At 72.3% G+C, this 57,384-nt stretch carries 48 protein-coding genes, 2 rRNA genes and 1 pseudogene (1 of these 51 only partly in view); 35 read left to right on the forward strand and 16 right to left on the reverse strand.

Translation table 11 applies throughout. The features are described from left to right. From FCH28_RS31850 to FCH28_RS31865, 4 genes and pseudogenes are all read left to right on the forward strand, one after another. A 23S ribosomal RNA gene (locus tag FCH28_RS31850) occupies window positions 1-106 on the forward strand; the annotation flags it as partial. A gap of 112 nt (window positions 107-218) precedes the next feature. Further along, window positions 219-335 (forward strand): 5S ribosomal RNA (rrf, locus tag FCH28_RS31855). A gap of 759 nt (window positions 336-1,094) precedes the next feature. After that, window positions 1,095-1,631 (forward strand): annotated as a pseudogene (locus tag FCH28_RS40155) (hypothetical protein); the annotation flags it as partial. Between the two features lie 18 nt (window positions 1,632-1,649). Further along, entirely contained in the window at window positions 1,650-2,537 is an 888-nt protein-coding gene (locus FCH28_RS31865; protein ID WP_136743866.1) for a tetratricopeptide repeat protein, read from the forward strand. Between the two features lie 67 nt (window positions 2,538-2,604). Here FCH28_RS31865 and FCH28_RS31870 read toward each other — a convergent pair whose 3' ends face one another. The 5 genes from FCH28_RS31870 to FCH28_RS31890 all read right to left on the reverse strand — a co-directional run bounded on the left by FCH28_RS31870 (window position 2,605) and on the right by FCH28_RS31890 (window position 9,408). Beyond that, on the reverse strand, window positions 2,605-4,410 hold the full coding sequence (locus tag FCH28_RS31870) for an IucA/IucC family protein (RefSeq protein WP_136743685.1): 1,806 nt from the start codon (window positions 4,408-4,410) through the stop codon (window positions 2,605-2,607). Then, window positions 4,407-4,973 (reverse strand): GNAT family N-acetyltransferase, encoded by a 567-nt coding sequence (locus FCH28_RS31875; protein WP_136743686.1) that lies wholly within the window; start codon window positions 4,971-4,973, stop codon window positions 4,407-4,409. Before FCH28_RS31875 ends, FCH28_RS31870 begins: the two co-directional genes overlap by 4 nt. Continuing rightward, a complete protein-coding gene (locus FCH28_RS31880; protein ID WP_136743687.1) occupies window positions 4,970-6,289 on the reverse strand; it encodes a lysine N(6)-hydroxylase/L-ornithine N(5)-oxygenase family protein in 1,320 nt (439 codons plus the stop codon). Before FCH28_RS31880 ends, FCH28_RS31875 begins: the two co-directional genes overlap by 4 nt. Window positions 6,290-6,339: 50 nt before the next feature. Further along, window positions 6,340-7,962 (reverse strand): pyridoxal phosphate-dependent decarboxylase family protein, encoded by a 1,623-nt coding sequence (locus tag FCH28_RS31885; protein WP_136743688.1) that lies wholly within the window; start codon window positions 7,960-7,962, stop codon window positions 6,340-6,342. A 180-nt stretch (window positions 7,963-8,142) separates the two neighbouring features. After that, window positions 8,143-9,408, reverse strand: coding sequence for a DUF1015 family protein (locus tag FCH28_RS31890; RefSeq protein ID WP_136743689.1), 1,266 nt, complete (start codon window positions 9,406-9,408; stop codon window positions 8,143-8,145). Between the two features lie 189 nt (window positions 9,409-9,597). Here FCH28_RS31890 and FCH28_RS31895 point away from each other — a divergent pair, with 189 nt between their 5' ends. Next, window positions 9,598-10,722: an HAD-IIA family hydrolase gene (locus tag FCH28_RS31895; protein WP_136743690.1), complete on the forward strand. Its 1,125-nt coding sequence runs from the start codon at window positions 9,598-9,600 to the stop codon at window positions 10,720-10,722. Window positions 10,723-10,889: 167 nt separating this feature from the next. Here FCH28_RS31895 and FCH28_RS31900 read toward each other — a convergent pair whose 3' ends face one another. Both FCH28_RS31900 and FCH28_RS31905 read right to left on the reverse strand, forming a co-directional pair. Then, a complete protein-coding gene (locus tag FCH28_RS31900) occupies window positions 10,890-11,786 on the reverse strand; it encodes a siderophore-interacting protein (protein ID WP_136743691.1) in 897 nt (298 codons plus the stop codon). Window positions 11,787-11,923: 137 nt separating this feature from the next. After that, window positions 11,924-12,952, reverse strand: coding sequence for an ABC transporter substrate-binding protein (locus FCH28_RS31905; RefSeq protein ID WP_136743692.1), 1,029 nt, complete (start codon window positions 12,950-12,952; stop codon window positions 11,924-11,926). 215 nt (window positions 12,953-13,167) lie between these two features. Here FCH28_RS31905 and FCH28_RS31910 point away from each other — a divergent pair, with 215 nt between their 5' ends. From FCH28_RS31910 to FCH28_RS31920, 3 genes are all read left to right on the forward strand, one after another. Further along, window positions 13,168-14,148 carry a FecCD family ABC transporter permease gene (locus FCH28_RS31910; protein WP_246103419.1) on the forward strand — a complete coding sequence of 327 codons (981 nt, stop codon included), beginning with the start codon at window positions 13,168-13,170 and terminating at the stop codon, window positions 14,146-14,148. Further along, window positions 14,145-15,269 (forward strand): FecCD family ABC transporter permease, encoded by a 1,125-nt coding sequence (locus tag FCH28_RS31915; protein ID WP_136743694.1) that lies wholly within the window; start codon window positions 14,145-14,147, stop codon window positions 15,267-15,269. Before FCH28_RS31910 ends, FCH28_RS31915 begins: the two co-directional genes overlap by 4 nt. Window positions 15,270-15,411: 142 nt before the next feature. Beyond that, window positions 15,412-16,311, forward strand: a complete 900-nt coding sequence (locus tag FCH28_RS31920; RefSeq protein WP_136743695.1) for an ABC transporter ATP-binding protein — start codon at window positions 15,412-15,414, stop codon at window positions 16,309-16,311. Here FCH28_RS31920 and FCH28_RS31925 read toward each other — a convergent pair. Further along, window positions 16,295-16,642: an SCP2 sterol-binding domain-containing protein gene (locus tag FCH28_RS31925; RefSeq protein WP_136743696.1), complete on the reverse strand. Its 348-nt coding sequence runs from the start codon at window positions 16,640-16,642 to the stop codon at window positions 16,295-16,297. The genes FCH28_RS31920 and FCH28_RS31925 overlap by 17 nt on opposite strands. An 83-nt stretch (window positions 16,643-16,725) precedes the next feature. Between FCH28_RS31925 and FCH28_RS40160 the strand changes: the two genes are divergently transcribed. The 3 genes from FCH28_RS40160 to FCH28_RS31940 are packed head-to-tail and all read left to right on the forward strand — an operon-like array spanning window position 16,726 to window position 18,969. Beyond that, window positions 16,726-17,208, forward strand: coding sequence for a hypothetical protein (locus tag FCH28_RS40160; protein WP_425472045.1), 483 nt, complete (start codon window positions 16,726-16,728; stop codon window positions 17,206-17,208). A gap of 7 nt (window positions 17,209-17,215) precedes the next feature. Further along, window positions 17,216-18,031 (forward strand): TlyA family RNA methyltransferase, encoded by an 816-nt coding sequence (locus tag FCH28_RS31935; RefSeq protein ID WP_136743697.1) that lies wholly within the window; start codon window positions 17,216-17,218, stop codon window positions 18,029-18,031. Beyond that, a complete protein-coding gene (locus FCH28_RS31940) occupies window positions 18,028-18,969 on the forward strand; it encodes an NAD kinase (protein WP_136743698.1) in 942 nt (313 codons plus the stop codon). The genes FCH28_RS31935 and FCH28_RS31940 overlap by 4 nt, the downstream gene beginning before the upstream one ends. Window positions 18,970-19,063: 94 nt before the next feature. Here FCH28_RS31940 and FCH28_RS31945 read toward each other — a convergent pair whose 3' ends face one another. Both FCH28_RS31945 and FCH28_RS38375 read right to left on the reverse strand, forming a co-directional pair. After that, window positions 19,064-20,557: a S41 family peptidase gene (locus FCH28_RS31945; RefSeq protein ID WP_136743699.1), complete on the reverse strand. Its 1,494-nt coding sequence runs from the start codon at window positions 20,555-20,557 to the stop codon at window positions 19,064-19,066. Between the two features lie 22 nt (window positions 20,558-20,579). Then, complete coding sequence (locus tag FCH28_RS38375; protein ID WP_169314308.1) at window positions 20,580-20,738, reverse strand: hypothetical protein; 159 nt, start codon at window positions 20,736-20,738, stop codon at window positions 20,580-20,582. Between the two features lie 179 nt (window positions 20,739-20,917). Between FCH28_RS38375 and FCH28_RS38380 the strand changes: the two genes are divergently transcribed. From FCH28_RS38380 to FCH28_RS31960, 4 genes are all read left to right on the forward strand, one after another. Beyond that, window positions 20,918-21,067 (forward strand): hypothetical protein, encoded by a 150-nt coding sequence (locus FCH28_RS38380; protein ID WP_169314309.1) that lies wholly within the window; start codon window positions 20,918-20,920, stop codon window positions 21,065-21,067. Window positions 21,068-21,277: 210 nt separating this feature from the next. After that, window positions 21,278-23,005 carry a DNA repair protein RecN gene (recN, locus tag FCH28_RS31950; RefSeq protein ID WP_136743869.1) on the forward strand — a complete coding sequence of 576 codons (1,728 nt, stop codon included), beginning with the start codon at window positions 21,278-21,280 and terminating at the stop codon, window positions 23,003-23,005. A 152-nt stretch (window positions 23,006-23,157) separates the two neighbouring features. After that, the gene (locus FCH28_RS31955; protein ID WP_136743700.1) at window positions 23,158-23,949 is read left to right on the forward strand and encodes a hypothetical protein; all 792 of its coding nucleotides are present in this window, start codon (window positions 23,158-23,160) and stop codon (window positions 23,947-23,949) included. 540 nt (window positions 23,950-24,489) lie between these two features. After that, window positions 24,490-25,650 (forward strand): glycosyltransferase family 4 protein, encoded by a 1,161-nt coding sequence (locus FCH28_RS31960; RefSeq protein ID WP_136743701.1) that lies wholly within the window; start codon window positions 24,490-24,492, stop codon window positions 25,648-25,650. Window positions 25,651-25,722: 72 nt separating this feature from the next. Here the strand turns inward: FCH28_RS31960 and FCH28_RS31965 are convergent, their stop codons facing one another. Together FCH28_RS31965 and FCH28_RS31970 are read right to left on the reverse strand one after the other, a co-directional pair. Then, window positions 25,723-27,360, reverse strand: a complete 1,638-nt coding sequence (locus FCH28_RS31965; protein WP_136743702.1) for a PucR family transcriptional regulator — start codon at window positions 27,358-27,360, stop codon at window positions 25,723-25,725. 109 nt (window positions 27,361-27,469) lie between these two features. Further along, a complete protein-coding gene (locus FCH28_RS31970) occupies window positions 27,470-28,522 on the reverse strand; it encodes a LacI family DNA-binding transcriptional regulator (protein WP_136743703.1) in 1,053 nt (350 codons plus the stop codon). A 245-nt stretch (window positions 28,523-28,767) separates the two neighbouring features. Between FCH28_RS31970 and FCH28_RS31975 the strand changes: the two genes are divergently transcribed. The 3 genes from FCH28_RS31975 (at window position 28,768) to FCH28_RS31985 (ending at window position 32,512) form a co-directional block, all read left to right on the forward strand. Next, window positions 28,768-29,784, forward strand: a complete 1,017-nt coding sequence (locus FCH28_RS31975) for a glycoside hydrolase family 16 protein (RefSeq protein ID WP_246103420.1) — start codon at window positions 28,768-28,770, stop codon at window positions 29,782-29,784. Between the two features lie 41 nt (window positions 29,785-29,825). Further along, on the forward strand, window positions 29,826-31,013 hold the full coding sequence (locus FCH28_RS31980; RefSeq protein WP_136743704.1) for a beta-1,3-glucanase family protein: 1,188 nt from the start codon (window positions 29,826-29,828) through the stop codon (window positions 31,011-31,013). Between the two features lie 131 nt (window positions 31,014-31,144). Beyond that, window positions 31,145-32,512, forward strand: a complete 1,368-nt coding sequence (locus FCH28_RS31985; protein ID WP_136743705.1) for an MFS transporter — start codon at window positions 31,145-31,147, stop codon at window positions 32,510-32,512. A gap of 53 nt (window positions 32,513-32,565) precedes the next feature. Here FCH28_RS31985 and FCH28_RS31990 read toward each other — a convergent pair whose 3' ends face one another. After that, window positions 32,566-34,377 carry a glycoside hydrolase family 15 protein gene (locus tag FCH28_RS31990; protein WP_136743706.1) on the reverse strand — a complete coding sequence of 604 codons (1,812 nt, stop codon included), beginning with the start codon at window positions 34,375-34,377 and terminating at the stop codon, window positions 32,566-32,568. A gap of 418 nt (window positions 34,378-34,795) precedes the next feature. Here FCH28_RS31990 and FCH28_RS31995 point away from each other — a divergent pair, with 418 nt between their 5' ends. The 10 genes from FCH28_RS31995 to FCH28_RS32040 all read left to right on the forward strand — a co-directional run bounded on the left by FCH28_RS31995 (window position 34,796) and on the right by FCH28_RS32040 (window position 47,751). After that, window positions 34,796-36,451: a CTP synthase gene (locus tag FCH28_RS31995; protein WP_136743707.1), complete on the forward strand. Its 1,656-nt coding sequence runs from the start codon at window positions 34,796-34,798 to the stop codon at window positions 36,449-36,451. 138 nt (window positions 36,452-36,589) lie between these two features. Then, window positions 36,590-37,216 carry an NUDIX domain-containing protein gene (locus FCH28_RS32000; protein WP_136743708.1) on the forward strand — a complete coding sequence of 209 codons (627 nt, stop codon included), beginning with the start codon at window positions 36,590-36,592 and terminating at the stop codon, window positions 37,214-37,216. A 176-nt stretch (window positions 37,217-37,392) separates the two neighbouring features. Then, on the forward strand, window positions 37,393-39,555 hold the full coding sequence (locus FCH28_RS32005) for a tetratricopeptide repeat protein (RefSeq protein WP_136743709.1): 2,163 nt from the start codon (window positions 37,393-37,395) through the stop codon (window positions 39,553-39,555). 168 nt (window positions 39,556-39,723) lie between these two features. Further along, window positions 39,724-40,839 (forward strand): alanine dehydrogenase, encoded by a 1,116-nt coding sequence (gene ald / locus FCH28_RS32010; RefSeq protein ID WP_136743871.1) that lies wholly within the window; start codon window positions 39,724-39,726, stop codon window positions 40,837-40,839. 488 nt (window positions 40,840-41,327) lie between these two features. Further along, a complete protein-coding gene (locus FCH28_RS32015; protein ID WP_425472052.1) occupies window positions 41,328-42,344 on the forward strand; it encodes a ParA family protein in 1,017 nt (338 codons plus the stop codon). Next, window positions 42,341-42,979: a hypothetical protein gene (locus FCH28_RS32020; RefSeq protein WP_136743872.1), complete on the forward strand. Its 639-nt coding sequence runs from the start codon at window positions 42,341-42,343 to the stop codon at window positions 42,977-42,979. Before FCH28_RS32015 ends, FCH28_RS32020 begins: the two co-directional genes overlap by 4 nt. Window positions 42,980-43,568: 589 nt before the next feature. After that, entirely contained in the window at window positions 43,569-44,708 is a 1,140-nt protein-coding gene (locus tag FCH28_RS32025) for a segregation and condensation protein A (protein ID WP_425472053.1), read from the forward strand. Further along, the gene (gene scpB, locus FCH28_RS32030) at window positions 44,705-45,424 is read left to right on the forward strand and encodes an SMC-Scp complex subunit ScpB (RefSeq protein ID WP_246103421.1); all 720 of its coding nucleotides are present in this window, start codon (window positions 44,705-44,707) and stop codon (window positions 45,422-45,424) included. Before FCH28_RS32025 ends, scpB begins: the two co-directional genes overlap by 4 nt. Next, window positions 45,424-46,536, forward strand: coding sequence for a pseudouridine synthase (locus FCH28_RS32035; RefSeq protein WP_136743712.1), 1,113 nt, complete (start codon window positions 45,424-45,426; stop codon window positions 46,534-46,536). Before scpB ends, FCH28_RS32035 begins: the two co-directional genes overlap by 1 nt. A gap of 192 nt (window positions 46,537-46,728) precedes the next feature. Next, window positions 46,729-47,751: an ADP-ribosylglycohydrolase family protein gene (locus FCH28_RS32040; RefSeq protein WP_136743713.1), complete on the forward strand. Its 1,023-nt coding sequence runs from the start codon at window positions 46,729-46,731 to the stop codon at window positions 47,749-47,751. Window positions 47,752-47,831: 80 nt separating this feature from the next. Here the strand turns inward: FCH28_RS32040 and FCH28_RS32045 are convergent, their stop codons facing one another. Beyond that, window positions 47,832-48,539, reverse strand: a complete 708-nt coding sequence (locus FCH28_RS32045) for a nucleotidyltransferase domain-containing protein (RefSeq protein WP_136743714.1) — start codon at window positions 48,537-48,539, stop codon at window positions 47,832-47,834. 202 nt (window positions 48,540-48,741) lie between these two features. Between FCH28_RS32045 and aroH the strand changes: the two genes are divergently transcribed. The 5 genes from aroH (at window position 48,742) to der (ending at window position 53,192) form a co-directional block, all read left to right on the forward strand. Then, on the forward strand, window positions 48,742-49,104 hold the full coding sequence (gene aroH / locus FCH28_RS32050; protein ID WP_136743715.1) for a chorismate mutase: 363 nt from the start codon (window positions 48,742-48,744) through the stop codon (window positions 49,102-49,104). Continuing rightward, window positions 49,101-50,186: a prephenate dehydrogenase gene (locus tag FCH28_RS32055; RefSeq protein ID WP_136743716.1), complete on the forward strand. Its 1,086-nt coding sequence runs from the start codon at window positions 49,101-49,103 to the stop codon at window positions 50,184-50,186. Before aroH ends, FCH28_RS32055 begins: the two co-directional genes overlap by 4 nt. A gap of 85 nt (window positions 50,187-50,271) precedes the next feature. Further along, window positions 50,272-51,006 (forward strand): (d)CMP kinase, encoded by a 735-nt coding sequence (gene cmk / locus FCH28_RS32060; RefSeq protein ID WP_136743717.1) that lies wholly within the window; start codon window positions 50,272-50,274, stop codon window positions 51,004-51,006. After that, window positions 51,003-51,662, forward strand: coding sequence for a lysophospholipid acyltransferase family protein (locus FCH28_RS32065; RefSeq protein ID WP_136743718.1), 660 nt, complete (start codon window positions 51,003-51,005; stop codon window positions 51,660-51,662). The genes cmk and FCH28_RS32065 overlap by 4 nt, the downstream gene beginning before the upstream one ends. 69 nt (window positions 51,663-51,731) lie before the next feature. Beyond that, window positions 51,732-53,192 (forward strand): ribosome biogenesis GTPase Der, encoded by a 1,461-nt coding sequence (gene der / locus FCH28_RS32070; protein ID WP_136743719.1) that lies wholly within the window; start codon window positions 51,732-51,734, stop codon window positions 53,190-53,192. A 160-nt stretch (window positions 53,193-53,352) separates the two neighbouring features. Here the strand turns inward: der and FCH28_RS32075 are convergent, their stop codons facing one another. Further along, entirely contained in the window at window positions 53,353-53,643 is a 291-nt protein-coding gene (locus tag FCH28_RS32075) for a hypothetical protein (RefSeq protein WP_425472046.1), read from the reverse strand. Between the two features lie 170 nt (window positions 53,644-53,813). Continuing rightward, on the reverse strand, window positions 53,814-54,602 hold the full coding sequence (locus tag FCH28_RS32080) for a hypothetical protein (RefSeq protein ID WP_136743721.1): 789 nt from the start codon (window positions 54,600-54,602) through the stop codon (window positions 53,814-53,816). Between the two features lie 474 nt (window positions 54,603-55,076). Between FCH28_RS32080 and FCH28_RS32085 the strand changes: the two genes are divergently transcribed. After that, a complete protein-coding gene (locus FCH28_RS32085; RefSeq protein ID WP_136743722.1) occupies window positions 55,077-56,336 on the forward strand; it encodes a glycosyltransferase family 4 protein in 1,260 nt (419 codons plus the stop codon). Further along, window positions 56,333-57,384, forward strand: partial view of a hypothetical protein gene (locus FCH28_RS32090; protein ID WP_425472047.1) — the 5' portion only. It continues 76 nt past the right edge of the window; 1,052 of the gene's 1,128 nt are visible here — the first part of the coding sequence; it begins with the start codon at window positions 56,333-56,335; its stop codon lies off the right edge, out of view. Before FCH28_RS32085 ends, FCH28_RS32090 begins: the two co-directional genes overlap by 4 nt.

Below are 57,384 nucleotides of genomic sequence, written 5' to 3' on the forward strand. Positions count from 1 at the left end.
TTTGAGGGGTTAAGGCTCCCAGTAGACGACTGGGTTGATAGGCCAGATATGGAAGCGCCGTAAGGTGTGGAGTTGACTGGTACTAATAGGCCGAGGGCTTGTCCTCAGTTGCTCGCGTCCACTGTGTGGTTCCCGGGTTGCGAACAGTCGCACCGGTTGAACCAAGTTTCACTTCAATTAACTGAAGAGTGTGCTTGTTCGCTCGAACCCGATTGGGTTTCGGTGGTCATAGCGTTAGGGAAACGCCCGGTTACATTCCGAACCCGGAAGCTAAGCCTTTCCGCGCCGATGGTACTGCAGGGGGGACCCTGTGGGAGAGTAGGACGCCGCCGAACAATCTTTCAGGACCCCTGGTCCCAGCGTGCATGCTGGGACCAGGGGTCCTTTTTGTTTTTGCCGAAGCGCGCCGAAGTCGTCGGTGCGTGAGAATGACTGCAGTACCGAAGACAGGAGTCACGTCGATGTCCACCAACTCTTCCGACGATCGTTGGGAGCGCCGGCCTCAGCGGCGCGACGACGGTGACCGCGGTGGTTTCCGGCGTGATGACCGGGGGCCGCGGCGCGACAACGACCGTGGTGGCCGCCCGTCGGGCGGCGGTGGCGGCTACGCGGGCCGTGACAACCGTGGTGGCGAGCGCGGCGGTTACCGTCGCGATGACCGGCCGTCAGGTGGCGACCGGGGCGGCTTCCGTCGTGACGACCGGCGGGATGACCGGCGGGACGACCGTGGTGGCGACCGCGGCGGGTTCCGGCGGGATGACCGGCCACGTGGGCCGCGTCGCGATGATGAGCGTGGTGGCGGTTTCCGGCGCGATGACCGTGGTGGGGAGCGTCCCGCGTTCCGTCGGGATGACCGGCGTGATGATCGTCGGGATGAGCGGCCGCGTGGGCCGCGTCGTGAGGATGAGCGTGGTGGGTTCCGGCGTGATGAGCGTCGGGATGATCGTGGTGGTCGGCCGGGTGGCGGTCGTGGTGGTTACGGCGGGCGTGACGACCGTGGCGGTGAGCGCGGTGGTGACCGTGGCGGGTTCCGTCGCGATGACCGGCGCGATGATCGTCGTGATGACCGTGGCGGTGACCGGGGTGGCTTCCGCCGTGATGACCGTGGTGGGGAGCGTCCCGCGTTCCGTCGGGATGACCGGCGTGATGATCGTCGGGATGAGCGGCCGCGTGGGCCGCGTCGTGAGGATGAGCGTGGTGGGTTCCGGCGTGATGAGCGTCGGGATGATCGTGGTGGTCGGCCGGGTGGCGGTCGTGGTGGTTACGGCGGGCGTGACGACCGTGGCGGTGAGCGCGGTGGTGACCGTGGCGGGTTCCGTCGCGATGACCGGCGCGATGATCGTCGTGATGACCGTGGCGGTGACCGGGGTGGCTTCCGCCGCGATGACCGCGGTGGCGAGCGTCCCGCGTTCCGTCGCGACGACCGGCGGGACGATCGTCGGGATGACCGCGGTGGCGACCGTGGCGGGTTCCGGCGGGATGAGCGCAGGGACGACCGCGGTGGGTTCCGGCGGGATGAGCGCAGGGACGACCGCGGTGGGTTCCGGCGGGACGACCGTGGGGGACGTCGGCCGTACGGTGGCGGGCGTGGGCGGGATGACCGTCGCGACGACCGCCGTGACGACCGGCGCGACCGGGACCGGGAGCCGATCAAGCGGCTGCCGATTCCGGAGGACGTCACCGGTGAGGAGATCGACAAGGATGTGCGGCAGGAACTGCTGAGCCTGCCGAAGACGCTCGCCGAGGATGTCGCCAAGAACCTGGTGATGGTGGCGAAGCTGCTCGACGAGGAGCCGGAGAGGGCGTACGGGTACTCGCGGGTGGCGCTGCGGCTGGCGTCCAGGGTCGCGGCGGTGCGTGAGGCCGCCGGCTTCGCGGCGTACGCGGTCGGCAAGTACAGCGAGGCGCTGGCCGAGTTCCGCGCCGCGCGGCGGATGAACGGCGGCGTGGAGCTGTGGCCCGTCATGGCGGACTGCGAGCGCGGTCTCGGCCGTCCTGAGAAGGCGCTGGCGATGGCCGGTGAGCCCGAGGTGCAGAAGCTGGACCGAGCCGGGCAGGTCGAGATGCGGCTGGTCGCGGCGGGTGCCCGTCGGGACATGGGCCAGGCGGACGCGGCGGTGGTGACGCTGCAGAGCCCCGAGCTGGCGTCGAACGCCGTGCACCCGTGGACGGCGCGGCTGCGGTACGCGTACGCGGACGCGCTGCTGGAGGTCGGGCGCGAGGACGAGGCGCGCGACTGGTTCGCGAAGGCGCTGGAGGCGGACCAGGGCGGTACGACGGATGCCTCGGACCGGCTTGCGGAGCTGGACGGCGTGGAGTTCACCGATGCGCTGGAGGACGCTGACGAGGTCGACGAGATCGATGAGATCGAGGAGATCGAGGAGATCGAGGAAGCGGATGAGGTGGACGAGACGGATGAGGGCAGCCGTGGGGTTGTGGTGTCGCCCGTCGAGGATGATGTCGATGTGACCGATGAAGTCGTCGATGTCGATGTCGATGACGCCGACGCGGATGTGGAGCGGCCTGAGAAGGGCTGAGCCACGGTGACGTGACGAAGGGCGGGATCCCCGGTGGGGGTCCCGCCCTTCGTCGTTTGTGGGGCAGTCAGCTGGTGGGGGCGTAACGGGCCAGGGGGTTGCGGAGGGTGCCGATGAGCTGGAGGGCGCCGGCCGGGTCCTGGAGGTCGACCATCTGCTGGTTGTTGCGCAGCTGGAGGCGGTTCAGGCAGGAGAGCGCGAACTCCTCGGTGAACAGGTCGTATTGGGCGAACTTGTCGGCGAGGTGGGGGACGGACGCCTGGTAGTCGGTGACGCAGGCGGCGACCGTGCGCCAGAAGGTGTCCTCGTCGAGGATGCCGAGGCCGTCGAGGGTGCCGTTGAGGAAGCGGAAGAAGCAGTCGAAGACGTCGGTGAAGACGGAGAGGAGCTTCTTGTCCTCGGGGACGTCGGCGCGGATGCGTTCGACGGTGGGGGGCAGGACCGCGTCGGGGTCCATGACCGCGATCTCCTCCGCGATGTCCTTGAAGATCGCGCGCTGTACGGTGCCGTCCTCGATGACCAGGATGACGTTCTCGCCGTGTGGCATGAAGACCAGGTCGTAGGCGTAGAAGGCGTGGAGTACGGGTGTCAGATAGGCGTCGAGGTAGCGGCGGAGCCAGGTGGCGGGGGCCAGGCCGGATTCCTCGATGAGGGCGGCGGCGAGGGAGTTGCCGTCGCCGTCGACGTGCAGGAGCGACGCCATGGTGGCCAGGCGCTGGCCGGGTTCGAGGGTGGGCACGGGGCTTTCGCGCCACAGGGCGGCGAGCATCTTCAGATACGGGGAGCCCTTGGTGGTGGCGGCCTCGTACTGCCGGTGGTGGTAGCCGATCGCGGCGCGCTCGCGGATGATCGAGAAGCGGGCGGCCCGGAAGGTGTCGTCGGCGGCGATGAGGCGGGCCAGCCAGTCGTTGATGGCGGGGGTGGCCTCCATGTAGGAGGCGGACAGGCCGCGCATAAAGCCCATGTTGAGGACGGACAGGGCTGTTTTGACGTAGTGCTTGGCGGGGCTGGTGGTGTTGAAGAAGGTGCGGATGGACTGCTGGGCGAGGTAGTCGTCGCCGCCGGGGCCCAGGCACACCAGGCGCTGCTGGGCGACCTCGGCGGCGAAGGTGACGGAGAGCTTGTTCCACCACTGCCAGGGGTGGGTGGGGATGAGGTGGTAGTCGGCGAGGTCGAGGCCGAGGTCGGCGAGGGTGGCCGCGAAGCGGTCGAGGGTCGCCTCGTCGAGTTCCTCGCGGATGAGGGTGTCGTAGTCGAGTCCTGCGCCCGCGGTGAAGGTGGAGTGGTCGCGGCGGGCGGCGAGCCAGATGAGCCGGAGGGGGCTCGCGGCCTCGGGGGCGTAGGCGTGGTACTCGTGTATGCCGAAGCCGAGGCGGCCGTTGTTGGCGACGAAGCAGGGGTGGCCCTCGGTCATACCGGTCTCGATGGCCTGGAAGCCGGACTTGGTGAGTTCGGCGGCGCTGGGCTGCTCGGCGGCGAGTTTGTAGGCGGTGCCGGAGAGGGTGGAGCTGATCTCTTCGAGGTAGACCGGGAGGATCTCCTCGCCCAGGGCCAGGGAGCCGCGGAGTTCGATGAAGAACTCGATGGCGTCCAGGGGGAGTTCGGTGTGGTCGCGGTGGCGGGTGATGCTGTCGGCGTCGACCTGCCAGTGGTCCAGGGTCTGTCTGCGGGCGGCGAAGCGGTATTCGGTTGCGCCGTCGTCGCTGCGTACGGAGTAGTGGCCGTCCTGCGGCAGCCGCTTCGGGGTGAGCAGCCGCTCATGGGCGAACTCGGCGAGTGCCTTGCGTACCAGGAGGCGGTTGGCCCTGGCCCACAGGGCCGGGGTGAGGTGGGCGACGGCGGCCTGGGCGGTGTGCTGGGTGCCGGCGGTCATCGGTGGTCTCCTCGGGTGGCCAGGAACTGGTCGCGGGTGCAGGTGCTGAGGTAGGCGTCTTTGGAGGGGAGGGAGACGGTGCGGACGACCTCGAAGCCGACGGCTTCGTTGAGGGCGTGCACCGCGGTGTTCCGGGCGTCGGGCTCGACGACGACACGGCGGGTGGCCGGGTCGTCGAAGAGCATCTCCATGACGGTGGTGATGACGGCGAGGGTGAAGCCGCGTACGGGGGTGTCGGTGGGGGCGGAGAGGAAGTGCATGCCGACGTCGCCGGGCTCGGCGGCGTGGATGCCGACCAGTTCGCGGTGGGCCGGGTCGTAGCGCTCCACGAGGAAGGCCGGGGTGCCGTTGTGCAGCCCGATGAAGGCGTCGTGGAACGGGTCGGCGGCTATCCGCGTGAACTCTTTCTCGACCGCGGCGAGGTCATGGTCCTGCATCAGCCAGAAGACGGCTTTGGGGTGGGTGACCCAGCCGTGCAGCAGCTCGGCGTCGGCGGGTGGGTCGACGGGGCGTACGGAGAACTCCCCGAGCGCGGGGTCGGTGCGGGTGAAGAGGGTGGTCATGCGGGGATCTCCATGAGGTGGTGCCGGCCGGCCGGGGCGGCGAACTCCTGGAAGGCGATGGCCTTTTCGACCGGGTAGTACTCGCGGCCGAGCAGCTCGCGGATGAGGCACGAGTTGCGGTACGCGGCCATGCCGAGGTCGGGGGTGACGAAGCCGTGGGTGTGCAGCTCGGCGTTCTGCACGTAGATGCCGTGGCCTGTGGTGTCGATGCTGTAGTTGCGGGCCACGTCGTAGCGGCCGGCGTCGTCCCAGGCGATGCGGTCGTGGAGCGGGGCGAGGAAGTCCGGGGTGCGGTAGCGGTATCCGGTGGCGAGGATCAGTCCCTGGGTGTCGAGGGAGAAGTCCTGGCCCTGTTCCTCCTGGCGCAGGCCGAGGGTGTAGGTGCCGGTGGTCTCGTCGTAACCGGCCTGGTGGAGCGCGGTGTTGGTGAGCAGCCGGGTGGGGACGGGGCCGGCCAGGTTCTTCTGGTAGAGCAGGTCGAAGATGTCGTTGATCAGCTCGGAGTCGATGCCCTTGTAGAGGTTCTTGTGCTCGGCGGTGAGCCGGTCGCGGGTGGCCGCGGGGAGGGCGTGGAAGTAGTCGACGTACTCCGGTGAGGTCATCTCCAGCGTGAGCTTGGTGTATTCGAGGGGGAAGAAGCGGGGGGAGCGGGTGGCCCAGGTCAGGTGGTAGCCGTGGCTGTCGATGTCCTGGAGGAGGTCGTAGTAGACCTCGGCCGCGCTCTGGCCGCTGCCGACGATGGTGATGCTGTCCTTGGCCTGGAGGGTGGCCTTGGCGTCCAGATAGTCGGCGTTGTGCAGCAGGTCGCCGCCCAGGCCCCGGCAGGCTTCGGGGAGGTGCGGCGGGGTGCCGGTGCCAAGGACGATCTTGCGGGCGCGGAAGGTCTTCCGTTCGCCGGTCGGCAGCTGCTCGGCGTGCACGACGTACAGCTCGTCGGTCTCGTCGTACTCGACGGTGGTGACCTGGTGGGCGAAGCGGATGCTGTCGAGTTTGCCGGCCGCCCAGCGGCAGTAGTCGTTGAACTCGGCGCGCAGCGGATAGAAGCTCTCGCGGATGTAGAACGAGTACAGCCGCCCCGATTCCTTGAGGTAGTTGAGGAAGGAGAAGGGGGAGGTGGGGTCGGCGAGGGTGACGAGGTCGGCCATGAACGGCACCTGGAGGGTGCTGCTGTCCAGCATCATGCCGGGGTGCCAGTCGAAGGACGCCTTGTTGTCCAGGAACAGGCCGTCGAGTCCGTCGATCGGTTCGGTGAGGCAGGCCAGGCCCAGGTTGAAGGGGCCGAGGCCGATGGCGATGAAGTCGTATGGGGCGGACACGAGGGGGTCTCCGATGGGGGGTGACTGCGAAAGAGGGGGCTACGGGGGAGTCAGCGGGCGCTGAGCGCCGGCTCGGGCTGCTCGGCCAGGTAGCTGCCGGCGTGCTCGGCGATCAGGTCGAGGACGGTGGCGATGTCCTCCAGCGTGGTCTCCGGGTTGAGCAGGGTGAACTTGAGGTAGTGGCGGCCGTCGACGACGGTGCCCGCGACGATCGCGTCGCCGGACGCGAACAGGGCTTCCCTGGCGTGCAGGTTGACGCGGTCGCTGAGCTGCGGGTCCCGGTCGGCGCTGGGGACGTAGCGGAAGACCAGGGTGCTGAGCTGGGGTTCGACGACGACCTCGAAGCGGGGGTCGTCGTGCAGGAGTTTCCAGGCGTCCGCGGCCCGGTCGATGACCTCGTCGAAGAGCTCGCCGACGGCCTTGGCGCCCATGGTGCGCAGCGTCAGCCAGAGCTTGAGGGCGTCGAAGCGGCGGGTGGTCTGGATCGACTTGTCGACCTGGTTGGGGATACGCTTTTCGGCCATCCGGCGGGGGTTGAGATAGTCCGCGTGATACGTCACATGCCGCAGGGTGGCGTGGTCGCGGACAAGGATGGCGCTCGAACTGACCGGCTGGAAGAAGGACTTGTGGTAGTCGACGGTCACCGAGTCGGCGCGTTCGATGCCGGTCAGCAGCTCGCGGCGGCGGGAGACCAGCAGGCCGCAGCCGTACGCGGCGTCGACATGCATCCAGGCGTCGTGCCGGGCGCACAGGTCGGCGATCTCGGGCAGCGGGTCGATGCTGCCGAAGTCGGTGGTGCCGGCGGTGGCGACGACGGCCATGGGTATCAGCCCGTCGCGGTGGCAGCGTGCCAGTTCGGCGGCCAGGTCGGTGGTGCGTATCCGCCGGTTCTCGTCGCAGCGGACGGAGATCACGGACTCGGGGCCCATGCCGAGCAGGGTGGCCGACTTCTGGATGCTGAAGTGGCTGCACTCGGAGGTGAGGATGCGCAGCCGGGGCAGGACATCAGCGCGCCGGGCGGCCGTCCGCGCGCCCTCGCGGGTCAGCTCCCGGCGGCATGCCTCGTCCCGGGCGAGCAGCATGGCCTGGAGGTTGGACTGGCTGCCGCCGCTGGTGAAGATGCCGTCGGCGCGCTCCCCGAGGCCGATCCGGCGGGCCGTCCAGTCGATCAGCCGCCGCTCGATGAGGGTGCCGCCGGCGCTCTGGTCCCAGGTGTCCAGGGAGGAGTTGACGGCGGAGAGCACCGCCTCGCCGACGAGGGCGGGGATCACCACGGGGCAGTTGAGGTGCGCGAGGTAGCGCGGGTGGTGGAAGTAGACGGCGTCGCGGAGGTAGACGTCCTCCAGTTCGTCGAGCGCGGCGGCCGGGTCGTGCAGCGGCGCTTCGAGGTCGATCGCGGCGACGGCCGGGGTGAGGCCGTCGACCGAGATTCCGGTGAACGGGCGGTCGGTGGCGGCGATTTTGGCGGTCACCCGCTCGACGCTTTCGGTGACCGCGCCGCGGTAACGCTCGGCCGTGCCGTTGTTGAGGAGATATGTCCTGCTGTCGGCCGGCTCGGAGGCAGGGCTTTCGGCCGGATCTTCCCCGGTCGCTGCGCTGACTCTGGCGTGATGTGTCGCCCCCGTGGTGCGGGTGGTCGACGGGTCCTCGGCGGGGTGCGCGAGGAGGCTCATGAAGGTGCCCTCCCTGGTGCGGAGTTGGCCACGTCCTGCGCAGGCAGAGGTGTGCGCAGGGGCGGGGAGACCCGCCCGGCGACGTAGTGAGGTAAGCCTAACCTAACTAACTCCGGAGAAGGGTGCGGGGTGCCCGCGGAGGGCCGTCGGGCAGGGCCTCCGCGGGCGGATGGGGCGGGTTCAGTTCCCGGCGTCGTCCAGGGTGCGCAGCACCAGACCGGTGGCGGGCTTGGGTCCGAAGGACGTGGACTTCCGGGGCATCGTCACGCCGGCCTGGGCGAGTTGGCGCACCGTGTCCTCCGAGGTGGCGCGCATCAGCACGGCCGTTCCGCCGTGCCGCGCCGCCTGCTCGACGGCGGCCTCGGCGTGATGCAGATAGCCGATGTGTGACGGGTCGTCAGGGATCCGCCAGACCTCGTCCAGCAGGGCGGAGTGCAGCACGGTGGCGTCCAGCCGCCGCCAGGCTTCGGGCCGGTCGGTGCGGATCGTACGGTCCAGCAGCTCCGGATCGGGACGGTCCAGCAGGTGGAAGGTGTCCGGGCCCTCGGCGAGGACGAAGGCGTTGCCGGGGGTCTCCTCCAGGGCCTCCAGGGCCGCGGACAGCCCGCCCGGAAGCGGCCGTGCGCGGAACGCGCCGCCCAGCCCCGCCAGCGCCTTCACCAGCGGCAGATGCGGCAGTACGCGGTGGATCGCGCGGACCTGGAGCGGGTAGCGGGCGGTGTCCACCAGCAGGACCAGGCCGGAGGCCCAGGGGGACGCCGCAGTGGCGTCCGGCTGCTGCTCGTACAGCCGCTGGTAGGTCGCCCAGCGGTGGTGCCCGTCGGCGATCAGGGCCTGCCGGCGGCCGAGATCGTCGTCGATGGCCGCGAGGTCGGCGGGATCGGTGACCGCCCACAGGCGGTGCGAGAAGCCGTCCTCCGTGGTGGTGGCGAGCAGCGGGGTGCCGTGCACTATGCGCTCGATGACGGCGGTGGCGCCGGTCGCCGTGCCCTGGCCCTGGTACGAGAGCAGCAGCGGCTCGAAGTTGGCGGCCGCGGCCCGCATCAGGGCGGCCCGGTCCTCGACCACCTCGGCGATGACGTCCTCATGCGGCAGCACCGGACCGTCCAGGCACAGCGCGCCGATCAGCCCGCGCTGGAGCACCTCGCCGCCGCGCTGCTCGTAGACGTACAGCGCGGGCCGTTCGTCCTGCGTCAGGACGCCCTCCGCACGCCAGCGGCGCAGGGTGTCGGCGGCCTGGCGGTGGCGGGTGCTGGGGTCGGCGGCGTGCGGCAGGATCAGCCGGACGATGTTGTACGGATCGGCGGTTTCCAGGTGGCGCACGCCGTCCGGCCGGACCACGACGTCATAGGGAGGAGAGGTGACAGCGGTGAGGCTGCTGACCCGGTCCGGGGCGTAGCGCAGTCCGCGGAAGGGGAGGAGGCGGAGGCCGTCGGTACTGGTCATTGAAGAATGCTATGCCGCCTGACGGGTGAGGGATGATCGGGGGGACAGCCCGCAGGTGGCTGGAAATATCGGTATGCGCGAGGCGGAGAACGGCGAGCCGCGCGGCCCGGTGGGCGACGGTCCGTGATGCGGAGCGGCCCCCCGGCCGGACGACTCGGCGCGCCGGGCGGTCATGAGGAGCGAGACGGCATGAATGAGCAGATTCGCGGGGTCGCGGGCGGGAGCGTGCGGCGTCGGCCCGGCGGGTGCGAGCGCCCGCTGAGCGAGGCGTACGACACGGCGCTGCTGGATCTGGACGGAGTCGTCTACGCCGGCGGACGGGCCATCGCTCACGCGGTGGAGTCGCTGACCGCCGCGCGGAACGCCGGGATGCACCTCGCATATGTGACCAACAACGCTTCCCGGACCCCGGAGGCGGTCGCCGAGCAGCTCTCCGGCTTCGGGCTGCCGACCGGCCCCGGGGACGTGATCACCTCGGCGCAGGCGGTGGCGCGGCTGATCTCCGAGCAGGTGCCGCCGGGCGCTCGGGTGCTGGCCATCGGCGGCGAGGGGCTGCGGGTGGCGCTGCGCGAGCGCGGCCTGGAACCGGTGGCGTCCGCGGACGACGATCCGGCGGCCGTGGTGCAGGGCTACGACCCGGCGCTGGACTGGGAGCGGCTGGCGGAGGCCGCGTACGCGGTGCAGCGCGGGGTGCCGTGGTTCGCGTCCAACACCGACCTGACGATCCCCAAGGAGCGCGGGATCGCGCCGGGCAACGGCGCGTTGGTCGAGGTGGTCCGGACGGCAGCCGGCGGGACGCCGCAGGTGGCCGGGAAGCCGCAGCCGCCGATGCACCGGGAGACGGTGCTGCGTACCGGGGCGAAGCGGCCGTTGGTGATCGGCGACCGGCTCGATACCGACATCGAGGGCGCTTACAACGGCGGGGTGGACTCGCTGCTGGTGCTCACCGGTGTGACGACGGCGGCCGAGCTGCTGGCCGCGCCGCCTGAGCACCGGCCGACGTATGTCGACGCGGACCTGCGCGGGGTGCTGGAACCGCAGCCGGACGTGTCCCCGAAGCTCTCAACTCCTCCCCCACTCTCAACTTCGTTCGAGCGGGGGGACCCCCATGAGCAGGGAGGTGCCCCCATGGCGGACGGCGGCTTCCGGTGCGGGGGCTGGCGGGCCCGGGTGGCCGGTGAGGTGCTCGTCCTGGATGGCGACGGTATGCCGCTGGACGGGCTGCGGGCGTTGTGCGCGGCGGCCTGGACGGCTGCGGGGGAGGGGCGTTGCGGGGCGGACGCGGGGAAGGCGTTGGGGCAGGTCGGGATGTAGGCAGGTCGGGGCTGTGGGGGAGGGGCGCGGCCTCCCCACAGGCCGCGCGCCGTGGGGCGCGGGACGGTGTGCCAGGGGCCCCGCTCGGTGTGAGCGGGGCCCCTGGCGTTGCGGCGGTTCCTGGTTCCTGGCTCCTGGCTCCTGGCTTGTGGCCCCCGGCCGTCGGCTCAGTCCTCGTCGGTTGTCGCGGTGCCCGCCGTCAGCTCCGCGAGCAGGTCCTCCTCGGTGGCGCCGCGTCGCCAGTAGCCGGTGAACTTGACGGCCCTGCGGTCGATTCCGCGCTCGCCGACGAGATGCCGGCGCACCGCCTTGACGGTGCCGGCCTCGCCCGCGATCCAGGCGTACGGCGTGCCCTCGGGGAGCTCGGCGGCGCGCAGGGCGTCGAGGACCGGCTCGCGCCGGGCGGTGCCCGTGTCCCCGTGGCCGTGGCCGTCCCGGACGAGCCAGGTGATGTCCGCGTCGGCGAAGGTCGGCAGGTGCTGCCGGTCGTCCTCGTGCGCGACCTCGATCCAGACCTTGGCCCGGGTGCCGGGGGACAGCCAGGACAGGATGCCGGCGATGGCGGGCAGCGCCGTCTCGTCGCCGGTGAGCAGGATCCAGTCGGTGCCGGCCGGTGGGCGGAAGTCGACGCCGCCGTTGTCCTCGACGGCCGGAGCCAGGACGCACAGCCGGTCGCCGGGGCGTGCGCCGACGGCCCAGCGGGCGGCCGGGCCGCCCGCCGCCGTGGTCCCCGCTCCGTGGAGCGCGAAGTCGACGTCGAACTCCGCCGGATCGTGACGCTGTTCGCGGATCGTGTACGACCGCATGAACGGGCGCTCGGCCGGGTCCTGCGCCCGCCAGGCGGTGTACCAGCCGTCGCCCATGTCCGCGAAGACCGGCCGGTCCTGGTGGGGTTGCGGGAGGAACAGTTTGAAGCGCTGGTCACGACCGCCGGACACCAGCTCGGCCAGGCGGTCGCCGCCGAAGGTGACCCGGATCATGGAGGTGCTGAGCCGCTGGGTGCGGACGACGTGCACATCGAAGAAGCGGAACGGCGCGGTGGCGGGTGCGGCGGTCGTGGTCATGTGGGGAACCTCCGGGAACGGGCGGCGGACGCCGGCGACGGGCGTCCGGTGATGGCTGTAGCCGTGATGGCTGTCCGGTGGTGCGCTGTGCGTCTGGTCGGTGTGCGTCCGGTGCGCTGTGCGTCCGGCGCTGTCCGTCAGTTGACCTTCTTGGCGCCCTCGATCGCCTTGGCCAGCGCCTCGATGAGCGGCGCGGCGCCCGCGTACGAGAAGCGCGGCTCGCTCGACCAGGGCGTGATCTGGCCGGCCTTGACGGCGGGCAGCTTCGCCCACGAGGGCTTGGCCGCGAGGTCCTTGGGCTGGAGGGTGGCGGTGCGGTTGTCGAGCAGCAGCACATCGGCCTGGTACTTGTCGGCGTTCTCCCAGCTCAGGCTCTCGAAGTAGCCGCCCTTGTCCAGGTGGTCCGGGACGATCAGGTCGACGCCGAGGGACTTGTAGTACATGAGGTCGGCGTTGATGCCGGGGTTGGACGCGTAGAACAGCCCGGCGCTGCCGGAACAGGCGAGGACCTTGACCGGGTGGGACTTGGCGGCCTTGCGCAGCGCCGCCGAGGCCTTCTCGAAGCGGGCCTTGGCATCGGTGACCTTCTTGGCCTTCAGGTCGGCGCCGAGCGACTCCGCCAGCTCGGCGTACCGCTCGATGATCTTGATGAGCGACACCCGGGACGAGGTGATGGCGACGCTCTTGGCGAGCTTTGCGATCTTCTCCTTGCTGTCGTCCGGGACGAACCACAGCGCGTTCGGCTCGTACATGTTCGTGATCAGCAGATCGGGCGCCAGGCCGGCGTACTTCTCGATGTTGAACTGGTTGTAGGCGTTGCCGATGATGGTGACCTTGTCGACGTCGATATCGCCCGCCTGGGGATCGGCCTTGCCGTTCCGGAGCTTGGTCGGGCCGAAGACGCCGACGATCTGGTCGTCGATCCCGAAGTCGTGCAGCGCGGCCGCGGTGCCGGTGAAGGCGACGATGTGCTGCGGAACACTGTCCAGCGAGACCTTCACCTTGCGGTCGTCGGTGAACGACCACGGGCCGCTCTTCGCACCGCCCTTGGCGCCCCCTGAGCCCTTTTCGGTGCCGCATGCGGCGAGCAGGGCGCCGATGCCGACGGCGCCGCCCGCGGCGAGGATGCCGCGGCGGGACGGAGTTACGCTGCTGGGGGTGCTCATGATGGATGCGCTTCTCTCTGGGTGGGCCCGTATCGAGGGCTCTGACAGGGGCTCGGACGGGCGCTGTGGTGGGGGACGTGCGGCCGTGCCCGCCGACGGGAGGGCCGGCGGGTCGAGTCGTGTGAGGGTAGGCTAACCTAACTCTCGTGTTAGTTGACAGTCCCCCCGCGGCACCCGAGGCCCCGGCATCCGTGGCGCCACCGCGTCGTCAGGTCATGCGCTCCACAGGGCTGCTCGCCTCCGTTGCCGCCCTCGCCGTCGTCGTCGCGCTCGGCATCGCCGTCGGCGCCAAACAGATACCCCTGGACCAGGTTTGGCACGGGGTGTTCCAGTACTCCGGCTCCGATACGGACGTGGTCATCCGCGATGTGCGCCTCCCGCGCACCCTCCTCGGACTGCTCGTCGGCGCCGCCCTCGGCCTGGCCGGCACGGTCATGCAGGCGCTGACCCGGAACCCCCTCGCGGACCCCGGAATCCTGGGCATCAACGCCGGCGCCTCGGCCGCGGTCGTCTCCGCCATCAGCTTCTTCGGCGTCACCTCGCTGACCGGCTATGTGTGGTTCGCGTTCGCCGGCGCCGCACTCGTCTCCGTCGCGGTGTACGTCCTCGGCGGCACCCGCAACGCCACACCGGTACGGCTCGCGCTCGCCGGCACCGCGCTGACCGCCGTCCTCGTCGGCTACATCAACGCGGTCAACCTGATGGACACCGCGGCGCTGGACAAGATGCGTTTCTGGACGGTCGGTTCGCTGGCTGCCGCCACCATGCCGACGGTCACCTGGATCGCGCCGTTCCTCGTGGCCGGCGGCGTCCTCGCGCTGCTCATCGCCCGGCCGCTGAACGCCATCGCGCTCGGCGACGACCAGGCGCGGGCGCTGGGCGCCCGGCTGACCCGCACCCGGGTGCTGGCGATGACCGCCGTCACGCTGCTGTGCGGCGGGGCCACCGCCGCCTGCGGCCCGATCGTGTACGTCGGCCTGATGGTTCCGCATGTCGTACGCGCCATCACCGGCCCCGACATGCGCTGGATCCTGCCGTACTCCGCGGTGCTCTCCCCGGTCCTGCTGCTGGGCGCGGACATCCTCGGCCGGGTCGTGGCCCGGCCCGGCGAGCTTCAGGTCGGCATCGTCACGGCCATCGTCGGCGGACCGGTCTTCATCTATCTCGTACGGCGTCGGAGGATGGCCCAGCTGTGAACGCGATCGTGAAGCCCGGGGCGGGCACGGAAGCGGGCGCGCCCGGCGAGGGCGCCAAGACGGGTGGCCAGGGGGCGCCCGTGCACCGGCGGGTGAGGTCGGTACGCACCGCGGGCGGGCTGTCGCTGCGCCTGGACCTGCGCGCCGTCCTCGTCGGACTGCTGCTGCTGGCCGTCGCGCTGGCCGCGGGCATCGCCCTGATCGGCTCCGGGGACTACCCGATGACGCCGGGCGAGGTGCTCGGCGCGCTGACCGGCGGCGGCAACGCCGGCCAGGAGTTCATCGTGCGCGAACTGCGGCTGCCGCGGGTGCTGGTGGGGCTGCTGGTCGGCGCCTCCTTCGGGATCGCCGGAGCCGTCTTCCAGACCGTCACGCGCAACCCGCTGGGCAGCCCCGACGTCCTCGGCTTCGCCCAGGGCTCGTCGGTCGGCGCGCTGGTCGTCATCGTCTTCTTCCAGGGCGGCACCTTCGCGGTCGCCGCAGGTGCGGTCGTCGGCGGTGTGGCCACCGGCGTCGCCTTCTTCCTGCTCGCCTGGAAGCGCGGCATCCAGGGCTATCGCTTCGTGCTCGTCGGGATCGGCGGCTCCGCGATGCTCTACGCCGTCGTGCTCTACCTCCTCACCAAGGCGAACATCGTCGAGGCGACCCGAGCCACCACCTGGATGAACGGTTCGCTCAACGGCCGGGACTGGGACCAGGTCTGGCCACTGGCCGCCGTCTGCGCCGTGCTCATCCCCCTGGCGCTGTTCTACGGTCGCCCGCTGCGCATGCTGGAGATGGGCGACGACGCGGCGTACGCGCTGGGCGTACGGGTCGACCGGGTCCGCGTCATCGCGCTGCTGGCGGCCGTCCTGCTCGTCGCCGCCGCCACCGCCGCGGCAGGGCCGATCGCCTTCGTGGCGCTCACCGCACCGCAGCTGGCCCGCCGGCTCACCCGCTCGCCCGGCCCCAACCTGCTGCCGTCCGCCTTCATGGGCGCCGTGCTGCTGGTCACCGCGGACTGGGCCGCACAGCGCCTCTTCGGCGCCGACCAGTTGCCGGTGGGCGTACTGACCGGCGTCCTCGGCGGCGGGTATCTGCTGTGGCTGCTGACTGTGGAGCGGCGGTCGGGGCGGATATGAGCGGCGGACGGGGCGGTACGAGAGTCCGTCGGGGCGGAACGAGCGGCCGCCGGGGCGGTAGGAGAGGCCGCCGGGCAGAGCAGGCACCGGCCCGGTGGCTGCCGGGCAACACCAGCGTCACCACAACCCCAGGAGTTTCGAAGTGAGCCGTCTCACGGCCGAGAACGTCACCCTCGCCTACGACCAGCGGGTCATCGCCGAAAACCTCTCGGTCGCGATCCCCGACCACTCCTTCACGGTCATCGTCGGACCCAACGCCTGCGGCAAGTCCACACTGCTGCGCGCGCTCTCGCGGATGCTCAGGCCGACCGCCGGATCGGTGCTGCTGGACGGCTCGGCGATCTCCTCGCTCCCGGCCAAGAAGGTGGCCAGGACGCTCGGGCTGCTGCCGCAGTCCTCGATCGCACCGGACGGGATCACCGTGTCGGACCTGGTGGCACGCGGCCGCTACCCGCACCAGGGACTGCTGCGCCAGTGGTCGGCCGACGACGAGCGGATCGTCGAGGAGTCGATGGCGGCGACCGGCGTCGGCGAGCTCGCCGAGCGCTACGTCGACGAGCTCTCGGGCGGGCAGCGGCAGCGTGTGTGGATCGCGATGGCGCTCGCCCAGCAGACACCGCTGCTGCTCCTCGACGAGCCGACGACATACCTGGACATCCAGCATCAGATCGAGGTCCTCGACCTGTGCGCGGAGCTGCACGAGGAGCAGGGACGCACCCTCGTCGCCGTGCTCCACGACCTCAATCACGCCGCCCGTTACGCCAGCCACCTCATCGCCATGAAGAACGGCGCGATCATCGCCGAGGGCGCGCCCTCGGAGATAGTCACGGCCGAGCTCGTGGAGCGCGTCTTCGGGCTCGGCTGCCAGGTCATCGACGACCCGGAGACCGGCACCCCGCTGGTCATCCCGGCGGCACGGAAGCCCCGCCGGGCCACGGCGGATGACCCGGTGGACGGTTCGGATGGTTCGGACGGCGGGGCGGAACGCGGGGCGGGTGGCGGACCGGCGCGGCGGGCCGCCGCGACTACAGCAGTGTCCTGAGGCGCAGCAGGTCGCGCAGGCCCGCTTCCAGCTTGACGCGGCCGCTGCCCCACGCCTTCGCGAAGTTCAGCTCGCCGTCCACCAGCGCGATCAGATCGTCCCCGGCCATGGACAGCCGGATCTCGGCCTTTTGAGGCGGCGGGCCGGGGACGCTGGTCACGTCCCGGATGGTGCCGTCGGCCAGTCGCCCCAGGAACGTGATGTCCAGGTCCGTGATGCGGCAGCTGAGCGAGCGGTCGAGCGCGGCGGCGCTGCGTACGTCGCCGTCCGCCGAGGACATGTTCTGGGCCAGCCGGTCGAGCGCGGCGCGGCACTGGTCGGGAGTCGCCATCGCGCTCGACGATACGCCAGGTCGCGGGCGGCTCGTTCGTCCGCCGGCGGTCCCGTGGCGGGGCGCCGAGGTAGCGTCGGGGCATGCAAGAGCCGACGTCCGGCCCGGAGCCGGAGGCACCCGCGGAGCACGACGGGTCTGCCGTACCCGCCGAGACCGCCGTATCCCCCGAGAGCGCCGCGTCCGTCGAGGGCGCTGCGACCACCTGGGGCGCTGCGACCACCGCGCCCCCCGAGGCTGGTGCGACCCCTGAGGCCGGTGCGGCCGCTGAGAGCGCCGAGCCCGCGGACCCCGCTGCCACCGTGGGTGCGCCCGCCGACGCCGTGGGGCCCGCCGAGCCGCAGCCGCTCGGAATCGGGATCACGCCGACCGGGGACGCCACGGTGGACGCCCGGCTGCGGCGCCTCGCCGATGCCGACCACCTCCCCGCCGCCGGCCATCTCGACGTGTACGAGGATGTGCACCGTGGGCTGCGCGACGCGCTGGCCGCTCTCGACCAGCGCCCCGGGCCGCCCGCCCCGTCCGCGACGACGCGCGACACGGCGACGTACGACAACAGGAGCTGAACCACAGGTGGCAGGAGTGGCACGACGCCGACTCGACGCGGAGCTGGTGCGCCGCAAGCTGGCCCGCTCGCGCGAGCACGCGAGCCAGCTGATCGCCGCGGGGCGGGTGACCGTCGGCGGGGCGACCGCGTCCAAGCCGGCCACCCAGGTGGAGACCAGCGCGGCCGTGGTCGTCCGCACCGACGAGAGCGACCCCGACTATGTCTCCCGCGGCGGCCACAAGCTCGCCGGCGCCCTTGATGCCTTCGCCCCGCACGGACTGCGGATCGAAGGCCGGCGGGCCCTGGACGCGGGCGCCTCGACGGGCGGCTTCACCGACGTCCTGCTGCGGGCCGGCGCCGGACATGTCGTCGCCGTCGACGTCGGATACGGACAGCTCGCCTGGTCCCTGCAGAGTGATGACCGGGTCACCGTGAAGGACCGTACGAACGTACGCGAGTTGACGCTGGAGCAGATCGACTCGGTGCCCGTCGACCTCGTCGTCGGCGATCTCTCCTTCATCCCGCTGGGGCTCGTACTGCCCGCGCTCGTCCGCTGCACGGCGCCCGACGCGGACCTGGTGCTCATGGTCAAGCCGCAGTTCGAGGTCGGCAAGGAGCGGCTGGGCAGCGGCGGGGTGGTGCGCAGCCCGGAACTGCGGGCCGAGGCGGTACGCGCGGTCGCCGGCCGGGCGGCCGAACTGGGGCTCGGCGTGCTCGGTGTGACCGCCAGCCCGTTGCCTGGACCTTCCGGGAATGTCGAGTACTTTCTGTGGCTGCGCGCCGGGGCGCCTGCACTCGACCCGGCGGATGTCGACCGTGCAGTGGCGGAGGGGCCCCGTTGACCACTACCCAGGCAGTTGAAGGCAGCGCAGCGCACGAGGGGAACGACGCGCCGCGGACCGTTTTCCTGCTCGCGCACACCGGCCGCCCGGCGGCCATCCGCAGCGCCGAACTCGTCGTCCAGGGACTGCTGCGCAGCGGGATCGGGGTGCGGGTGCTGGCGGAGGAGGCCGCGGATCTGCCGCTGCCGCCGGAAGTGGTGCGCGTCGAGTCGGAGCAGTGCGCGGCCGAGGGCTGCGAACTGCTGGTGGTGCTCGGCGGGGACGGCACGCTGCTGCGCGGCGCGGACTTCGCCCGTACCTCGGGAGTGCCGATGCTCGGTGTCAACCTCGGCCGGGTCGGTTTCCTGGCGGAGGCCGAACGCGACGACCTCGACAAGGTTGTCGACCGGGTCGTCACCCGCGCCTACGAGGTCGAGGAGCGGATGACGCTCGATGTCCTCGTCCGCAACAACGGCGGTGTCGTGCACACCGACTGGGCGCTGAACGAGGCATCGGTGGAGAAGGCGGCCCGGGAGCGGATGCTGGAGGTCGTCACCGAGGTCGACGGCCGGCCCGTGTCGCGCTTCGGCGGGGACGGGGTGGTCTGCGCGACCCCGACCGGCTCGACCGCGTATGCCTTCTCGGCGGGCGGCCCCGTGGTCTGGCCCGAGGTCGAGGCGCTGCTGATGGTTCCGATCAGCGCGCACGCCCTGTTCGCCAAGCCGCTGGTCACCTCGCCGAATTCGGTACTGGCGGTGGAGGTCCAGCCCAAGACCCCGCACGGCGTCCTGTGGTGCGACGGCCGCCGCAGCGTGGAACTCCCCGCCGGCGCGCGGGTGGAGGTCCGCCGCGGCGCCGTGCCCGTACGCCTCGCGCGACTGCACCATGCCTCCTTCACCGATCGTCTGGTCGCCAAGTTCGCCCTGCCGGTGGCGGGGTGGCGGGGGGCGCCGCACTAGGGCCGACTCATCGGACAGGCCCTGGGCGGGGTCGCCGCGCGAGGCGGGAGGCGCCGGGACACGGCCGCCTCCCGCGCCTTCGGTCGCCGGCCTCCTAGCCGCCGTTCCCGGGCGCCCGTGGCGACAGATACGCGCGGGCGCGGGTGAGCGCGGAGTCGCGGTGTGCGGTCAGCTCCTCGTCCGTGAAGACGGGGGTGGCGAGGGCCGGAGGTATGCCGGGGCCGTCGAAGGTCCGTCCGTCGGCGGTCAGGAACTCCTCGTTGGGGAGGCCGAAGGTCCAGCCGTTCGGCAGGGCGCGGTCCAGGATGTCGGAGAACACGCCCTGGGTGTTCTCGCCGATGCGGGTGGGGGAGGGCGAGCGGCCCATCAGGGACTGGGTGAAGGTCTCGCCCGCGCTGATCGTCAGCCGCCCGGTCAGGACCGCGACCGGACCGGTGTAGACGGGGCCCTTGTGCGGGTGGACCTTTATGGGCTGGGGCACGGTGAACCTGCCGGGATCATGGGGGTCGTTGCGCGCCCGCTTGCGGTAGGCGAGATAGGGACGGTCGGTGAGCCGCGAGGCGATGCGCAGACCGAGCGGGTCCTGGCCGCCGCCGTTGACCCGTACGTCGACGATGAGGCCGCGCAGGGCGGTCGGACCCTGCGTACGGGACTTGGTGAACACGGAGTCCAGGGCCCGGTCGAGCTCGGCGACATCGCCGGCGTAGTCGCCCTTCTTGGTGTAGTCCGCGAACTGGGTGACCCGGAAGTAGCCGATGCGGCCGGGGAGATCGGCGTACGAGAGCTTGCCCTGGGCCCAGCGCCGTTGGGCGACCCCGGGGCCGAGATTCGCCGCGATCGCCTCCTCGACGCGGGCGGTGGACTCGGGTGTTGGCAGGACGGTGCCCGGACGCCTGCCGGCGAACCACTGATCGGGCCCGGCTATGACCCGGGTATGGGCGTCGTACAGCGGCTCGATCATCTTGCGCAGCACCGCGAAGAGTTCGTCGTCGGTGGTCTTCGCCGTGATCCGGGGCCGGTAGCGGTCGCGGACCGCCGTCCAGTCGATCTTCTTCGCGCGGAAGAAGGGGTAGTTCTCGGCGAAGGTCTGCCAGAAGACGTCGAAGACCGCACGGGGGTCGTGCGGCGGGCGCTTTCGGCAGCGGTCGGGCAGTGTCCCGACGCGGTGCAGGCCTCGGTGGCCGGCGGAGTCCTCGAAGGACAGCCGGGCCCGGCCGGCGCCCGACGGGGTCACCGTCAGGGGGGCCGAGTCGGGCACCGTGAAAACGCTCCGGCCGTGCCCGTCGGGACCGGCCGTGCGGGTGCCCGTGACCGAGCCGGGCAGGCAGCTGATGCTCGTGGTGTCGTACGTCCGCAGGCTGCGGCCCTCGATGGCGACGAGGGTGCCGTAGCCGTCCATCCGCCAGACGCCGTTCAGGGACGCGGGCGGGGCGGCGGCCTGAGCTCCGGGCGCGGACCGGGCCGGGGCGGGAGTTCCCGGGTCCGCACAGGCGGCGGTGGCGGTGAGGGCGGTCAGGGCGGCGAGTAACAGGGCCGTGCCGCCGGTGCGGCGGGGGCGTCGTGGGCCGTTGAGCCGTGGGCCGTTCATCGGGTGTGCCTCTCTGGTGGGGTCAGGCCGCGGTCAGGGTTTCCGTGGCGCGGCGGCGCAGGCCGGTGTGGACGGGCAGGCCGGTGGCGAGCAGCGCGAGCAGGACCGTGCCGCCGGCTGTCGCGCCGGCCGTCGTCCAGGGCGCATACGGCGGTGCGTCGCCGAACGTCTGGTGCAGCATCGGGGCGATGGTGAACAGCGCGATGGCCGCACCGAGGACGAGGGCGGTGCCGGCGATGGCGGCGGAGCCCGCGTACAGAGCATCGCGAACTCGCGGTGCTGCTGGACGACGGCCGTCCCCATCGTCGAGGCGACCACGAAGTCGACATATAGACCGACTCGACGGGAAGGACGAGAGACATGCCCCCGACGTCGTCGGCCTCCGTCGTCCGTCGCGCGGCGGCCGGCACACCGGTCGTACCGGTCGCCGCGAGCGTGGCCGTCGACACATTCACGACCGTCGCGGCGAACGGCGTCGCCACCGCCGTCCCCGTGAATGCGGGCCGTTGACCCAGCGGCGCCGCACGCGCCGATCCGCTGCACATGAGCACACCTTTCGTTGCTGTCTGTGATCAGCGTGACGGTCGGCCACCGTCCCGCACCATGCGGCATCCACCCGTTTTTCGGTGGGGTTTTCCTCAGGTGCGCGGGCAGGAGAGAGGGGGAGGCCGTCGCGGGGCGGCCCCCGGACCTCGTAAGGTCGTATCCGTGTTGGAGGAGATGCGGATCCGGTCCCTGGGCGTCATTGACGACGCCGTTGTCGAGCTGTCCCCGGGTTTCACGGCGGTGACGGGCGAGACCGGCGCGGGCAAGACCATGGTCGTCACCAGCCTCGGCCTGCTGCTCGGCGGGCGCGCGGACCCCGCCCTGGTGCGGATCGGTGCCAAGTCGGCGGTCGTGGAGGGCCGGATCACCACCGGCCCCGACACCCCGGCGGCCGTACGGGCCGAGGAGGCCGGCGCGGAGCTGGACGACGGCGCGCTGCTGATCAGCCGCACCGTCTCCGCCGAAGGCCGCTCGCGCGCCCACGTCGGCGGCCGTTCCGTACCCGTCGGACTGCTGGGGGAGTTGGCCGACGACCTGGTCGCCGTGCACGGCCAGACCGACCAGCAGGGCCTGCTGCGGCCGGCCCGCCAGCGGCAGGCCCTGGACCGCTACGCCGGCGACGCGGTCGCCGTCCCGCTCGCCGCCTACGCGGCCGCCCACCGCCGGCTGCGCGCCGTCGCCGCCGAGCTGGACGAGTTGACGACGCTCGCCCGCGAGCGCTCCCAGGAAGCGGATCTGCTGCGCTTCGGCCTCGACGAGATCGCCGCGGCCGAACCCCAACCGGGCGAGGACACCGAACTCGCCGCGGAAGCCGAGCGGCTCGGCCACGCCGAGGCGCTGGCCTCCGCCGCGTCCGCCGCGCATGCCGCGCTGGCCGGCAACCCCGAGGACCCCGAGGGCGTCGACGCCACGACCCTGGTCGCCGGCGCCCATCGCGCGCTGGAGGCCGTACGCAGCCACGACCGGGAGCTGTCCACGCTGGCCGAGCGGCTCGGTGAGATCGGCATCCTGATGGCGGACGTGGCCGGCGAGCTGGCCAGTTACGCCGACGGCCTGGACGCCGACCCGCTGCGGCTCGCCGCCGTCGAGGAGCGCAGGGCCGCCCTGACCCACCTGACCCGCAAATACGGCGAGGACATCACGGCGGTGCTGGCCTGGGCCGAGGAGAGTGCCGCGCGGCTCGCCGAACTGGACGGCGACGACGACCGGATCGGCGAGCTGACCGCGGAGCGGGACGCGCTCCGCGTCGAACTGGGTGAACTCGCACAGGAGCTGACCGACGCGCGCACCGCCTCCGCGAAGCGGTTCGCCGACGCGGTCACCGCCGAACTCGGCGAACTCGCCATGCCGCACGCCCGGGTGAGCGTCGACATCCGGCAGACCGAGGTGGCGGAGGACGCCGACGGCATCGTGGTCGGCGGCCGCACCGTCGCCTACGGCCCGGCCGGCGCCGACGAGGTGGAGCTCCTGCTGGCGCCGCACCCGGGTGCACCGCCCCGGCCGATCTCCAAGGGCGCGTCCGGCGGTGAGCTGTCCCGGGTGATGCTCGCCGTCGAGGTCGTCTTCGCCGGCTCCGACCCCGTACCGACCTACCTCTTCGACGAGGTGGACGCGGGCGTGGGCGGCAAGGCGGCCGTCGAGGTGGGCCGTCGGCTGGCCAGGCTCGCGAAGTCGGCGCAGGTCGTGGTGGTCACACACCTCCCGCAGGTCGCGGCGTTCGCGGACCGCCAGTTGCTGGTCGAGAAGACGAACGACGGGTCGGTCACCAGGAGCGGCGTCACCGTCCTGGAGGGCGAGGAACGGGTCCGCGAACTCTCCCGGATGCTCGCCGGCCAGGAGGACTCGGAGACGGCCCGCGCCCACGCCGAGGAACTGCTGGAGACGGCCCGGACGGGGCGGTAGAGGGCCGGGGACACGGGCTGGGGCATGCCGCCCGGTACCACGCGAGGGCGGGAAGGACCAGGTCAGCGGCGGCCTCCCGGCTGGTCGTGAGGCTCTCGCCCCTAAGGTGGCCCGGAGTTGAGCGCGGCACGGTGCCGGGCGAGGGGAGCGACATGGTGGGGATGGCCGGCGGCAGGGTGTGGGGGCGGATCTCCGCGCTGCTCGGGGCGGCGGGCACGACCCGGGCTGCCTACGGGGCGTTCAGGAGCCGGCCGCCGGGCGGTGCCGCCCGGTGGGAGCGGAAGAACTACGCGGGCCGCACCGTGAACCTGCATGCCGGACTCGCCACGGCCACCGGCACCGCGCTCGCCGCCGCCACCGCGCCGGGACTGCCCGGCCGGGTCAGGGGCGCCACGGCCCTGGCGGTCCTCGCCGCCGGGGGCTGCGGTGCGTACGACGACGCCGTCGGCGCGGGTGACCCGCGGCGCGGATTCCGGGCGCACCTCTCGGCACTCCGGCACGGCGAGGTCACCAGTGGAGCGGTGAAGCTGTTCGGGATCGGTGCCGCGGGTCTCGCCGCTGGTGCCCTCCTCAAGGAGCGCCCGGCCGACAAGCTGCTGGCGGGCGTGGTGATAGCGGGGTCGGCCCATCTGGTGAACCTCCTGGACGTCCGGCCGGGCCGGGCCGCGGGCGCCGTGCTGGTCCTCGGGGCGCCGGGGCTGCTGCGCGGCGGGCCGGCGGGTCCGCTGTCCGCCGCGCCCATGGGTGCCGCGGCCGCGGTCGTCGGTGACGACCTCGGGGAACGCACGATGCTCGGGGACGCCGGAGCGCACGCACTCGGCGCGGCCCTCGGGCTCGCCATCGTGACCGGGAACGGCCGCAGGGGGCTGGCCGTACATGCCGCCGGGCTGATCGCCGCCGCGGCCGCCGGCGACCACGTCAGCCGGGCCGCCGCAGCGGTCTGACGTACGCCGCCGCGATACGCACCCCCGGGGCGGCCACCGGAGCCACCCGGGGCAGCGGCCACGCCGAGCGGCGGAGCGTCGGGCGCCGGAGCCGCCCCTCGCCGCCCCCGCTGCCCCATCGGCCTCTTCCGCCCCGGGGGAACGGCAACCAGCGCAGTCGATTTGTCGCCCATGTGGGTGAACCCGCGGATGTGCGGGTGAGACTTCCCACCGGAACCGGATGCCCGCGGCGCCGAATTGGCGTCGTCGGGCTGGCATCCTGGGGCGCGGGCGCGGTTCCGGGCGGGTGTGCCGCGTCGTGTCCGGTCGGGGGGCGTCAGTGCCGTTGACGGCTGAGTGCCGCGGTGTACGGAGCGCCTCCGGGTGCCTCGCGCCATTCCGAACCGGTCGCGATCCGATCGGTTCCGGTACTACCCCGTCGAACTTCGTAACAACCCGCCACGACCCGCAACACCCCGCAGCACGCCGCAGAGCCTTGTAGTACTTCGACCGCCCCACCGGTACGGTCCGTACCGTCCGCCGACCCAGGAGCCCGACCACGTGACCAGCACCCCGACCCCGTCAAACGGGCAGTCGCCGCTGCGCACGGTCCAGGTGCTGGGGCGCGGCGGCGCCGGCAGCGCCGCGCATGTCCGCTCGCTGGCCGCGGGGCTCGTGGCGCGCGGCGTGCGCGTGACGGTCTGCGCCACGTCCGACACCGAGTCCGCCTACGACTTCACCGGAGCGGGCGCCCGGTTCGCCCAGGTCGCGCCGCGTACGGACCCGGCGAGCGTGGCCTCGCTGCGCAGCGCCTGCTGGGACGCCGACCTCGTGCACGCGCACGGTCTGGGGGCGGGGCTGCGCGCCTCCTTGGCGCTGCGCGGACTCCGCGGCCCCAGGGGAGGGCGCGTGCCGCTGGTCATCACCTGGCACACAAAGGCGCACACCGAGGGCGCGCGGGCCGGGCTCGTGCATCTGATGGAGCGGCGCGTGGCACGGGCCGCCGCGGTCGTCCTGGGGGTCTGCTCCGATCTTGTGGACCGGGCGCGTGAACGGGGCGCGCGCGATGCGCGCCTGGCGCCGGTCGCGATTCCGCGCCCCCGGCCGGTCCGCGCGCCGTCCGAGCCCGAGGACCACGACCGGATGCGTCACAAGGAGCGGGCCGAACTGGGCGCCGTGGACCGCCCGTTGCTGCTCGCGGTCGGCCGGCTCGACCCGTCCAAGGGCCATGACCTGCTGCTCGACGCGGCGCATGCCTGGTGCGCGCTCGACCCGCAGCCGCTGCTCGCCATCGCGGGGGAGGGCGAGCAGCGGGCCGCGCTGCAGCGGCGCATCGACGCCGAGCGGCTGCCCGTCCAGCTGCTCGGCCGCCGCGACGATGTGCCGGAACTCCTCGCCGCCGCCGACCTGGTGGTGCTGCCCAGCCGCTGGGAGGCCCGCTCCCTGATCGCCCAGGAGGCGCTGCGTGCCGGGGTGCCGCTGGTCGCCACCGACACCGGAGGCACCCGCGAACTCGTCGGCCGGGCCGCGGAACTGGTCCGCTACGGGGATGCCACGGCCCTGGCGCGCTCCGTCCTCGGCCTCCTCGCGGACCCCGCACGCCGGGACGCGCTCGCCGAGGCGGGCCGCGTCCAGGCCGCCGGCTGGCCCAGCGAGGACGACACGGTCGCGCAGGTCCTCAGCGTCTACGACGAGTTGACCCAGCCGGTTCAGCCGGTTTAGCGCGCTTTGTGCGTGCGGTGAGCCGGAGTGGAGAGGGACGCACGGGAGCCCCCGTCCCCGCGTCCGATGCCCTCAAGGGCGCTCCGTATGGCGGCGTGCGCGCAGGGCCAGCCGCAGGCCCAGGACCGTCTGCGGGTCGTCCAGGTCCGTGGCCAGCAGCTGGGCGATGCGCGCCAGGCGGTCGTAGAGCGTCTGCCGGTTCACGTTCAGATCGCGGGCCGTCTCGGCCTTGCGGCCGGCGCTCGCCAGATACGCCTCCAGCGTCGGCAGCAGCGGCTGGCGGGCGGCGCGGTCGTGCGCGAGCAGCGGACCGATGGCGCGCTCCACGAAGTCGGTGAGGACGTCCTGCTCGCCGTGTTCGCGCATCCGCCAGAGCAGCAGCTCGATGTCCAGGCGGCGCGCGTCGTACCAGGGCTGTTCGGGCAGCCCCTGCGCAGCGGCCGCCGCCTCCGCGGCATGCCGCAGCCCGGGGCCCGCCGCGGCCCAGTCGCCCGCCGTACCGACGACGACCACCGGGCGGTGCGCGGACGGCCGGTCGAGGCCCGCCCGGACGACTCCGGCGCGCAGCGCCTCGGCGATCCGGTCGGCGAGGGCGTCGCGGCTCTGGCCCGCGCGCGGTGCCACGAGCATCGGAACCCGGCCCTCCACGGGCCGTACGCCCAGCAGCACGGGTGCCCCGAGGCCGGCGAGTTCCTCGCGCAGGGTCTGGGCGAGGAGGGCCCAGCTGCCGGGGGAGGGGAGGCCGGCGGGCAGCCGCATGACCACCGGAAGGACGGGGTCGGTCCCGGGGCGGAAGCCCAGCAGGCGGGCCTGGGCGGGCGCTTCGGCCGCCGAGATCCGGCCCTCGGCCAGGTCGGCGAGGAAGTCGCCGCGGCCTCGTGCGGCCAGCGCCTCCTCCTGGCGGGACTGGAGCATGACCACGGCCAGGAGGTCGGCGGCGCGTTCGGCGGCGATCCGGTGGAGCGGCGCGACGGGGGCGTTGACGGGGAGCAGGACCAGGCGGGCGCGTACGGCGTCGGGACCGGGGCCGCCCCCGGGGACGTCGACGCGCACGCCGGAGTCGCGCAGCCCCTCCCAGGCCAGCAGGGGGTCCGCGTCCGCGGGGCCGCCGGCCGACTCGTCGCCCTCCGGGCCGGCGGCGTAGAGCGGGCTGCCGTCGGGCGCCTCCAGGCAGAGCGGGTTGCCGGTGAAGACGGCCAGCAGCCGGAGCACCTCGGGGGCGCCGCCGCCGCGCAGCAGCACGTCCGTACAGCGCCGCAGGATCTCGTCGGCCCGGCGCAGCAGCGTGTAGTGGCTGTTGATGATCTCGGTGTGGATCGCCTCGGTGACGGTGACGTACGGGACCTCGCGGTGCAGCTGGATCAGCGGCAGCGCGAACTCCCGCGCCGCGTCGACCATCGCCGCGGGCACCGATTCGAAACGAGAGCCCAGCTCCACGACGAGAGCAGCGATCTCGCGGTCCGCGAGCTTGCGGATGAACGCACGCTGCTCGGACGGCCGGGCGCCCAGCCCCAGACCGGTGGTCAGCAGCAGCTCGCCACCCTTGAGCAGCGAGGCGATATGCGGGACCTCGCCGGCGTGCACCCAGCGCACCGGACGGTCCAACCGGTCCTCACCGGCCAGCACCTCCGGCAGGCCGCGCCGCAGCGCGGGCAGCTCCAGCGCCCTGCGTACCGTGATCTCGGCTTCGATCTTCGCTTCCGGCCCCATGGCGTGGAACGGTACCCGGAGTCCGGTATGCGGAGGGCGCCGGCGGTCCGGCGGCCGGACTCGCGGGGGCGGCCGGCGGAGCCGGCGGCCCGCCGGCCGCCCCGCACCCTCACCCCGACTCCCGCACCACCAACCGCGCCTCCGTCACCACCGGCGCAAGCCCGGCCGCGTCCGTGCCCCCGTGCCCCAGCCGCCTCAGCAGCAACCGGGCCATCAGCCGCCCCATCTCCTCCACGTCCTGCCGCACCGTCGTCAGCGGCGGATCCGCCCAGGCCGCGGGCTCCAGATCGTCGTAGCCGACCACCGCCACATCGTCCGGCACCCGCCGCCCGCGGGCCCGCAGCGTCCGCAGGGCGCCGTTCGCCATCAGGTCGGAGCAGGCGAAGACGGCGTCCAGATCCGGCGCGGCGTCCAGCAGCCGGGCCATCGCCCGCTCCCCGCCGCCCGCCGTGAACGCGCCGTCCGCGATCAGCCGCGGGTCCGGATCGGCCGTGCCCAGCGCGTCGCGATAGCCGTCGAGACGGTCCAGCGCGGAGGTCTGGTCGAGCGGTCCTGTGATGATCGCGATCCGGCGGCGGCCACGGCCGAGCAGATGGCGTACGGCCTGGCGGGCGCCGTCGCGGTTGTCGGTGTCGACGTACAACAACGGCGCTGCCCCCGGCGCGCACTCGGCGCCCGCCCAGCCGGGCCGGCCGCCGTAGACGGTGGGCAGCCCGGCGCTCTCGGCCATACCGGGCAGCGGGTCGTCGCGGTGCAGCGAGAACATCAGCGCACCGTCGACATGGCCGCCCGCCAGATAGCGGCCGATGCGCGGGTAGTCGTCGCGGTGCTCCACGAAGAGCAGCAGCAACTGGGTGTCGGCGGTGGACAGTTCGCGGCTGATCCCGCGCAGCTGGCGGCCGAAGAACGGATCGGAGAAGACCCGGGTCTCCGGTTCGGCGATGATCACGGCGACCGCCCCGGTGCGGCGGGTCACCAGTGAACGGGCCGCGCTGTTGGGTACGTAACCCAGCTCGGTCACCGCTTGGCGGACCTTCTCCTGGACCGCGGCCCGTACCCCCGCACCGCCGTTGACCACACGGGACACCGTCGCGCGGGAGACTCCGGCGCGCGCCGCGACGGCCTCCAGCGTCGGCCGCGGACCGTTCGGTTCAGACACCATGCAGCACCATCCAACTCCTTTTTTCACGCGGCGACTTGACGGTGTCCCGTCGAGTCGGCAGGGTGCACTGCACACGCCATGAGAGCGCTCTCATAGCGGGTACCCCCCAAGGAACTCCTCACTGCCCCCCACTGTGCCGAGGAGAGAATGTCATGAGCATGAGAAAGAACGCCGCGAGTAGGGCCGGAAACAGGGGAATACGAGCCGAAAGGCGCATAATCCAGGCCGCAAGCCGGACGAGAGCAGTGCTCAGCGTCGCGAGCGCCGCACTCGCCACCACCTGCGCCCTCACCCTCCCGACTGCATCGGCCGCCCAGCAAGCCACCCCACCGCGAGGGCCGCAGCCACCATCGAGCTCCGCCCCGGCAGCCCCGCTGCGCCCCCTGCAGCCACCACCGCACACCAGCCCAGGCGCCCCCTCCGGCTTCGAGGAAATCTGGCGCACCGACTTCGACGGCACCGCCGGATCGCGCCCCTCCGCCGACGACTGGATCATCGACACCGGCACCGGCTACCCGGGAGGCCCGGCCAACTGGGGCACCGGCGAGCGCCAGACCTACACCGACCGCCCCGAGAACCTCCAGCTCGACGGCTCGGGCCACCTCAGGATCACCGCACGGAAGGACGGCGCCACCTGGACCTCGGGCCGGATCGAGACCCAGCGCACCGACTTCGCGGCCCCCGCCGGCGGCAAGCTCCGCATCGAGGCGAGCATCCGGATGCCGGATGTCTCCGGTGACGCGGCCCTCGGCTACTGGCCCGCGTTCTGGACACTCGGCGCCGACTACCGCGGCACGTACTGGAACTGGCCGGGCATCGGCGAGTTCGACATCATGGAGAACGTCAACGGCATCAACAAGGTCTGGGGCGTACTGCACTGCGGCGTCAACCCCGGCGGGCCGTGCAACGAGACCCAGGGCAGGGGCAGTTCACGCGAGTGCCCGGACACCGCCTGCCAGGCCGGGTTCCACACGTACGCGCTGGAACTGGACCGCACCGACGGCGCCTCGGAATCACTGAACTGGTACGTCGACGGTCAGAGGTTCCACACCGTCAACGCCTCCGAGATGGACGCCGACACCTGGGCGAAGGCCACCCATCACGGCCACTTCCTGCTGCTCAACCTCGCGATGGGCGGTGCCTTCCCGGACGGGGCGGCCGGCCGCGCGACACCCACGGACGCGACCCGGCCGGGCGGCTCCCTGCTCGTCGACAACGTTGCCGTCTCCGTACAGCAGCCCGCCCGGCGGACCTCCCGATAACCGGACCTCCCGCCAACCCCCCACCCAGCAAGGAGCCACCCATGATCACTCGCCGCAGCCTGCTCGGCGGCCTCGCCGCCGGCGCCGCCACCGCCTCGGGATTCGTCCTGGCCGGCCGCGCCACCGGCGCACCCACCCGGGCCCACCGGCCCGCCCCCGACGGCCGTGCCGCGGCCGGCATGTCCCTGCACATCGTCAACAACTCCGGTGAGTACGCCAATTCCTCGGTCTGGATCTACATCGTCGGCAACGACGGCACCCAACAGGTCCATGTCACCCCGGAGGGCGAGCTCAAGCCCGTGGCCCTGGCCGACAACGGCTCGGACGGCTTCACCGACTACGCCATACCGCTCGCCGCCGGCGGCACCACCACCCTCCAACTGCCCCGGATGTCCGGCCGGATCTACACCGCGCTCGGCGGCAAGCTCAAGTTCAAGGCCGTCGAGGACGGCAACGGCAAGGCGGCGCTGGCCTACCCGGCCGGCTGGGTCGCGTCCGACCCCAACTACGACGTGCTCCACGACTGCGCCGAGTTCACGTACAACTCCGGCGGTATGTACTGCAACACCACCATGGTCGACATGTTCAGCGTGCCCCTCGCGATCAAGCTCACCGGCGCCAAGGACCAGACCACCGGCACGCTCAAGGACGGCGCCCGCGCCAAGATCTTCGCCGACGTCAAGGCCGCCGAGGGCTTCGACGCCCTGGTCATCGACGACAAGCGGGTCATCGCCCCCGGCCACGGCCTGGACAGCGGCCTCTTCGGCAAGGACTATCTCGCCCCGGCCATCGACGAGGCATGGTCCGCCTACGAGGCCAAGGACCTGACGGTCACCACCAACGCGGGCGCCTTCACCGGCCGGGTCGGCGGCGGCAAGCTGTCCTTCACCGGGCCGGGCACGGTCTCCTTCGACAAGCCGTCCACCCGCGACGTCCTGTTCTGCGACGGCACCCTCGCCGCCCCCAACGACGGCACCCTCGGCCCCGTCGCCGCCATCCTGGGCGCCGCCCTCAACCGCTCCACGCTCCGCTCGCACGCCGACCAGCCCACCACCGACCCGGCCGCCTTCTACCAGGAGCGCCTCACCAACCACTACGCCAAGGCCATGCACGCGGCGACAAAGGACGGCAAGGCATACGGCTTCGCCTTCGACGATGTCGCCGGCTTCGCCTCGTACATCGAGGACGGCGCCCCGAAGGAGATCACCCTGACCCTGACCCCGTTCTGACCGGCAGGCACCGGACCCGCGCACGGAATCCCCGGTAAGGCCCTCCGGACCCCCAGTAAGGCCCTCCGGCGCGAAATGTCCCGTACATATTCCCGTGACGCGCGCCGGGGCCCGCTCATACGCTGTGTCGCATGTCAGGAACAGAACAGGCAGGCGCGAGCACCGGCACCGGCCCCGCCGACGTCCGAAGGGACGAGGCGGCGGCCGGTATAGCCGAGGGCCCGGACCGCGCCGCCGCCGTGCAGCGGCGCACGGTCCGGGTCCTGATGTCCACCCAGGTCATCGCCGGTATCGGCATGGGCTCGATGCTCTCCTCCGGCTCGCTGCTGGCCGGCCGGCTCACCGGATCCGAAGCCGCGGCAGGGCTCGCCACCGCCCTCATCACCCTGGGCGCGGCCCTGCTCGGCATCCCGCTCGCCGCGCTCTCCCGGTCCCGGGGCCGCCGCATCGGCCTCGGCGCCGGCTGGCTGATCGCCGCCGTCGGCTCCCTGACCGTGCTCGCCGCGGCCCGGCTCGGCTGGATCCTCCTGGTCTTCGCCGGCACGCTCCTCATCGGATCCGGCACCGCCGCCAACCTCCAGTCCCGCTTCGCCGCCACCGACCTGGCCGAGTACGCGCACCGGGCGCGCGCCCTGTCCCTGGTCGTCTGGTCCACCACGGCCGGCAGCGTCCTCGGCCCCAACCTCAGCGGCCCAGGCGAGCCGGTCGCCCGCGCCCTGGGCCTGCCCGAAGAGGCGGGCACCTTCGTCTTCTCCGTCGGCGCGTTCCTGATCGGCTGGGCGCTGACCTGGTTCCTGCTCCGTCCGGACCCGCTGCATGTCGCGGCCGCGACGGCACGTACGGAAGCCGCCCCGCACCGTCAGGGCGCCCCCGCCGCTCCCTCCGCCCGCTTCACCACCCGTATCGCCGCCGCCCTGCGCCAGGTCCGTGCCTCGCCCGGGGCGTTGCTCGGCCTGACCGCCGTCGTCCTCGGCCACGCCCTCATGGTGTCCGTCATGACCATGACGCCGCTGCATCTCGCGCACCACGGCGCCGCGCTGACCGTCGTCGGCTTCACCATCAGCCTGCACCTCGCCGGGATGTACGCGTTCTCGCCGGTCGTCGGCTGGTTCACCGACCGGATCGGCCGGGTGCGCATGATCCTCGCCGGGCAGCTGATCTACGTCTGCGCCGCCACCGTCGCCGGCACCGCCGGCGGCGTCCAGTGGGCCACCGCCACCGGCCTCTTCCTGCTCGGTCTCGGCTGGTCCTGCGCCACCGTCGCCGGCTCGACGCTGCTCACCGAATCCCTCGCGCCCGAGCACCGCTCCGAGGTCCAGGGCCTGGCCGACACCCTGATGGGCCTGGCCGGAGCGGCCGGCGGCACCCTCGCCGGCGGCATCGTCGCGCTGATCGGCTACGGCGGCCTGAACGCCTCCGTAGCCCTGCTGATCCTCCCGGTCATCGCCCTCGCACTGGCCCCGAGGACAGCCCCGAAACCGGGCCGCGCAGGAGCGTGAGAACAAGGTGCCCGGCCACCCCGGGCACCCGTCACCCGCCCCCGGACCCCTCTCTACCCGCCGCCGTAGGCCCCGCTGGCCGTCAGCCGCAGCGCCGTGTCGATCAGCGGGACGTGGCTGAACGCCTGCGGGAAGTTGCCCACCTGGCGCTTGAGCCGCGGGTCCCACTCCTCCGCCAGCAGTCCGAGGTCGTTGCGGAGCGAGAGCAGCTTCTCGAAGAGTTTGCGCGCCTCCTCGACCCGGCCGATCATCGCCAGATCGTCGGCGAGCCAGAACGAGCAGGCCAGGAAGGCCCCTTCGTCGCCTTCGAGGCCGTCCACGCCGAGGCCCTCGCCGGACGTCGGGTAGCGCAGCACAAAGCCGTCCTCGGTGCCGAGCTCCCGCTGGATCGCCTCGATGGTGCCGATGACGCGCTTGTCGTCCGGCGGCAGAAAGCCCATCTGCGGGATCAGCAGCAGCGAGGCGTCCAGCTCCTGCGAGCCGTAGGACTGGGTGAAGGTGTTGCGCTCCTTGTCGTAGCCCTTCTCGCAGACGTCCCGGTGGATGGTCTCGCGCAGGTCCTTCCAGCGCTCCAGCGGACCGTCGACGTCCCCGGACTCGATCAGCTTGACGGTGCGGTCGACCGCGACCCAGGTCATGACCTTGGAGTGGACGAAGTGCCGGCGCGGCCCGCGGACCTCCCAGATCCCCTCGTCCGGCTCGTCCCAGTGCTTCTCCACCCACTGGATCAGCTTGATCTGGAGGAGGGAGGCGTAGTCGTTACGGGCCAGCCCGGTCATGTGCGCCAGGTGCAGGGCCTCGGTGACCTCGCCGTAGACATCCAGCTGGAGTTGTCCCGCGGCCCCGTTGCCGACCCGTACGGGCTGCGAATTCTCGTACCCGGGAAGCCAGTTGAGCTCGTTCTCGCCCAGCTCCCGCTCACCCGCGATGCCGTACATGATCTGCAGGTTCTCCGGATCGCCTGCCACCGCCCGCAGCAGCCACTCGCGCCAGGCCCGCGCCTCTTCCCGGTAGCCGGTACGCAGCAGGGAGGACAGGGTGATCGCGGCGTCCCGGAGCCAGGTGAAGCGGTAGTCCCAGTTGCGGATGCCGCCGATGCACTCGGGCAGCGAGGTGGTCGGCGCCGCCACGATCCCGCCGGTCGGCGCGTACGTCAGCGCCTTGAGCGTGATCAGCGAGCGCACCACCGCGTCGCGGTAGGGACCGTGGTACGTGCAGTGCTCGACCCACTCGCGCCAGAAGTCCTCGGTGGCCTCCAGCGACGCCTCCGGCTCCGGCAGCGCCGGCGGCTGGTGATGCGAGGGCTGCCAGCTGATCGTGAACGCGATCCGCTCGCCCGGCGACACCGTGAAGTCGGAGAACGTGGTCAGGTCCTTGCCGTAGGTGTCCACGGAGGTGTCCAGCCACACCGAGTCCGGGCCCGCCACGGCGACCGTGCGGTGATCCACCTTGTGCACCCACGGCACGACCCACCCGTAGGCGAACCGCATCCGCAGCTCCGAACGCATCGGGACGCGGCCGCTGACCCCTTCCACGATGCGGATGACCTGGGGCGCGCCGTCACGCGGCGGCATGAAGTCGATGACCCGAACCGTGCCGCGCGGGGTGTCCCACTCGGATTCGAGGACGAGCGAGTCCCCCCGGTAGCGGCGGCGGTCGGCAGGCTGCGGCTTGCTCCCGGCGGCGCGCGCGGGCCCCATCCGCCAGAACCCGTGCTCCTCGGTGCCCAGCAGTCCCGCGAAGACCGCGGGGGAGTCGAAGCGCGGCAGGCACAGCCAGTCGACCGTGCCGTCCCGGCACACTAGAGCGGCGGTCTGCATATCGCCGATGAGTGCGTAGTCCTCGATGCGCCCGGCCACGTGCATCTCCCGTCGAACTGGAGTGACGCCCCCCATGGGACGTGTTAGCTGTCCGTCCTGCCCATGAAACGTCGCCGAGCAGCGGGACCGGAAATCGGGCGGGGGTGGTGCCTTCCCGGACGGCTCGTAGCGAGTGTCCGAGCAGGATACGACGCACACGGGTGGTCTGCGCGCCGCTCGCGGGGAGTGGGGTCGTCCGATCGGGTGGGTCGGTCACGGAAAGGTCACGCGCGGAGGTACGTGCGTGGCCGGGAGCGACCATGCCCGGTCGCTGATAGCCTGGTACCCCGTGGACCGGTGGGACCCACAGATGTCACGGCAGACGTCCGGCACCCCCGAACCGCAGCGAACGCACCCCTGAATCTCCAGGCCGGCGCAGCTTCGCACCTCTCCACCTCGCGACCACGGGAGCTCCCTCTTGGCCATGCCGCCCAAATCCACGACGACCAAGCACCTCTTCGTCACCGGGGGCGTCGCCTCCTCGCTCGGCAAGGGGCTCACCGCCTCCAGCCTGGGTGCGCTCCTGAAGGCGCGCGGCCTGCGGGTCACGATGCAGAAGCTCGACCCGTACCTGAACGTCGACCCCGGAACGATGAACCCGTTCCAGCACGGTGAGGTCTTCGTCACCAACGACGGCGCCGAGACCGACCTGGACATCGGCCACTACGAGCGGTTCCTCGACGTCGACCTCGACGGCAGTGCGAACGTCACCACCGGCCAGGTCTACAACACCGTCATCGCCAAGGAGCGGCGCGGCGAGTACCTCGGCGACACCGTGCAGGTCATCCCGCACATCACCAACGAGATCAAGCACCGCATCCGGCGGATGGCGACCGACGACGTCGATGTCGTCATCACCGAGGTCGGCGGCACGGTCGGCGACATCGAGTCGCTGCCGTTCCTGGAGACGGTCCGCCAGGTCCGCCACGAGGTCGGCCGGGACAACGTCTTCGTCGTGCACATCTCGCTGCTCCCGTACATCGGCCCGTCCGGCGAGCTGAAGACCAAGCCGACCCAGCACTCGGTCGCGGCGCTGCGCAACATCGGCATCCAGCCGGACGCCATCGTGCTGCGCGCCGACCGCGAGGTGCCCACCGCGATCAAGCGCAAGATCTCGCTGATGTGCGACGTCGACGAGGCCGCGGTCATCGCGTGCCCGGACGCGCCGTCCATCTACGACATCCCCAAGGTCGTGCACGCCGAGGGCCTGGACGCCTATGTTGTCCGGAAGCTGGACCTGCCCTTCCGCGATGTGGACTGGACCCAGTGGGCGGACCTGCTGGACCGGGTCCACAACCCGGACCACGAGGTCAAGATCGCGCTGGTCGGCAAGTACATCGACCTGCCCGACGCCTACCTCTCGGTCACCGAGGCGCTGCGGGCCGGCGGCTTCGCGAACAAGGCCAGGGTGAAGGTGAAGTGGGTCACCTCCGACGACTGCCGGACCCCGGCCGGGGCCGCCGAGCAGCTCGCCGACTGCGACGCGGTCTGCATCCCGGGCGGCTTCGGCGACCGCGGTGTGGACGGCAAGGTCGGCGCGATCACCTACGCCCGCGAGAACAAGCTGCCGCTGCTCGGCCTGTGCCTGGGCCTGCAGTGCGTGGTCATCGAGGCGGCCCGCAACCTGGCCGGCATCGAGGGCGCCAACTCCACCGAGTTCGACCCGGCCGCCGCCGACCCGGTCATCTCCACGATGGCCGAGCAGATGGACATCGTCGCAGGTGAGGGCGACATGGGCGGCACGATGCGGCTCGGTATGTACCCGGCCAAGCTCGCCGAGGGCTCGATCGTGCGCGAGACGTACGACGACCAGCCCTACGTCGAGGAGCGGCACCGCCACCGCTACGAGGTCAACAACGCCTACCGCGGCGAGCTGGAGAAGAAGGCCGGGCTGCTGTTCTCCGGCACCTCCCCGGACAACAAGCTCGTCGAGTACGTCGAGTACCCGCGCGAGGTGCACCCGTACCTGGTCGCCACCCAGGCGCACCCGGAGCTGCGGTCCCGCCCGACCCGCCCGCACCCGCTGTTCGCCGGCCTGGTGAAGGCCGCGGTCGCGCGGAAGACGGGCATCGCGAAGTAGGAAATCCGCGACGGATACGGTTGCCGGGGTACGGCCTCATCGAGGTCGTGCCCCGGTTTCCGCGTTTCAGCGCTTCTGAGTTTTCAGCGTTTTCTGCGATTTCTGCGTCGGCACAGGCAACACACAGGAGGACCCGCCATGGCGATCAAGGACACCCCCGAGGAGTGGACGGTCACCGCGACCACGACGCCGTTCACCGGGAACAAGACCAGCGTGCGCACCGACGAGGTGGTCATGCCGGACGGCGCCACCGTCACGCGGGACTACCAGGTCCACCCCGGTTCGGTGGCGGTCCTCGCCCTCGACGACGAGGGCCGGGTGCTGGTGCTGCGCCAGTACCGTCACCCCGTACGCCAGAAGCTCTGGGAGATCCCGGCCGGGCTGCTCGACATCCCCGGCGAGAACCCGCTGCACGCGGCGCAGCGCGAGCTGTACGAGGAGGCGCACGTCAAGGCCGAGGACTGGCGGGTGCTGGCCGACGTCTACACGACGCCCGGCGGCTGCGACGAGGCCGTGCGGATCTTCCTCGCCCGGGAGCTGTCCGAGGCCGAGGGCGAGCGGTTCGAGGTCTCCGAGGAGGAGGCCGACATGGAGCTGGCGCGGGTCCCGCAGGCCGAACTGGTCCGCGGGGTGCTGGCCGGCGAGCTGCACAACAACTGCCTCGTCGTGGGTGTGCTGGCACTCACCGCGGCGCAGAACGGCGACGGTCTGGACGCGCTGCGGCCGGCCGACGCGCCCTGGCCGGCCCGCCCCTTCGAGGCCTGACCCGCCGTCCGGCGGCATCCCACTTTCGTGCACCGGTCAGATGATCCGGTGAACCGATCGGGTGACTCAACCGCCCTGCTCCGCACGGGCCGTGACGGGCCGTGAACTACGCTCGGTCACGTTCCCGTCCGCGCCCGCGGCGGGTTCGTACGCGCAGGTGGACGGGAGCGGGGCCGGTGACGGATCAGGCGGTGGGCGGGGGGCACCTCCCGCCGGAGGCGGTGCGGCGGACCGGCCCGACGGCGGGCGACCAGCACGCACCGGCGTCCCGCCCGGCCGCGGACGGCCGGGCCCCCGCCGAAGCCACCGTGCCCGCGGCCGCCGTTCCCCCGAACCGGGCGGGTGCCGTCGGCCGCCGCCGCGAGCTCAAGGCGCTGCACGCCGACATCGAACGCGCCGGCCTCGACACCCTCTCCGGCCGCAAGGGCGCCCGCAGCCGTGTGCTATTGATCGCCGGCCGCCCCGGCTCGGGCCGCACCGAACTCGCCGAGGAACTGCTCCGCGAACTCGCCGCCGACTACCCCGACGGTGTGCTGCGGGCAACGCTCACCGCGCCGGGCGGCGCACCGGCCGACACCGGCCGCACCGCCCGCGAACTGCTCGCCGCGCTCGGCGTCGACGCCCCGCCCGGCGCCGCCGAGGACGAGCTGACCGAGCGCCTCCGCGGCGCGCTCGCCACCCGCCGCGCACTGCTCTTCCTGGACGACGCGCCGGGCGCCGAACAGGTCGAACCGCTGCTCCCCGACGCCCCCGACTGCCTGGTCGTGGTCGTCTCCCAGGGGCCGCTGACCGGTATCCCGGACGTCCGGCCGTGTGCCCTCGGCGGCCTGGGCAGCGCGGCCGCCGTCGAACTGCTCAGCCGTTACGCGGGCCCGACCAGGATCACCGTCGATCCGCGGACCGCCGAGGCGGTCGCCGAGGAGTGCCGCGGCCAGCCCGCCGCCCTGGTGCTGGCCGGCGGCTGGCTCGCGGCCCGGCCCAAGTCCTCGGTCTCCGATCTGCGCCAGGCGCTGCGCGAGGTCCCGCTGCCGGCCGATCTGTCCACCGGTGCCCGCCCGTTGTACCGGGCCTTCCATCTCGTGTACGGCACGCTGCCGCCGCCCGCCGCACGGATGCTCCGGCTGATCACCCTGGCTCCCGGCGGCCTGGTCGACGCGCATCTCGCGTCCGCGCTGGCCGGCTGCTCGGTCGTGGTGGCCGGGACCGCACTGCGGGAATTCGCCGCGCTGGGCCTGCTGCGGCCGGTCGACGAAGACACCCCCGACAACCCGGCGCGGGGCGGCGCGCAGGCCTCCGACTCCGCGCCGCGTCCCCCGTTCCGCTTGCCCGGCTGCCTGGACCCGCTGGTGCGGGAGCTGCTCGATGAGCACGAGCGGCCCGCCGACATCCAGTTGGCCCGCGCCCGCATGCTGGAGCGCACCGTACGGCTGCTCCAGTCCTGCCGGGCGATGGGCGAGCCGCCCGGTTCGCCCGCGCGCAAGAAGGCCGAGGGGCTGCCGCGTTCGTTCCGCTTCGTCTCCAGGGCGGCGGCCGCGAGCTGGCTGCGCAGCCGCCGGGACACGCTGCTGGATGCCGCCCGGATCGCCGCCGCCGACGGTGAACTGGACACCCTGGACCGGCGGTTGATGGCCACGCTGACCCGGACGCTGCTTGCGCACGAGGGCCCGGAGGCGGCCGCGCCGGACCTCTACGCGCTGCACGGGCTGGTGCTGGAAGTCGCCGAGCGGCGCGGTCTGGCGCGCGAGAAGGCCGCCGCCCTGCTCAACCTCGCGGACCTCGACGGCCAGGCGGGCCGTACCTCGGAGGCGCTCGGCCGCTACCGGGGCGCGCTGGAGGCGGCCCGCTCGGTGAAGGACCCGGTGGCCACCGGCCGGGCGCTGGAGTCGCTGGGCGCCTCGTACACCGAGCTGGGCGACTGGCAGCGGGCCGCGGACTGGTACGGGCGGGCGCTGGAGCTGCGGCTGGCCCGGGGCGAGGGGCCCGACGCGGCGCGGCTGCACGGCCGGATCGGCGACGCACACCGCCGCGCGGGCCGGTGGGACGAGGCGCTCAGGGAGTGGCGGGCGGCCGCCCGGACGTACCGCAGGGCCGGCGACGCGGCGGGCCAGGCGCGGGCGACCGGCGAGCTGGCGCGGGTCCAGGAGTGCGCGGGCCGGCCCGAGGACGGGCTGCGGACCTTCCTCGAAGCCATCGAAATCGCCCGTAACGCCGGTGACGGACGCCTGGAAGCGGGGCTGCGCCTTCGGATCGCGGACGCCCTGGAGCGGCTCGGCGACCCAGCAGCGGCGGGGCTCCACCGGTCCGAGGGAGATCGTCTTCTTGAAGATCACCCCGACTAGCCTACGAAATCGGTGGTGGTGCTCATGAAAATAGGTGCTTTGCAAGGCTAGACAAGAGGAGATCCTTCAATAGACTGGGCGGGCCGCGTACGGCGCGGTCAGTTCCGTCATGCATCGCATGAGGGGATAATTCCTCCTGCAAGCACTCATTCAAGGACCGTGATCGACGTGAAGGTCGGCATCCCCCGCGAGGTCAAGAACAACGAGTTCCGCGTGGCAATCACGCCCGCCGGAGTGAACGAGCTCGTCCGCCATGGCCACCAGGTCTTCATCGAGAAGGACGCCGGCCTCGGCTCGTCCATCACGAATGAGGAGTACGTCTCCGCCGGCGCCACCATCCTCGGCACCGCCGACGAGGTCTGGGGCACCGCCGACCTCCTGCTGAAGGTCAAGGAGCCCATCGCGGAGGAGTACCACCGCCTCCGCAAGGACCAGACCCTCTTCACGTACCTGCACCTCGCGGCCTCCCGCGAGTGCACGGACGCGCTGCTGGAGTCCGGCACCACCGCCATCGCCTACGAGACCGTCGAGACGGCCGGCCGCCAGCTGCCGCTGCTCGCCCCGATGTCCGAGGTCGCGGGCCGGATCGCCCCGCAGGTCGGCGCGTACCACCTGATGCGCCAGGCCGGCGGCCGCGGTGTGCTGCCCGGCGGCGTCCCCGGCGTCGCCGCGGGCAAGGCCGTCGTCATCGGCGGCGGCGTCTCCGGCTGGAACGCCGTGCAGATCGCCGTGGGCCTCGGCTTCCACGTCACCCTGCTCGACAAGGACATCAACAAGCTCCGCGAGGCCGACAAGATCTTCGGCACCAAGGTGCAGACGATCGTCTCCAACGCCTACGAGCTGGAGAAGGCCGTCATCGAGGCCGACCTCGTCGTCGGTGCCGTCCTGATCCCCGGCGCCAAGGCCCCCAAGCTGGTCACCAACGAGCTCGTCGCCAAGATGAAGCCCGGGAGTGTCCTTGTCGACATCGCGATCGACCAGGGCGGCTGCTTCGAGGACTCCAAGCCGACCACCCACGCCGAGCCGACCTTCGAGGTCCACAACTCGGTCTTCTACTGCGTCGCCAACATGCCCGGCGCGGTCCCGAACACCTCCACCCACGCCCTCACCAACGCCACGCTGCCCTACATCGTGGAGCTGGCGAACCGCGGCTGGGTCGAGGCGCTGCGCCGTGACCCGGCGCTGGCCAAGGGCCTGAACACGCACGACGGCAAGGTCGTCTACGGCCCGGTCGCCGAGGCGCACGGCCTGGAGACCGTCGAACTGCGCACGCTCCTCGGCTGAGGCGTCAAGTAAGCGCGTCAACGCCGCACAACCGGCCGGGCCTTGTCGACAGGGCCCGGCCGGTCGCGTGTGCGCCACGCCGCACGACCGGCGTCGGACGACGATCTCTCAACTCGCCGTGAACGTAACCCTTTAACCGATTCGCGCACCCCCGAAACATCGGTCCGATGCCGCTCGCGCCCTTGACATCGAGGGGTTCGGTTACCGACACATCGGGCCGGGTCCGGTGGATTGTGTTGCTGCGGACGCCCGACACGCCATAGAGTCGCCAACCGTCGGCATGGTGTCACGCTGACCTATCGATAAGTTTCCTGGTCACATCCAAGGAGGTAAGACGACTTGTGAATGAGTCGACATTTTCTCCCGGAGGTGGTCAACCAGGAGCGGTTGCACGGGGCATGGGTCCCTCGGGGCGCGAGGCTGTCGGCTCCGTCGCGGTCCACACCTTCGCAACCCACCAGAGCATGACCACGACAGCCCACCAAAGCATGGACGGCCATCACGTGAACGCCATGGCCGGCGACCGGGGCAGTGGAGAACCCGCCCGTCTCGCCGACTACGACGACCTGCCCGAGGGGCACTTCTACGATCCGGACGCCGAGTACGAGCCGGACCCCGAATACGCGGCCACGCTCGCGCCCGACGCCGCGCGCCAACGCCGCGAACGCGTCGGCCCGACCGGACGCCCACTCCCGTACTTCCCCATTCCCGGGCCGCTCTCGGAGCACGGCCCGGCGAAAATCATCGCGATGTGCAACCAGAAGGGCGGGGTCGGCAAGACCACCTCGACCATCAACCTGGGCGCCGCACTCGCCGAATACGGACGACGGGTGCTGCTCGTCGACTTCGACCCGCAGGGCGCCCTGTCGGTCGGACTCGGCGTCAACCCGATGGAGCTCGACCTGACGGTCTACAACCTGCTCATGGAGCGGGGCATGTCGGCCGACGAGGTGCTCCTGAAGACCGCGGTCCCCAACATGGACCTGCTTCCCAGCAATATCGATTTGTCAGCGGCCGAAGTGCAGTTGGTCAGCGAGGTCGCGCGCGAGTCGACGCTCCAGCGCGCCCTCAAGCCGCTGCTCGCCGACTACGACTACATCGTCATCGACTGCCAGCCCTCGCTCGGTCTGCTGACCGTCAACGCCCTGACGGCGGCTCACAAGGTCATCGTCCCGCTGGAGTGCGAGTTCTTCGCGCTGCGCGGTGTGGCGCTGCTCACCGAGACGATCGAGAAGGTCCAGGAGCGGCTCAACCCCGAGCTGCAGCTGGACGGCATCCTGGCGACGATGTACGACTCCCGCACCGTGCACAGCCGCGAGGTCCTGGCGCGCGTCGTGGAGGCCTTCGACGATCACGTCTACCACACCGTCATCGGCCGTACGGTCCGCTTCCCCGAGACCACCGTCGCGGGCGAGCCGATCACGACCTACGCCTCCAACTCCGTCGGTGCGGCCGCCTATCGCCAGCTCGCCAGGGAGGTGCTCGCCCGGTGTCACGCCGAGTGAGTCTGCCCGGAGCCGACGAACTGTTCCGCACCACCGGGGGGATGGGGCTGCAGTCCTCGTCTCCCCGCCGCACGGCCAACGGATCCACCGCCAACGGCGAGGCGCCGCGGGTGCCCGCCCCGGCCGGTGAGTCCGACCCCGCCCAGGACGCGCCGGAGACGCCCGCCGGGGTACGCCAGCGGCACGCGGACAACGACGCCGCCGAGGCCCCGGCCGACGGCGGCGCGCGCACGGCGGCTCCGGCCGAGCACGGCGGCCGCGAGACGGACACGGACGGACCGCAGGGCCGCAGGGCCCAGGCGGGCCAGTCCGGACAGGCGGCACAGGCCGGCCAGTCCATGCAGGACGCCGCCGCGGCGGCCGCCCAGGTCGGCCAGCAGGGCCGACGGCGCGGCGCCGGGCGTGGCGCCAACCGGCGCCCCAGCGGCCGGGAACGGCACGACGAGAAGATCACCGTCTATGTCTCCGCAGAGGAGCTCATGGACCTCGAACACGCGCGCCTGGTGCTGCGCGGTGAACACGGTCTCGCCGTCGACCGCGGCCGGATCGTCCGCGAAGCGGTCGCCGTCGTCCTCGCCGACCTGGAGTCGCGCGGCGACGCCAGCATCCTCGTACGGCGGCTGCGCGGACGCTGACGCCCGCTGCGTCGTCTGGTGCGGACAGCGGCCGGCTCGGCCCCGGGGCCGCCGTCGTGCCTGCCCGTTGCGGCCGTCCGCCGCGGCGGCGGGGAATTTTTGCGGCCGCCGCCGCGGTGCCGGTACGTCGTGCCGGGCGGGCCGCGAGATAGCCTGCCCCTTCGGCGGGCCGCCCCGCCCGTGACCAGCCCGTCGCCCCGGCACGGGGACCGCAGCACCATGGACCGCGATGCCGACGACCGACAACGACGCCCCTTCGCCCCGCGCCCGCCGCCCTCTGGGGCGCGGGCCGGGCGCGGGACGCCGGACGGAGGAAGCGGCCGAGGCCGGGGCGCCGGGAACGCTGCCGGGCGCCGGGGAGCCCGAGGTTCCCGCCGCGACGCAGGCTGGGCGGCGCGAGGCTCCGGAGAGAGCGGAGGACGGCCACAAGGCGCCCGGGGCCTCGGAGGAACCGGAGGCTCGGGACGTGGCCCGGGTCCGCGATCAGCGGGCCGCCGAAGAGGCACCGGCTCCCGAAGAGGCACCAGTTCCCGAGGAGGCCCCGGCTCCGGAGGAGCTCCCGGTTCTCGAGGAGCCGCAGGGCAGCGATGTGCCGCCGGTCCCGGGCGAACCGGACGCCGCGGAGGAGCCGGACTCCCCGGAGGAGCCGCAGGCTCCGGACGTACGACAGGCCACCGGGGGGACTGGGACTCCCGGAGAGCCGCTGGCCCTGGACGCACCGGGGCCCGTCGAGCAGCCCCCGGCCCCTGAGCAGCCCTCGGACGCCGAGAAGTCGGACGTCGGGGAGCCGCACGTCGGGGAGCCGCACGTCGACGCCCCGTCGGCCCCCGACGCCGGCGACGGCAGGTTCACCATCCGGCTGGCGAACTTCGAGGGCCCCTTCGACCTCCTCCTCCAGCTGATCTCCAAGCACAAACTGGACGTCACCGAGGTCGCGCTGTCGAAGGTGACCGACGAGTTCATGGCGCACATCCGGGCCATGGGGCCGGACTGGGATCTTGACCAGACCACCGAGTTCCTGGTCGTCGCGGCGACCCTGCTCGACCTGAAGGCGGCCCGGCTGCTGCCCGCCGCCGAGGTGGAGGACGAAGCGGACCTCGCGCTTCTGGAGGCCCGCGATCTGCTCTTCGCGCGGCTCCTCCAGTACCGCGCCTACAAGCGCATCGCGGACATCTTCAGCGGCCGGCTGGCGGACGAGGCGCGGCGCCACCCCCGTACCGTCGGGCTGGAGCCGCAGCACGCCGAGCTGCTGCCCGAAGTCGTCATCAGCATCGGGGCGGAAGGATTCGCCAAGCTCGCCGTGAAGGCGATGCAGCCCAAGGCCAAGCCCCAGGTGTACGTCGACCACATCCACGCGCCGCTGGTGAGCGTGCGCGAGCAGGCCGAGGTGGTGATGGCGCGGCTGCGTGAGGCCGGCGAGACCAGCTTCCAGGAGCTGGTCGCCGACGCACCGGACACGCTCACCGTCGTCGCGCGGTTCCTGGCCCTGCTGGAGCTCTACCGGGAGCGGGTGGTCATCCTGGACCAGGAGGAGGCCCTGGGGGCCCTACGGGTCCGCTGGACGGGCGCGGAGGGAGCCGAGCCGGTCGTCACGGACGAGTTCGACCAGGAATCGGGCAGCCCGGCCGCCGGGTCGGAACAGGGAGCGCGGGCGGCGGACGACGAGGAAGCGGCAGCCGACGAGGAAGCGGCGGACGACCGGGAAGCGGCGGAAGAGGAGCGGGCATGAGCGGCGGCGAGGCCGGGAGCCAGGCGTACGACGTCACGGAGAGCGTGCTGGAGGACGGGCTCCGGGAGCGCCCGGACACCGCGGACGCGCCCGACGCCCCGGCCGGGGCGCTCGGCGTCGCCGAGCTGGCGCTGAAGCCCGCCCTGGAGGCCGTCCTCATGGTCGTCGACGAGCCCGCGACCGAGGAGCACCTGGCCAAGGTGCTGCAACGGCCCCGCCGGTCGGTCGCGCTGGCGCTTCGCGAGCTGTCCGACGACTACGCCAGGCAGGGCCGCGGTTTCGATCTGCGGCTGGTGGCCGGCGGCTGGCGGTTCTACTCCCGCGCCGAGTACACGGACGCGGTGGAGAGCTTCGTCCTGGACGGCCAGCAGGCCCGGCTCACCCAGGCCGCATTGGAGACTCTGGCCGTAGTCGCGTACCGTCAGCCGGTCAGCCGTTCCCGAGTCTCGGCCGTTCGCGGTGTGAACTGTGACGGTGTGATGCGCACGCTCCTCCAGCGCGGACTGGTGGAGGAGGCGGGAACGGAACCTGAAACAGGTGCGATCCTGTACAGGACGACGAATTACTTTCTGGAGCGGATGGGCCTGCGCGGCCTGGACGAGCTCCCGGAGCTCGCACCGTTCCTCCCGGAGGCGGACGCGGTCGAGGGCGACTCGCTGGAAGGTATCCCGTCGTTCGACGTAGACGACAGCGGCGACTCTCAGACGGATCATTGATGCGAAGCAGCGGCAGGAACAACGACAGCGGTAGGGGCAACTACCGCGGCGCGGGCAACAAGCGGGACGACAAGCAGCAGCGCGCCGGCAAGCCCCGTCCCGAGGAGCGCCGCTACGACGTGGGCGGATCCGCCGGCGGTGACGAGCGCAAGGGCGGCGCGAAGAGCGGCAGCCGGGGCGCGGCGGCCCGCGGCGGCGCCAAGGGCGGCCCCCGTACCGGCGCCGCCGCCTCCAAGCCGGGCCGCGGCGGCGGCAAGGGCGCCCCGCAGCGCGGCCGCGGCCAGGCGCCCGCGCGGCCCCGCGAGTACGACGCCCAGGTCGAGGAGCGCAACCGGGCCCGGCACAGCAAGCCGCAGATCAAGACCCCCAAGACCTTCCCCGGCGCCGAGCAGGAGGGCGAGCGGCTCCAGAAGGTGCTGGCCAGGGCCGGCATGGGCTCGCGGCGGGCCTGCGAGGAGCTGATCGAGCAGGCGCGGGTCGAGGTCAACGGCCGGATCGTCATGGAGCAGGGCGTCCGGGTCGACCCGGAGAAGGACGAGATCAAGGTCGACGGCCTGACGGTCGCCACCCAGTCGTACCTGTTCTTCGCGCTGAACAAGCCGGCCGGTGTCGTCTCCACGATGGAGGACCCGGACGGCCGCCAGTGCCTGGGCGACTACGTCACCAACCGGGAGACGCGGCTGTTCCACGTCGGCCGGCTGGACACCGAGACCGAGGGCATCATCCTGCTCACCAACCACGGCGAGCTCGCCCACCGGCTGACGCACCCGCGCTACGGCGTCAAGAAGACCTACCTCGCGGCGATCCAGGGCCCCCTCCCGCGCGACCTGGGCAAGAAGCTCAAGGACGGCATCCCGCTGGAGGACGGCTACGCCCGCGCCGACCACTTCCGCGTCGTGGAGAACACCGGCAAGAACTACCTCGTCGAGGTGAGCCTCCACGAGGGCCGCAAGCACATCGTGCGCCGGATGCTGGCCGAGGCCGGCTTCCCCGTCGACAAGCTGGTCCGTACGGCCTTCGGCCCGATCGCGCTGGGCGACCAGAAGTCGGGCTGGCTGCGCCGGATGACCAACACCGAGGTCGGCATGCTGATGCGCGAGGTCGAGCTGTAGTCGAGCTCCAGGCGAGCTCCCGGGGTCCGCTCCTGTACCCGCCCACCCCCCGAAGGGGGGTGGGCGGGGAAAAAACCTACCCCCCGGGAAAAGCCGGCCCCCGCACGGGCGGCCTCGCTTGTGCGAAACGACCTTGCGGCGCCCCACCACCACCCCTTAACGTCATCATGACGATTAAGGGGTGGTTTTTTCATGGGTTTCACGGGGGCAACGACGTCCGCCGCCACCGGCGCGCTCATCGGCCTGGCGCTCGGCGACGCACTCGGCTTTCCGACGGAGTTCAACGACGTACCGGCGATCCTGGCCAAATGCGGCCCATGGCGGGAGATGACGCTGCCCGACCCCGCCTTCGTCACCGACGACACCCAGATGACACTCGCCCTCGGACGCGGCCTGCGCACGGCCATGGACCGCGGTGAACTCACCCCACAGCTCCTGGAAGGCCCCGTACGCGACGAATACGTCGCCTGGTGGCGCTCGCCGGACAACAACCGGGCACCGGGCGCCACCTGCCTCCGGGCCTGCGAACTGCTCAGCACCCCGGAACGGCCCTGGGCACGGGCCAGCCAGATCGGCTCCAAGGGCTGCGGCGCCAACATGCGCGTCGCACCCATCGGGCTCGCACCGGGGCTGACCCCCGCCCAGCGCTCCGGCGCCGCGCAACTCCAGTCCGCGCTGACCCACGGACACCCCACCGCGCTCGCCGCCAGCGACCTGACCGCACACGCCGTGCGCCTCCTCGCCGACGGCGCACGCCCCGCCGAGCTGCCCGGCCTGCTGCGCGCGTACGCCCACGCCGGCCGCACCGTCTACCGGGAGGACTGGCTCGGCGCCCTGTGGCGGCACAGCCACGACCCCTCGGCGACGCAGTTCATCGCCCGCGGCTGGGACGAGTGCCTCGGCGTCCTGGACCGGCTGGACGCGGCACTGGCCGCCCCGGACCGGGAAGCCGACCCGTGCCTGGCCACCGGCGCCGGCTGGATCGCGGAGGAGGCGCTGGCCACCGGCCTGCTGTGCTTCCTGCTCTTCCCCGACGACCCGCTGACGGCGCTCCGACGGGCCGCTTGCACGTCCGGCGACTCCGACTCGATCGCGTGCCTCACCGGCGCGTTCGCGGGCGCCCACCTGGGCGCGCCCGCATGGCCCGAGGAGTGGGCCGGCCGCATCGAATACCGCGAGGAACTGCTGGCACTGGGGGCGGCGTGGGACGCGTGACACTGCGCTCGGGCTGAACCGACAACGGTGGGAACCAAGTCGGCTCGGCTCGAGCACAGCGGACACGTCGACAACGGCGATCAACCGATCCGGCTCAGCCCCAGCGCGGCGGACCGCGCGCGGAACAGGAAATCCGACACCCGCGCCCGGTCCGGCTCGGCCGGAAGCGGAGAGCCGGACACCGCCGCGTCGGCCTCCTCCGACAGCCGAGCCATCCGCCGCTCGACCACGTCCCAGGCGACCTCGCCCCGCTTCACCGCCAGCAGCTCCTCCCGCGCCTCGCCGACGTCCAGCGTGAGCGTGCCGGTACGCAGCAGATCGCGCGAGGCCGCCAGCACCCGCAGCAGATGCATCGCGTGCTTCCACCGCGGCGCGCCCCGCTGCCGCACATCTGCCTGCAGCTGACGCAGCTGCCCGGTCGCGTAGCCGGAGAACGTCCGGTGGACGCGCCGGGAAAGGAACGCCCCGCGCAGCGCGAGCAGCTCACGGCCCGTGTCGTCGACGCGCTCCACCAGAGGGGAGTGCAGACACTCCAGAATGTTCGGGTTCACACGCAGCGCCAGCTCGCAGAACCGCTCCAGCTCCCAGGAGAACTCCTCCTCCCGCGGCCCCTCCACATGTGTCGGCGGCTTCTCGAAGCGCCAGAAGAGGGCGGTCGGCGCGAGATACACCCCGCGCCGGTCCGTGTCGCTGCTCTCGGTCGCCAGACCGAACGCGCGCGAGCCCATCACACACGCGTAGACGGTGTGCTCGGCGACCAGGGCGTGACCTGTGGCATCGGCAGACATCGGGCGATTCTCCCCGGTGAGGCCGTTGGCTGTCACCGGAAATTCCGGCGCCCGCCGTCCGGCACCACGGCGGGGAAGCCGCGAACGGGGCCGAGGCGCAGCGCAGCGGAGCCGGCCGGGCGCAGCGGATACGCTGATCGTGCGCGCGGAGGTGGGGCGCGGCGGCAGTCGGCGGCGGCATTCAGAGGCAGGGAGCAGTGACGTGGCGGTACGAGCGGTCCGTGGGGCCGTCCAGCTGGAGCGGGACGACGCGGAGCATATGCAGGAGCAGGTCGCGGAGCTGCTCACCGCCATGCTGGAGCGCAACGACCTCCTCGCCGACGACCTGATCAGCGTGTGGTTCACCGCCACCCCCGATCTGCACAGCGACTTCCCGGCCGCCGCCGCGCGCGCCCTCGGCATCACGGACGTCCCGCTGATCTGCGCCCAGGAACTCGACGTCACCGGCGCCATGGAACGCGTCGTGCGGGTGCTCGCCCATGTCGAGACCGGACTGTCCAAGGCCGGAATCGCCCATGTCTACCTCGGCGCGGCCGGGGCGCTGCGAAAGGACATCGCGCAGTGAGGACCGCACTCGTCATCGGAACCGGCCTGATCGGCACCTCCGTCGCGCTCGCCCTGAACGCCCGCGGCGTGCAGGTGTTCCTGGAGGACCACGACCAGGCCCAGGCCCTCACGGCCGCCGCACTCGGCGCGGGCGCCGCGGAGCCGCCCCCCGGGCCTGTCGATCTCGCCATCGTGGCGGTGCCGCCCGCCCATGTCGCGACGGCACTGGCCGACGCGATACGGCGCGGCGTGGCCCGCGCGTACATCGACGTCGCCAGCGTCAAGGGCGGCCCGCGCCGCGAGCTGGAGGCGATGGGCTGCGACCTCGCCGGCTACCTCGGCACCCACCCGATGGCCGGCAAGGAGCGCTCCGGCCCGCTGGCCGCCACCGCCGACCTCTTCGAGGGCCGCCCCTGGGTGCTCACCCCGGGCAGGGACTGCGACACCGAGGTGCTCAACCTCGCCCTGGAGCTGGTCGCGCTCTGCCGGGCCGTCCCGGTGGTGATGGACGCGGACGCCCACGACCGCGCCGTCGCCCTGGTCTCGCACACCCCCCAGCTGGTCTCCAGCCTCGTCGCCGCCCGCCTCAAGGGCGCCGACGAGACCGCCGTACGGCTCTGCGGCCAGGGCATCCGGGATGTGACCCGGATCGCGGCCTCCGACCCCGCGATGTGGATCGACATCCTCTCCGCCAACCCCGGCCCGGTCGCCGACGTGCTGTCCGAGGTCGCCGCCGACCTCGACGAGACCGTCCGGTCACTGCGCGCCCTGGAGTCCGCCGACGAGGACAAACGCGGCGGCGGCGCCCACCGCATCGAGGACGTGCTGCGGCGCGGCAACGCCGGACGCGAGCGGGTGCCCGGCAAGCACGGCGCCGCCCCGGCCGCCTACGAGATCGTCGCCGTCTACATCGGCGACCAGCCCGGCGAGCTGGCCCGGATCTTCGCCGACGCCGGCCGGGCCGGCGTCAACATCGAGGACGTCCGCATCGAGCACGCCACCGGCCAGCAGGCCGGTTTCATCCAGCTCACGGTCGAGCCGCCGGCGGTTCCGGTGCTGACCGCCGAGCTCCGCGAGCGGGGCTGGTCGATCCGCCAATGACTCCGTGGACGGCGCCGTACGGGTGAGCCAGTAACCTTGTGCGAGGCCCATATGGCCGTGGACCCCCGCCCCGTGTACAAGAAAGGTGTTCGTCACCGTGGAAACCGCCGCTCGGACCGCCCCGGCTGCAGTGATTGTCGCCATCGACGGCCCCGCTGGCACGGGCAAGTCCAGCACCTCCAAGGCCGTGGCCGCCAAGCTGGGCCTCGGCTACCTCGACACCGGCGCCCAGTACCGGGCGATCACCTGGTGGATGCTTACCAACGGGATCGACGTCAACGACGCGCGGGCGGTGGCCGACGCCGCCGCCAAGCCCGTGATCGTCTCCGGCACCGACCCGGCCGCCCCGACCATCGCGGTCGACGGCCTGGACGCCGCGGGCCCGATCCGCACCCAGGAGGTCACCTCCGCGGTCAGCGCCGTGAGCGCCGTCCCCGAGGTGCGCGCCCGGATCACCGCCCTGCAGCGCAGCATCGCCGCCGAGGCCCCCCGCGGCATCGTCGTCGAAGGCCGCGACATCGGCATCACCGTCCTGCCGGACGCCGACCTCAAGGTCTTCCTCACCGCCTCCGCCGAGGCGCGGGCGGCCCGCCGCAGCGGCGAACTCAAGGGCAAGGAGGCCACCGACCTGGCCGCCACCCGCGAGGCGCTGATGAAGCGGGACGCCGCGGACTCCTCCCGCAAGACCTCCCCGCTGGCCAAGGCGGACGACGCGGTCGAGGTGGACACCACCGACCTCACCCTGGACCAGGTCATCGAGTGCGTGGTCACCCTCATCGAGGGTGCCGGCGCCGAAAAGGCGGGGCGGGCCGCTCGGTGACGGAGGACGGCAGGACGGCGCCCAGCCCCAAGGGCGCCGCGGTCGGCCGGCGGATCGGCATCGGCCTGATGTACGGGCTGTGGCGGCCGCGCGTGCTGGGCGCCTGGCGGGTCCCGTCCGCCGGACCGGTGATCCTCGCCGTGAACCACTCGCACGGGATCGACGGCCCGATGCTGATGGGCACCGCGCCCCGCCCGGTGCACTTCCTGATCAAGAAGGAAGCGTTCGTCGGCCCCCTGGACCCGTTCCTGCGGGGCATCGGACAGCTGAAGGTCGACCGCGACAGCACCGACCGCAAGGCGATCACCGACGCGCTCGGCGTACTGGACGGCGGCGGAGTGCTGGGGATCTTCCCGGAAGGCACCCGCGGCGAGGGCGACTTCGCGTCGCTGCGGGCCGGGCTCGCCTACTTCGCGGTGCGCTCCGGCGCACCCGTCGTCCCCGTGGCGGTGCTCGGCAGCACCGACCGCACCAGCCGGCTGACCCCGGCCATACCGCCGCTGCGCGGCCGCGTCGACGTCGTCTTCGGGGACGGCTTCCAGGCGGGCGACGGCAGCGGGCGGCGTACCCGCAAGGCGCTGGACGAGGCGACCGTGCGGATCCAGGAGCGGCTGACCGCCCACCTGGCAGCGGCCAGGCGCCTGACCGGGCGCTGACCGACACTTTGAGTAGTGGGGCGCCACCAGCGCCCCACCGATGACGATGATGAACGAGGAACGGACTTCATGAACGACCAGACCCCCACCGGTGACGAGCACGGTGCGCTCGGCGACGCCGAGTACGCGGAGTTCATGCAGCTCGCCGCGGAGGAGGGCTTCGACCTCGAGGAGGTCGAGGGCGACATCGCCGCGGCCGGCCACGGCCCGCTGCCCGTCCTCGCCGTCATCGGCCGCCCCAACGTCGGCAAGTCGACCCTGGTGAACCGCATCATCGGCCGCCGCGAGGCGGTCGTCGAGGACAAGCCCGGCGTCACCCGCGACCGCGTCACCTACGAGGCCGACTGGAACGGCCGCCGCTTCAAGGTCGTCGACACCGGCGGCTGGGAGCAGGACGTCCTCGGCATCGACGCCTCCGTGGCGATGCAGGCCGAATTCGCCATCGAGGCGGCGGACGCGGTCGTCTTCGTCGTCGACTCCAAGGTCGGCGCCACCGACACCGACGAGGCCGTCGTCAAGCTGCTGCGCCGCTCCGGCAAGCCGGTCGTGCTGGTCGCCAACAAGGTCGACGGCGCCTCCGGCGAGGCCGACGCCGCCATGCTGTGGTCGCTGGGCCTCGGCGAGCCGTACCCGGTCTCCGCGCTGCACGGCCGCGGCACCGGCGACATGCTCGACGCCGCCCTGGAGGCGCTGCCCGAGGCGCCCGCGCAGACCTTCGGCGCCGCGCTCGGCGGCCCCCGCCGGATCGCGCTGATCGGCCGCCCCAACGTCGGCAAGTCGTCGCTGCTGAACAAGGTCGCGGGCGAGGAGCGGGTGGTCGTCAACGAGATGGCCGGCACCACCCGCGACCCGGTCGACGAGCTGATCGAACTCGGCGGAAAGACCTGGAAGTTCGTGGACACCGCCGGCATCCGCCGCCGGGTGCACCTCCAGGAAGGCGCCGACTACTACGCCTCGCTGCGCACCGCGGCGGCCGTGGAGAAGGCCGAGGTCGCGGTCGTCCTCATCGACACCAGCGAATCCATCAGCGTCCAGGACCAGCGGATCATCACGATGGCCGTGGAAGCCGGGCGTGCCCTGGTCATCGCCTACAACAAGTGGGACACCCTCGACGAGGAGCGCCGCTTCTACCTGGAGCGGGAGATCGAGCGGGACCTCGTACAGGTCCCCTGGGCGATGCGGGTGAACGTCTCCGCGCGCACCGGCCGCCACATGGAGAAGCTGGTCCCGGCGATCGAGACCGCGCTCGCCGGATGGGAGACCCGCATCCCCACCGGGAAGCTCAACGCCTTCCTCGGCGAGATCGTGGCCTCCCACCCGCACCCGATCCGCGGCGGCAAGCAGCCCCGCATCCTCTTCGGCACCCAGGCCGGCACCAAGCCCCCCCGTTTCGTCCTCTTCGCCTCCGGCTTCCTGGAGGCCGGCTACCGCCGCTTCATCGAGCGCCGGCTGCGTGAGGAGTTCGGCTTCGAGGGGACGCCGATCCACATTTCGGTGCGGGTGCGGGAGAAGCGGAGCAAGAAGAAGTAGCGGGGGCTGTCGGGCGGCGGCTGCCCCGGGTCGCGGCTGGGGGTCCGGGGGTCGGCCCCCGGGGTGGTGCGGTATCGAGCGCCGGCTGCGTGAGGAGTCCGGCTTCGAGGGGACGCCGTGGCGGGGCTTCCGGGCCGTGGAGACCGGCCGCGCGGGCGGATCAGCGTCCGTGCGACCGGGAGTCCCGCTGGCCCGGTGGCAGGGCCGCCGGGGTGCGGCCCCGCGGGTGGTACGGCTGGCGGCCGACGACCTCCCAGTGGCCCGTGGACGCCGTCGTCTGGCCCCAACTCCCGTTGCCGCGCAGCGATTCCGGGATCTCCGGCTCGTCCGTACGGTCCCCGGGCAGCGCGCGGAAGGAACGGCGGTATTCGGCGTACAGCGCGTCATAGATCGGCGTGGCCGAACCACGGTCGGCGGTGTGCGTGGACCGCGGTTCGTGCGACGGGCGCATTCCGGGGATCGGGTGGGGGTACTGGGCGCGGGAGGACGGGTCGTATGCGTGCACGTATCTGCCAACGACCCCGATGCCCGTCGGATGCGGCTTCCCTGCGGAAATGGCTGATCGCGGGGGCAATCCCGCCCATCAGGCGGTGCCGCCCCCGCGATCGGAGTACCGTCGGATCAGGTGCCGGCCAGCGGCATCGCCGCGGCCACCAGGGCGCCGTTCGCGGCCGCCTGCTCCAGCGCCTGCCGCATCAGATCCTCCCGCGGCTGGTGCCCGATGGTGCCCGCGGGCGCGGCGTACATCAGCACGGTCTTCGCCTTGTTCGCCGCGGTACGCCAGCCGTCGGACACGGCCAGCGGCTGGTGCGCCTGCCACCACGCCGCCGCGCTGCCCCCGTTGACGCCCGGCTGGAGCACGGCGTGCAGCTTGCCCATCGCGAGCAGCGTCGACCACCCCGGGTTCATCGCGGGCAGGTCGTTCATGTCCTTCACCTGCTGGAAGCCCTGCTCCACCAGCAGCGTCAGGAACTCGTCCTCGGTCTTCGTCGAGCCGGGGCGGACGATCGGGCCGTCCGGCTCGACGACGAGCGCCGGCCGCAGATCGTTCCCGATCAGCACCAGCCCGCAGGTGATCCCGAGAGTCGCCTGGCGGTCGCCGGCGGGGGCCGGGGGAGTCAGCGGGGCGGCGTCCTCACCGGTGATGGAGCGCACGGCTCCCTGGAGCTGCTCCTCGGATACCGGGACGACCTGCGAGGGGATGCACGTCGCGTGCGCGAACGCGAGCACCGCGGTCTCCTCGCCCACGAACAGGACAGTGCTGGTGCGCTCCTGTTCACTGTCGCCCGGGGTGCGACAGGAGGTGCAGTCGTAGCTGCCGGGGGCGTCGCCACCAGCCAGCAAGCGGTCGGCCTCTTCGTCGCCGATCTCGGCGCGAACGTCGTCGCTGACGTCGAGCATGCGCGGCACGGGTGGCTCCTCGATCTTCGAACGGCTGCCGGGCGGTCTCCCGGCTCGTACAGGAACAACGGGTGACCTGTGGCAGGGGTCACGCGCGGCCTGGAACAGAATCGAACCAATCGGCGCACAGCGGGAATCCGGGGGAAGCCATCCCGGAACGGTCACAGACCGCCAACTCCTGCGCAGAGTTCGGTGCACCGGAAGACCGGCGGCGCACCCGGCGCCCGTCCCATGGGCCGGGGCCGGAAAGGCCCCGGAGGCGCCCTCCGCAGGGAGGCGGACGGAATCCGCGGCCGGCAGGTTCCATGACGTTGCTACCGATGCCCTAACTTTTTTGGAACAACTTGGCGAAAGCCCCCAACCCGGAACCCGTATTCCCGGTCCTACCGTTCGGCAGCTCGATGCATCAAGCCATCGGGAGGGCGCGACGCGCTCCGCGGGGAGACCCGCAACAACAGGAAGACCAGGGGGACACGGGGACGGATGCACATCTCATTCCTGATACACAACGCGTACGGCATCGGCGGGACGATCCGGACGACGTTCAACCTGGCCCGAACCCTCGCCGAACGCCATGACGTCGAGATCGTCTCCGTCCTGCGCCACCGCGACACCCCCGTCTTCGACCTCGGCCGGCGCGTCGCGCTGCGGCACCTCGTGGACATCCGCGAGTCCAGCCCCACCTACGAAGGCGCCGACCCCGAACACACCCGCCCCGCCAAGGTCTTCCCCGCCGCCGAAGGCCGCTACGGCCAGTACAGCGAGCTCACCGACCGCCGCATCGCCCAGCATCTGCGCCGCATCGAGGCGGACGTCGTGGTCGGCACCCGGCCCGGCCTCAACGTGCACATCGCCAAGCAGACACGCCGCGGCCCGGTCCGTACAGGCCAGGAGCACCTCACCCTCGACACCCACAGCCGGCCGCTCAAGCTCGCCCTGCGCAGCGCCTATCCGCGCCTGGACGCCGTCACCACCGTCACCGAGGCCGACGCCCGCGCCTACCGCCGTACGCTGCGGCTGCCCGGCGTCCGCATCGAGGCGGTGCCCAACAGCGTGCCGGACCCCGGCCTGCAACCCGCCGACGGCAGCGGCAAGTGGGTCGTCGCGGCCGGCCGGCTCGCCCCCGTCAAGCGCTACGACGTCCTCATCCGGTCCTTCGCCAAGGTCGTCGCCGAGCGGCCCGACTGGCGGCTGCGGATCTACGGCGGCGGCAGCGAGAAGGCCGCCCTGCGCGCCCTGATCGACGAACTCGGCCTGTACAACCATGTGTTTCTGATGGGCCCGGCCAACCCCCTCGACCCGGAGTGGGCCAAGGGCTCGATCGCCGCGGTCTCCTCCAGCCTGGAGTCCTTCGGCATGACGATCGTGGAGGCCATGCGCTGCGGCCTGCCCGTCGTCGCCACCGACTGCCCGCACGGCCCCGGCGAGATCGTCGACGACGGGACGGACGGCAGGCTGGTCCCGGTCGGCGACCAGGACGCGCTGGCCGGCGCACTGCTGACGCTGATCAACGACGACGACGCCCGGAAGCGGATGGGCCGCGCCGCGCTCGCCGCGTCCGCCCGCTTCGACCCCGCCATGATCGCCGGACGCTACGAGGCGCTCTTCAGCGAACTCATCACCCGCAGACGCGGCAGCGGGCTGCGCGGAACCCTGCACCGCACCCGGGGAGCACTGCTGAGCGGCGCATACGCCACCAAGGACGCGGCCCGCGCCGCAGTGAGAGGGGTGCGGACGGCGTGACCGCCTCGACGCAGCTGCCCGAGACCGCATCCGCGGCGACCCGACAGGAAGTGAAGGAGCCCCAGGCCATCGACCAGGAACCGAAGGCTCCGCCCACCGCGCGCCCGGACCGGCCCAAGGCGGCCCGCCGGGACGGCAAGGCGGCGCCGGCCGAGCTGCGGGCCGACTGCATCGCGGACTCCGCCGGCGGCCTCACCTTCGATCTGACCGCCCCTCAGGGCGACGGCACCGCCTGGAACGCGGCACTGGTGCTGCGACTGCGCGGCGGCGACGGCGTGGACGACGAGGTACGGCTGCCGCTCGGGCCGAACGGATCCGGTCGGCTGCGCGCCGTGCTGCCCAGCACCGTCGCACTCGCCGAGGGCCGCTGGAACGCCTACGCCGACTTCGGCGACGGCCGGGACCCGCGGCGCCTGCTGCCCGGCGTCAACGACCTCCGGTCGCTGGTCGACCGCCGGCCGCTGGCGGGCATCGGCCGGCTCGGCGTACGCATCCCGTACGCGACCAAGTTCGGCAACCTGGCACTGCGCAGCTGGCTGCGCGGACCGCACGCCGAGGCCGGCGACATCCTGGTGGCGCCCGACGGCCTGACGGTCTCCGGCCGGCTGTACGGCGCTGCCCCGGCCGCCGGCGCCCGAGCCGAGGCCCGCGCCCGGCGCACCCCGGCCGGCAACGGCGCCTCCGGTGCCTCTGACGTCTCCGGTGCTTCTGGTGCCCCTGATGCCTCTGGTGTCTCCGGGGCCACCAAGGCCACCGGGCTCTCCGGTGCCGACGCGCCGCCCGTCGTCACCGTCCCGCTGACCGTCGAGGGCCTGGACTTCACCTTCACGCTGCCGTACGACGCGCTGGCGGCCCGCTGGGAGCACGGCAACGAGCCGTGGGACCTGTGGGTGCGACCCGCCGAGGGTGCCCGGCCGGTCCGGATCGCCCGTCTCCTGGACGATGTCCCGGACAAGAAGCAGGTGTTCAGCTACCCGGCGCTGCCGGTGCGGGCCGCGGCGGGACACCTCAGGGTCGGCCCCTACTACACGCTCGACAACGACCTGGC

It is taken from the genome of Streptomyces piniterrae (assembly GCF_005048155.1).
In the GTDB taxonomy this organism is placed as follows: domain Bacteria; phylum Actinomycetota; class Actinomycetes; order Streptomycetales; family Streptomycetaceae; genus Streptomyces; species Streptomyces piniterrae.

What these genes read in the sequence shown, in the direction of transcription:
- FCH28_RS31870 (WP_136743685.1), bottom strand. Translation starts at nt 4,410, where the DNA reads ATGACCGCCGGCACCCAGCACACCGCCCAGGCCGCCGTCGCCCACCTC.
- FCH28_RS31875 (WP_136743686.1), bottom strand. Translation starts at nt 4,973, where the DNA reads ATGACCACCCTCTTCACCCGCACCGACCCCGCGCTCGGGGAGTTCTCC.
- FCH28_RS31885 (WP_136743688.1), bottom strand. Translation starts at nt 7,962, where the DNA reads ATGAGCCTCCTCGCGCACCCCGCCGAGGACCCGTCGACCACCCGCACC.
- FCH28_RS31890 (WP_136743689.1), bottom strand. Translation starts at nt 9,408, where the DNA reads ATGACCAGTACCGACGGCCTCCGCCTCCTCCCCTTCCGCGGACTGCGC.
- FCH28_RS31895 (WP_136743690.1), top strand. Translation starts at nt 9,598, where the DNA reads ATGAATGAGCAGATTCGCGGGGTCGCGGGCGGGAGCGTGCGGCGTCGG.
- FCH28_RS31900 (WP_136743691.1), bottom strand. Translation starts at nt 11,786, where the DNA reads ATGACCACGACCGCCGCACCCGCCACCGCGCCGTTCCGCTTCTTCGAT.
- FCH28_RS31905 (WP_136743692.1), bottom strand. Translation starts at nt 12,952, where the DNA reads ATGAGCACCCCCAGCAGCGTAACTCCGTCCCGCCGCGGCATCCTCGCC.
- FCH28_RS31910 (WP_246103419.1), top strand. Translation starts at nt 13,168, where the DNA reads ATGCGCTCCACAGGGCTGCTCGCCTCCGTTGCCGCCCTCGCCGTCGTC.
- FCH28_RS31925 (WP_136743696.1), bottom strand. Translation starts at nt 16,642, where the DNA reads ATGGCGACTCCCGACCAGTGCCGCGCCGCGCTCGACCGGCTGGCCCAG.
- FCH28_RS40160 (WP_425472045.1), top strand. Translation starts at nt 16,726, where the DNA reads ATGCAAGAGCCGACGTCCGGCCCGGAGCCGGAGGCACCCGCGGAGCAC.
- FCH28_RS31945 (WP_136743699.1), bottom strand. Translation starts at nt 20,557, where the DNA reads ATGAACGGCCCACGGCTCAACGGCCCACGACGCCCCCGCCGCACCGGC.
- FCH28_RS38375 (WP_169314308.1), bottom strand. Translation starts at nt 20,738, where the DNA reads ATGCTGCACCAGACGTTCGGCGACGCACCGCCGTATGCGCCCTGGACG.
- FCH28_RS38380 (WP_169314309.1), top strand. Translation starts at nt 20,918, where the DNA reads ATGCCCCCGACGTCGTCGGCCTCCGTCGTCCGTCGCGCGGCGGCCGGC.
- recN (WP_136743869.1), top strand. Translation starts at nt 21,278, where the DNA reads ATGCGGATCCGGTCCCTGGGCGTCATTGACGACGCCGTTGTCGAGCTG.
- FCH28_RS31955 (WP_136743700.1), top strand. Translation starts at nt 23,158, where the DNA reads ATGGTGGGGATGGCCGGCGGCAGGGTGTGGGGGCGGATCTCCGCGCTG.
- FCH28_RS31965 (WP_136743702.1), bottom strand. Translation starts at nt 27,360, where the DNA reads ATGGGGCCGGAAGCGAAGATCGAAGCCGAGATCACGGTACGCAGGGCG.
- FCH28_RS31970 (WP_136743703.1), bottom strand. Translation starts at nt 28,522, where the DNA reads ATGGTGTCTGAACCGAACGGTCCGCGGCCGACGCTGGAGGCCGTCGCG.
- FCH28_RS31980 (WP_136743704.1), top strand. Translation starts at nt 29,826, where the DNA reads ATGATCACTCGCCGCAGCCTGCTCGGCGGCCTCGCCGCCGGCGCCGCC.
- FCH28_RS31985 (WP_136743705.1), top strand. Translation starts at nt 31,145, where the DNA reads ATGTCAGGAACAGAACAGGCAGGCGCGAGCACCGGCACCGGCCCCGCC.
- FCH28_RS31990 (WP_136743706.1), bottom strand. Translation starts at nt 34,377, where the DNA reads ATGCACGTGGCCGGGCGCATCGAGGACTACGCACTCATCGGCGATATG.
- FCH28_RS31995 (WP_136743707.1), top strand. Translation starts at nt 34,796, where the DNA reads ATGCCGCCCAAATCCACGACGACCAAGCACCTCTTCGTCACCGGGGGC.
- FCH28_RS32000 (WP_136743708.1), top strand. Translation starts at nt 36,590, where the DNA reads ATGGCGATCAAGGACACCCCCGAGGAGTGGACGGTCACCGCGACCACG.
- FCH28_RS32015 (WP_425472052.1), top strand. Translation starts at nt 41,328, where the DNA reads ATGGACGGCCATCACGTGAACGCCATGGCCGGCGACCGGGGCAGTGGA.
- scpB (WP_246103421.1), top strand. Translation starts at nt 44,705, where the DNA reads ATGAGCGGCGGCGAGGCCGGGAGCCAGGCGTACGACGTCACGGAGAGC.
- FCH28_RS32035 (WP_136743712.1), top strand. Translation starts at nt 45,424, where the DNA reads ATGCGAAGCAGCGGCAGGAACAACGACAGCGGTAGGGGCAACTACCGC.
- FCH28_RS32040 (WP_136743713.1), top strand. Translation starts at nt 46,729, where the DNA reads ATGGGTTTCACGGGGGCAACGACGTCCGCCGCCACCGGCGCGCTCATC.
- FCH28_RS32045 (WP_136743714.1), bottom strand. Translation starts at nt 48,539, where the DNA reads ATGTCTGCCGATGCCACAGGTCACGCCCTGGTCGCCGAGCACACCGTC.
- der (WP_136743719.1), top strand. Translation starts at nt 51,732, where the DNA reads ATGAACGACCAGACCCCCACCGGTGACGAGCACGGTGCGCTCGGCGAC.
- FCH28_RS32075 (WP_425472046.1), bottom strand. Translation starts at nt 53,643, where the DNA reads ATGCGCCCGTCGCACGAACCGCGGTCCACGCACACCGCCGACCGTGGT.
- FCH28_RS32085 (WP_136743722.1), top strand. Translation starts at nt 55,077, where the DNA reads ATGCACATCTCATTCCTGATACACAACGCGTACGGCATCGGCGGGACG.